Origin of the sequence: Burkholderia sp. Leaf177, from assembly GCF_001424345.1 — a bacterium.
Taxonomy (GTDB): domain Bacteria; phylum Pseudomonadota; class Gammaproteobacteria; order Burkholderiales; family Burkholderiaceae; genus Caballeronia.
This window is the reverse complement of record NZ_LMPF01000020.1, coordinates 284163-340512: the sequence shown is the minus strand read 5'-3', so window position 1 is coordinate 340512 and position 56350 is coordinate 284163. Positions and strand designations below refer to the sequence as shown.

The window sequence follows — 56350 nt, the reverse complement described above, 5'->3', positions numbered from 1 at the left end:
CGGCGAAAATGAAGACGCGGCGAAGTTCATGGATCGCGCGCTTGGACTTGCGCTGGATGCATCGGCATGCTGGAGCAATCGTGGCTTGGTCGCGGCGGCTCTCGGCGATTTTCCATATGCCGTGGAGTGCTACGAGCACGCGCTCGCGCTCGATCCTGGTTTCACCAACGCACGCAATAACCTCGGCGTGGCGCTGCAAAAGCAAGGCCTTTTCGACGAATCCATTGAGCAGCACCAAACGCTGCTCGCCCAAGACCCCGATTTCTTCGATAGCCGCCTGAACCTCGGCTCCACGTTCGCTGCAGCGAAGCGTTACGACGAAGCGCTGGCGACTTATCGTGAGGCGCTTCGCCTCAATCCCAACAGCTTCGAAGCGCATTTCGGCGAAGGCAACGCGCTGCGCTCACTGAAGCGTTTTGATGAATCCGTCGCGAGCTTGCATCGTGCGCTGGCTTTGAGGCCGGATCACTTCGAGGCGCGCGTGAATCTCGGCACCACGCTCGGACTGCACGGCCGCTTCGTGGATGCGGAAAAGGCGTATCGGCATGCACTGACCTTGCGCGATGACCCGCAAATTCACGTCTGCGTGGGCGCATCTCTTGGCTCGCAAGGCTTCTTCGAGGAAGAGGAAGCGCATTATCTGCGCGCGCTTGAACTCGACCCCGATCACGCCGATGCACAGCACAACCTCGCGCTGCTGCAACTTAGACGCGGCAACTTCAAGGAAGGCTGGGCGCTGCATGAAGTGCGCTGGCGCTCGAGCAAATACAAGCCGATGGAAATCCCCGGCGTTCCCGAGTGGCGCGGCGAACCGTTGCAGGGCAAGACGCTTCTGGTTGCGGGTGAACAAGGTCACGGCGACATGATCCAGTTCTCGCGTTACGTGAGCGTGCTTGAAAAAATGGGCGCAACCGTGGATATGTGGGTGCCGGAGAACATCGTGGAGCTGGTGCAAAGCGTTCGCGGAATTCGCCGGGCGCTCAACCGCGGTTCGACCCAGGAATACGACTATTGGACGCCTTCCATGAGCGTGCCGCATCACGTCGGGCATCTCGTCCCCGGCGCGCTCGCCGACATTCCGTACATGAGCCTGAGCGCGGAACGCATTGGCATGGGGCCGACGCGTGTGGAAATGCTGGCTGCCGGCCGCAAGAAAGTGGGGATTGTTTGGGCGGGCAGCCCGACTTTCGGCAACGACCAGTTCCGTTCCATGCCGTTGTCGGCGTTTTCGTCGCTAGCGGATGTGAAGAACGTCGCGTGGTTTTCGCTGCAAAAGGGCACGGCGCGCGATCAGCTTTCGAACGCGGATTGCGCGCTGAAACCCTACGATCTAACGGACAATCTAAAAGATTTCGCCGATACCGCCGCGTTCATCGATCAACTCGATCTGGTGATGACCGTCGATACTTCCGTCGCGCATGTGGCGGGTGCGCTCGGCAAGCCCGTGTGGGTGTTCCTGCCGAAAAACAACGACTGGCGCTGGATGGCTAATCGTGAGGACAGCGTGTGGTATCCGAGCGCACGTCTTTTCACGCAGACCACGCTCGGCGACTGGACCGATCCGATGACAAAAGCGAAAGCCGCGTTGATGGCTGAGTAAAACCTATTTGGTCGCGGGTTGCATCGGCTCAGCAGGTTTATCGCGGGTGATAAGACGCAGGCCGCTCGCAATACTCGCCACGCCCGCGAACCCCGCGCCAAGCGCGAGCGCCAGCGCCGGACCGTGATGTCCCGCGATCCCGAAGCTCAGCGCAACCAGCGCCGCGCCCGTTGCCTGACCCACGAGCCGCGCCGTTGCAACCACGCCGCTTGCGCCGCCGCTGCGCTCGCGCGGCGCGCTCGCCATCAGCGCCTTCAGATTCGGCGACTGGAAAAACCCGAAACCCGCGCCGCAAATGGCCATGCGGATGCAAATATCGAGTGCATGCGGGTGCGCCGGCAACAATGCCAGCGACGCCATTCCCGCGCACATCACCGCCAGGCCCACGCCGCCGAGCAATCCAGGCGGATGCCGGTCCGACAAACGTCCCGCGACCGGCGCGAGCAGCGCCACCATCACGGACCATGGCGTCATCAGGAAGCCGGTTTCGACCTGACTGCGCCCGAGCACGCTTTCGAAATAAAACGGCAGCGACACGAACGCCAGCCCTTGCGCGGCGAACGAGCAGACAGCGGTTGCCGTCGATAAAGCGAACATCGGCCGCTTGAAGAGATCGACGGGAAGCATCGGCGCCGGATGACCGCGTTCGCGACGCAGCATCAGGCCGCCCGCGACCACGGTTACGCAGAGCGCGGTCAGCACGACATGCGCGGGCGCGCGCTGCGCCGCTTCACCAAGCGCGAACACCAGCGCGGCGAAGGTCACCACGTTCAAACCCGCGGCCACGCGGTCAAACCCGTGCGTGCTGCGCGCCGTTTCCGGCAACGCCGACCAGCCGATAAACAGCGCGGTCAAGCCAATCGGCACATTCACCGCGAACAGCCACGGCCACGTGCCGAGCGAAAGCACGATGGACGCGACCGTCGGACCAACCGCGAACGATATCCCCACGATCAGCGCATTGAGCCCGAGTCCGCGTCCAAGCCGGTGATGCGGATAAATCGCGCTGATCAGCGCCGTGTTGACGCTCATGACCGCGCTCGCGCCAATTCCTTGCAGCAGCCGCGCGGCGGTGAGCGTGGGAAGCGACCACGACAGCGCGCAAGTGAGCGACGCCACCAGGAACAGGATCAAGCCGCCGAGATAAATTTTCCGATGCCCGACAATGCCGCCGAGCGCCGCGAACGGCAGGAGCGTGGCGACCATCGCTAACTGATACGCGTTGATGATCCACACGGACGCGGCCGGCGCGGCATGAAGATCGTGGGCAATCGCCGGAAGCGCTGTATTGGCAATGGCGGTATCGAGTGTGGCGAGGGAGACAGCCAGCAGCATGGCCGCCATGCCGCGCTTCTGCAGCGCGGTCATGGGGGCGTCGGGGAGGAGCGCAGTTGGGTCTGACACGGTTTTGAGATAGGAACGAGATCGGGCGTAGACCGACACGATACGGGATCGCGGCAAACCTCGCCGAGCGACCCCGGATAAGCTTTCAAACAGGTGTCAGTACAGGGATTCCGGCGAAATGGCAGGTGGCGTTATCGATGAACATTTGCACCGATGCCGCCACCGCTTCCGGCGACCGCCCGCCCACGTGCGGCGTCAGCACAACGCGCTTTGAGTCGATCAACAAGGCCGGCGGCGCGGGTTCGCCTTCGTACACGTCCAGCCCCGCGCCCGCGATCACGCCGCGTTCGAGGGCATCGGCGAGCGCGGCTGTATCCACCACGCTGCCGCGCGCCACGTTGACCAAAAATCCGTGCGAGCCGAGCGCGGCCAGCACGCCGGCATTGATCAAATGTTTCGTCCCGGCGCCGCCTGGCGTCGCGATCACGAGGTAATCGGCCCATTCGGCTAGCGCGATCACGGAATCGAAATACGTGTAAGGCGCGTCCGTGTTCGGCCGGCGGTTGTGATAACCAATTTCGATATCGAACCCAAGCGCACGCTTCGCAACTTTCTTGCCGATATTCCCCAGCCCGATCACGCCGAGCTTCTTGCCCGAAAAGTTCGGCTGGAACGGCAGGTCATCGCGCCATACACCTTGCCGGCACGCCTGATCGAGCGCGGGGATCTGCCGGACTACGCCGAGCAGCAGCGCGAAGGCGTGATCGGCGACGCAGTCATCGTTCGTTCCGGTGCCGTTCACCACTTCGATACCGCGCGCCTTCGCGGCTTCCCGGTCGATGTTCTCGTAACCCGCGCCCAAAGCGCCGATCAATTCGAGTTTCGGCAACCGCGCGATTGCCGATGCATCGATACCGACCGTGCCGTTCGTAAGGACCGCGCGGATCTTATCGGCGTGATGCGTCAGGGCGGTATCGAGCGCGGGTTGGTCGAGCGCGGTGATGACGTTGAAAGCCCTCGATACCGTGGCGTGACTTTCAGTCTGAAGCGGGATCAAAACGAGGACGGTTGTGAGCATGTTTGTGAAATCGAGGGAGCGAACGCCCAGTTTCCCATCTTCTGTTTTTTTTCGGGAGCCGATGAATATCCGTCAATTCCGTTGTAAGGATAAATGAAGATAATCGAAAGTATTTAATTGATCGTATTAATTCGTTCAGCGCTTCGAAGATTTAGGGTTAACACCTAATTCGACAATAATCTCTTGCCAGCTTGACGCTTAATTTTCAGACGATACTTACCTAAACTGTATTTACAGAACGCGATCAAGGTTGATCGCGGCAAAACAAAAGTCGGAGGTAAGTATCATGAAATCATTCATCCAGGCAGTTGTCGTCGCCGCAGTACTCGCCGCGCCAGTCGTTTCGTTTGCCCAAACAAATCAGCCGCTTACACGCGCTCAAGTAAAGGCCGAATTGGTCCAGATCGAAGCTGCCGGTTACAACCCGGCAACGGCAAATGACTACGATTACCCTGCAAACATTCAAGCTGCGGAAGCGCGCGTCGCCGCGCAGAACGCTGGAAAGACCGGTTACGGCGGTGTATCGAATGGCACGTCCGATTCAGGTTCGAACGTTCACATGGCAACCGGTGACAGCGTGCGTTCAGTTTATATGGGTCATTAAATCGGTCTGAGATCGCTGCAAAGCTTTCAATAGGATCATTTTTCATATCGATTCCCGATTACGGCGGTACGAATCAGGAACCTCCTCCAACGGGTGACCCCGGTGGATTTGCCCAGCTTTATTGGCTGGGCTTTTTTACGTCGACCTCGCATTCCAGAAGGCGTGACCTAAACTGTAATCACGTCGCGACGTAATCAAGGAGGCAGCCATGACTCAATCGATGATTGGCTTCGTGATAGGGCTTGCGGTTCTGATTGGTATCGCGGGCGTGCTTGGCCGCAAATACCGGCGGGATCATCCGGAAAGTCCTTCGGACAGCGCAATGCGCTTGCATGAGTGGCTCGATGCGCATCATATGAGCTGGATGCATCATCGAAATTAATCCGTTCTAATATGAAAAAGCCCGCGATCAGCGGGCTTTTCTTTGACGGTCACGCAAGCTTCAAATTCCTTGGTGGTTTCCGCCCATCCGCTTCAGCCTTCCCATATTCAATAGCAAAGCGGCACGCATCGTCCGGTTCATTGAAATAGCCGAGCACACCTGAAGCCCAGCGCGCACCGTCTGGCTTGGTGACGATGATCATCGAAGCAAAACTGCCACGCTCGCCCGCAGCGAGCGGCATCAGGATGTGGTCGTTGTAATTTATTGGAATAGCGTGCATCTGGCCTCCCGCTGAACATACGTGAAACTGCAGCGTGTAATTCTGGGCGCTTCGGCCGAACGCCATTGTGAGGAATTGCAAAAAAGGGAAACAAGGCGTGCGCGCCGATTATTCTTCTGATTGAAGCGCATCAAATGCAAAAAGCCGGTTAGTTTGCACTAGCCGGCTTTTCAAATTCTTGGTGGGGCGTGACAGATTCGAACTGTCGACCTACGGATTAAGAGTCCGCTGCTCTACCAACTGAGCTAACGCCCCGGAAAAACTGAATCCGAATTATAGCGACGTTTTCTCACGTTACGCAACTGTCCGCGCGACAAAATCTGAAAATCCTTCTCGATCACACCCGCAGTCATGGCGACGCAAGGCGCGACCGCCAATCAGTCATCTTAAAAACGAGCGTCAGGAACGGCTATCATGGCGTTCCAGCGGCGAACGGCCGTGCTTTAAAAAGCCAAATTCATGGATGATTCCGCTATCCGCGCCTTGCTCGATTCCACCTTCGCGCCGTGGATTCGCGACCTGGGTTTATCGCCGGAAAGCGCTTCGGATACGGGCGTCACGTTGCGCTTGCCGCACGCCGACAAACTGCGCCACGCGGGCGGCGTGATTTGCGGCCAGGTGTTCATGGCAGCGGCCGACACGGCCATGATCGTCGCTATTTCGCACGCGCTCGGCGGTTTTCAGCCGATGTCCACCGTCTCGCTGACCACGAGTTTCCTGCGCCCGGTGAAAGCCGGCGATGTCCTCGTCACCGCAACCATCTTGCGTCGCGGCCGCAATCTGGTTTTCGGCGAAATCGAACTCCACGATGAAACCGGCGCGCTCGCCGCGCACGCGACCACCACCGTCATGCTTCTCGCCTAAAAACATTTATGTTCGATCAAGTCGTATTCGCCGGCGGCGGCAATCGCTGCTGGTGGCAAGCGGGTTTCTGGGACGTCGTTCAGCCGGAACTGAAGCTGCGTCCGCGCGTCATCACGAGCATCTCTGCGGGCGCGGCGACCGCGTGCATGCTGTACACGAATCGCTCGGAATGGGTGATGGATTATTACTCGCGCGTGTTGCGCGATAACGCGAAGAACGCGTATTGGGGCAATTTGCTGCGCGGCGAATCGGTGTTTCCGCACTATCGGATTTATCGGCAGGCGTTGCTGGATATCTATGGCGCCGAGTTTGCGTCGCTGAAAGATGCGCCGGAGATTCGTATCGGCGTGTCGCATTTGCCGCGCTGGCTCGGCGCGCGAAGTGCGGTGGCGGCGGGATTGATTGCCTATAACATCGAAAAGTACGTGCGCAAGAAGCTCCATCCCACGCTTGGGCAAGCGCTCGGGTTCCATCCGGAATTCGTCAGGGCACAGGCGTGCGCGACCGTGGAGGATCTCGCCGATCTGATCCTGCAATCGTCGAGCACGCCACCTTTTACGCCCGTTTTGCGCCGGAACGGCCGGCCTGTTCTCGACGGCGGCATGGTCGACAACGTGCCGGTCGGCGCGCTGGATGCATCGCCGGGATTGGTTCTCGTGATGGTGACGCGCGTGTATCCGCGCCCGCGCATGTTCGTGGTGGAGCATGGCGAAACGCGCGACCAGCGCCGCGTGTATGTGCAGCCGTCGCGAAAGGTGCCGATTTCGTCGTGGGACTATACGAGTCCGGCGCTGATGCGGCCCGCGTACGATCTGGGCCGGGCCGATGGCGAGCAATTTCTCATGCGTTTGCCCGAGGTTCTGGGCGCGGCGGCGCAACTCTGAGCAGGAGCTTCAACACGATGGCCAAACAGCATAAGTACACGCTCCAAGTTGCCTGGACTGGCGACCAGGGTTCGGGCACGTCGGGCTACGACGCCTATTCCCGCGACCATCTGATTCGCGTGGCGAACAAACCTGCTATCGAAGCTTCGAGCGATCCCGCATTTCGCGGCGACTCCACGCGACACAATCCGGAGGAGCTGTTCGTGGCGTCGCTTTCGTCGTGCCACATGCTTTGGTATCTGCACTTGTGCTCGGTGAACGGCATCGTGGTGACGGGTTACGTGGATGAACCCGTCGGCACGATGGAAGAAACGAAGCAGGGCGGCGGCCGTTTCACCGATGTCCTTTTGCGCCCGCAAGTGTTGATAGGCGCGGGCGGCGATGTGAATCTGGCCGAGCGCCTGCACGAAGAAGCGCACGCGTTTTGTTTCATCGCGAACTCGGTGAACTTCCCCGTCCGATGCGAGCCGTCCACCGCCATCTCCACCATCTGACTTACCGCCGGCGGCCGCCAACCAGCGCTTCCGGATTGGCGACGCTGGATGTATCGCCGGCATCGAAGGCAAGAATGTTCTTAAACGCCGCCGAAAAGTACAGCTCGTAGCTTTCGCGTTCCACGTAGCCAATGTGCGGCGTGCAAATCACGTTTTCCATGCGCAGAAGGCTGTAGCCCTGAAGGATCGGCTCGCTTTCATATACGTCGATGGCAACCATTCCTGGCCGGTTGTGATGCAGCGCGTTGAGCAGCGCATTTTCCTCGAGCAACTCGGCGCGGCTCGTATTCACGAACAGCGCAGTCGGCTTCATGCGCATCAAATCGGCGGCGGTGACAATGCCGCGGGTTTCATCGTTCAGACGCAAATGCAGCGACAGCACGTCGCTTTGCTCGAACAACGCTTCCCGGCTTTCGGCGACATCGACGCCATCGGCGCGCGCAGCCGCCTGCGAATTCTCGCGTCCCCAAACCACCACTTTCATGCCGAAGGCTTTGCCATAACCGGCAAGCAACTGGCCGATCTTTCCGTATCCCCAAATGCCGAGCGTCTGACCGCGCAACACTTGTCCGAGCCCGAAATTCGGCGGTAATGCCGATGTCTTCAGGCCGGATTGCTGCCACGCGCCTTGCTTCAGATTCGCCACGTACTGCGGAATGCGCCGCTGGGCCGCCATGATCAGCGCCCACGTGAGCTCGGCCGGAGCGATAGGCGAGCCGCTTCCCTCCAGAACGGCGATGCCGCGCTCGGTACAGGCATCGAGCTCGATATGGCCGCCCGCCTTGCCGGTCTGGCTGATCATGCGCAGCCGGGGCAATTTATCGAGCAATTGCGAACTGATCCGCGTGCGTTCCCGGATCAAAACGAGGGCTTCGACTTCCGAGAGTCTGCTAGCCAACTGTCCGAGCCCGCGCACCGTGTTATTGAAGACTTTGACTTCGTGATCTGCAAGCAGATTGAAGCAATCGAGCTTACGAACGGCATCTTGGTAGTCGTCGAGAATGGCAATTTTAATTGGCATGGATTGGCTTTTGATGGGCATCAAACGTGCTGCAGAAATTCGAAGATGAACAGGAAACGACGAGCTAAGTTCGGGTAATTACGTATAAATTCGCCGAAATATAGGCATCGCGTCTTGCTAAGCTGCTAGTGATATTGCAAGGATTACCGCTTGCCAGCAGGCGACTGGACCAAAAATATTGAAAGCTTTGTTGAACGCGAAACGACCAGTTTAGCGAAGTTGGCCAAGCGCCCGTTTGCACGTTCATGCATCGCAAAAGCCGGAACACCGGCAATCGATGGAGACATTCCTATCTCTTTTTAACAGTTTGTTCCGTGCCGACGCAAGCCGCGATTCAGACGGCAGTCGCCGCCGGACCCGTCAACTCCCGACGCAAGCCTTGGTTTTGTGTCGCCGTCTGCGCGTGAGTTCCGCCGCGCGGGTGCATCGGTGACGTGAAATGCGCCTCTCGCGAGCAGCGCCGGCGGGTTGCAACCGTTTTCTCTTCCAAGAACGGAGTGTGCTCGATGAACCAGCCCGCAGTAGTGGACCACAACGTGACCGGTCGCGACGCGCCGGCCTATGTCAAGAACCGGAAGCTCATCGACTGGGTGGAGCAGATCGCGGCGCTCACCAGGCCCGACCGGATCGAATGGTGCGACGGGTCGGAGGCTGAGTACGACCGGTTATCGCAGCAAATGGTCGACGCCGGCACGCTCAGGCGCCTCAATCCGGCGAAACGGCCGAACTCTTATCTGGCGTGTTCCGATCCTTCCGATGTCGCGCGTGTCGAGGATCGCACGTACATTTGCTCGGCGCGCCCGGAGCAGGCTGGACCGACTAACAACTGGATCGACCCGAAGGAGATGCGCGGCACGCTGAACGGCCTATTCGATGGCTGCATGCGCGGCCGCACGATGTACGTTGTGCCGTTTTCCATGGGACCGCTCGGCTCGCCGATCGCGCATATTGGCGTGGAGCTGACGGACAGCCCGTACGTGGTCACGAACATGCGCATCATGACGCGCATGGGTCAAGCGGTGTACGACGTGCTGGGCACGGACGGCGAGTTCGTGCCGTGCGTGCATTCGGTCGGCGCGCCTTTGCAAGCCGGACAAACGGACGTGCCGTGGCCTTGCAACGACACGAAGTACATCGTCCATTTTCCGGAAAGCCGCGAGATCTGGAGCTTTGGTTCCGGCTACGGCGGCAACGCGCTCCTCGGCAAAAAATGTTTCGCGCTGCGGATTGCATCGACGATGGGCCGCGACGAAGGCTGGCTCGCCGAGCACATGCTGATTCTCGGGGTGACGTCGCCGGAAGGGTGCAAATATCACGTCGCTGCGGCGTTTCCGTCGGCGTGCGGCAAGACCAACTTTGCCATGCTGATTCCGCCGCAGGATATGGCGGGCTGGAAGGTATCGACCATTGGCGACGACATCGCGTGGATCAAGCCCGGCCGCGACGGCCGCCTCTACGCAATCAACCCGGAAGCCGGCTATTTCGGCGTGGCGCCGGGCACGAGCGAAAAGACCAACTTCAACGCCATGGCGATGCTCAAGGAGAACGTCATCTTCACGAACGTGGCGCTCACCGACGATGGCGATATCTGGTGGGAAGGCATGACGGACACGCCGCCCGCGCATTTGATCGACTGGCAGGGAAAGGACTGGACACCCGAATCCGGCACGAAGGCCGCGCATCCGAACGCGCGCTTCACGGCGCCGGCGGCACAGTGTCCATCGATTGACGCCGATTGGGAAAATCCAGCGGGCGTGGCGATTGATGCGTTCATTTTCGGCGGACGCCGTTCGGACACGGTCCCGCTCGTGACCGAGGCGCGCGACTGGAATGAGGGCGTCTACATGGCCGCGACCATGGGCTCGGAAACCACCGCCGCGGCGTCCGGCCAGCAGGGCGTGGTGCGACGCGATCCGTTCGCGATGCTGCCGTTCTGCGGCTACAACATGAGCGAATATTTCGGTCAGTGGCTCAAGATGGGCGAGCGTCTCGCGCAACTCGATGCCAAGCTGCCGAAGTTCTTCTGCGTGAACTGGTTCCGAAAGGACGATCAGGGCAAGTTCGTATGGCCGGGTTTCGGCGACAACATGCGCGTACTGACGTGGATGATCGGGCGGATTGAAGGGACGGCCAAAGGCGAAGAACACGCGTTTGGACTATCGCCCACGTATGAGGATATCGATTGGGGCAAACTCGATTTTTCACGTGAACAGTTCGAACGCGTGATCTCCGTGCAAGGTCCTGAATGGCGCGAAGAGTTGCAACTACATGACGAATTGTTCAAAAAACTCGCACAAGGCCTGCCGCAAGAACTTACCGAAACCAAATTGGACATTGAAAAACGCTTGTCTGCGTAATATTCGTCAGACGTGATTGATGACGGAAGTCGACATAATCGACAACGATGCGCCGTACAAGCGGCGCATCGTCATTTTCCCGCTCTACTGCGTCAAAATTGCCTGAGCCAGCGTTTCAGAAATCCTGCGCGAACAATCGGCGCGGCCCAGCGTTCCGAATTCAGCAACAATCCGCTCGCTTTCACCTTACTGCTTGGTAAAGTCGAAATCTTTTAGCGGAAAAACTGAGATTTCCGGCAACTTCTGCACGAAAACGCGAGTCCTAGGATAATTCCGAATTGCTTCAGGAATTTAAAAGAGGCCGTCTAGCAGCAGGAGTAGTCTCATGGATCATTTGCAATCGATGAAAGTATTCGTCCGAGTGGCGGATCTTGGCAGCTTTGCCCGCGCAGCCGGCGCAATGGATATCTCCAACGCCGTGGCGACGCGCCATATCGCGGACCTGGAAGGGCGTCTCGGCACACGTCTGCTCAACCGGACAACACGCAGCCTCTCGCTGACCGAGTCGGGTCAGGTTTATCTGGAACGTGCGCGGCAAATCCTCGATGAACTCGAAGATGTCGAGCAAATGGTCGTGGCGCGTAACCACGAGCCGGTTGGATCGCTACGGATTGTCGCACCCGTCGTGTTCGGCCTGCATAACCTGGCGCCGGTACTGCAGACCTACGCGCAACGTTATCCGAAGGTGGTGCCCGACGTGACTCTGGTCGACCGGCAGGTCGATCTGGTGGAAGAAGGGTTCGATGTCGGGATTGTCATCGCGCGCCAGATGCGCAGCGCGAGCATTGTCACGCGACGCCTGACCACCGGCTGTCTGACCGTTTGCGCCACGCCCGCATATCTCGAAAAGCACGGCGTGCCGACGCGGCCCGAGGATCTGGCCGAACATCCGTCGCTGAGCTTGCCATCGGAATATTTCGGCGATGAACGCGTGTTCACCGGTCCGGAAGGCGAAGTGCGCGTTCGGCCGACGAACGTGATCGTCGCGAACAATACCGAGATGCTGCGCCAGTTCGCGCTGCTGGGCATGGGCATCGCAATCCTGCCGAGCTATCTGATCGGCAACGACACCACGCGCGGCAAGCTGGTCAGGCTTCTGGGCGACTACAAGCTGCCGCAGGTCGAGATCAACGTCGCGTATCCGAGTCGTCGGCATCTGCCGGCGAAGGTGCGTACGTTCATCGATCATCTGGTCGAGTATTTCAGCAAGACGCCGAATCATCAGCTCGGCGAGCAATGGGCGAAGGACGGCGCGTTGCAGCCGGGGTCTGCAGCCATTAACGACCTGGAAAGCGAACCGCTGGTCGCGCATGCGGCTTACGCCGAAGCGGAAGGCGGCGAGCGTTTTGAATCGCGCCCCACGACTCCCGCCGACGACAGCAAGCTCAACGGCAAGCCGGTGAAGTCGCGCACGCGCTCGCCACTTTCGATGCCATCGCCGTTCTGACATGACAAAGCCCGACGCATTTCCATGTCCAAACGAGAAAAAGCCCGCGATTGCGGGCTTTTCTTATTGCAGCGAGCGATTTAAAACCTAACTCGCAGTCTTCCGGGCCGGCGCCTTCTTTGCCACGACCTTCTTGGCCGGTGCTTTTTTCGCCGCAACCTTCACGGTCGTTTTCTTCGCTGCGACTGCCACGTCGCCATCGCCTTCGTCTTCAGCTTCGGGCGCTGCTGCGGCCGTTGCACCGCGTTTGACCGCCGTCTTCGCGCCTGGCTTCGGCTCTTTCTTCTCGAACTCGAAGCCGATCTTGCCGTCCGGCTGCTTCACGAGAAATGCCTTGAAGTTGCGGCCCGTGCGCGATGACTTGAAGCCCGTCAGCAGATCAGTACGTCCTTCTTCCAGCAACTTCGTCATTTGCTCGCGCGACATTTCCTGCTGCAAGATCACCTTGCCCGAGCGGAAATCGCAGGTTTTCGGAATTGCGACAGAGTTTTCGCAGACGTAGCTCATGCCGTGCTCGAACACCTTCGAGTGACATTTCGGGCACGCGCCAACCGGCGTTTGTTCCGAGAAATCCACGGGTTCGCCGTCTTCGCCGCCCGAGTCCTGGCCGAAGTCGAACTCGAGCTTCCAGTTCTTGATTTCATCGTCGAAAGCGAGTTTCAGGATTGCCGAAAACGGCCGTCCCATCTTGCTGCGAAATCCCGACAACGGCCCGATGGTCTTGTCCTTGATCAATTGCTCCACTTCCGGAATCTCGAACTGACGTCCGCCAGGAATCTTCGACATGGAGAATTCGCATTTCGTACAAGCGAATCGCCGATAGTTCTCCTTGATCTGGTTGCCGCAATTCGGGCACGGCGTTTCGAGCGTCGCGTAGTCGCCGGGAATGGTGTCCGAGTCGTATTCCTTCGCGCGCTTCACGATGGTCTGCGTCATGCGCGCGATTTCCTGCATGAACTCGTCGCGCGGGAGGTTGCCGCGTTCCATCTGCGACAGCTTGTGCTCCCATTCGCCGGTCAGCTCCGGCGCCGTCAATTCCTCGACGCCCAAACCGCGCAGCAAGGTCATCAGCTGGAATGCCTTGGCCGTCGGAATCAGCTCGCGGCCTTCCCGCACCATGTACTTCTCGCCCAGCAATCCTTCGATAATCGCCGCCCGCGTGGCCGGCGTTCCGAGTCCCTTCGCGGCCATCGCCTCGCGCAACTCTTCGTCTTCGACGAGCTTGCCCGCGCCTTCCATGGCCGAGAGCAACGACGCTTCGTTGTATCGTGCGGGCGGTTTGGTCACGAGACCGTGCGCCGCGACCTTTTCGACGTCTACTTTCTCATCCTTCTGCACTTGCACGAGGTTGTCGTCGTCACCGCTGACTTCCTTGCCGTAGACCTGCAGCCAGCCCGGCTCGACCAGCACTTTGCCTTCGGTCTTGAAATGATGACCGGCGACTTCGGTGATCCGCGTGGTGACCAGATATTCGGCCGCCGGGAAAAACACCGCGAGAAAGCGCTTCACAACGAGGTCGTAAAGTTTCTGCTCCGGTTCCGACAATGCCTTCGGCGCCTGCAGCGTCGGGATGATGGCGAAGTGATCGCTGATCTTGGAGTTATCGAAGATGCGCTTGTTCGGCTTCACCCAACCCTTGTCCAGCACCTGCTTCGCGTGCGGCAAGTAGTTGTTGCTTTCCTTCAGCATGGCGAGCGTGTCTTTCACCGTCGGGATGTAATCCTCGGGCAACGCGCGCGCGTCCGTACGCGGGTAGGTCAGCACCTTGTGCTTTTCATACAGCGCCTGCGCCAGCCCAAGCGTGTTCTTGGCTGAAAAGCCAAAGCGGCCGTTCGCCTCGCGCTGCAAACTGGTCAAGTCGAACAGCAAGGGCGACATCTGCGTGGACGGCTTCGCTTCTTCCGTGACGGTGCCCGTCTTGCCGCGACAAGCCGCGACGATCGATTCCGCCGCGGGCAGCGCCCACAGACGCAAATCGCGCTGCTCGGGGTCGCCTTCTACGCGCTTGAATTTCGGGTCGAACCAGCGCCCTTCGTAAATCCCTTTTGCCGCGATGAACTCGGCACGCACTTCCCAATAATCGCGCGGAACGAAACGGCGAATCTTTTCCTCGCGTTCCACCACGATAGACAACGTTGGCGTCTGAACGCGGCCAACGGTCGTCAGGAAGAAACCGCCGCCCTTGCTGTTGAACGCGGTCATCGCGCGCGTGCCGTTGATACCAACGAGCCAGTCGGCTTCGGAGCGGCAGCGGGCGGCATCGGCTAGCGGCTGCATGTCGGCGTCGCTGCGCAGGTTCGCAAAACCATCGCGGATGGAACCCGCCGTCATGGATTGCAGCCACAGGCGCTGAACCGGCTGCTTGGCCTTCGCGTGCTGCGCGATCAGGCGGAAAATCAGCTCGCCCTCGCGCCCCGCGTCGCAGGCATTGATCAAGCGGTCGATGTCCTTGCGCTTGAGCAGCTTTGTCAACACCTTCAGGCGCGATTCGCTTTTTGCGATCGGATTCAGGTCGAAATGCGGCGGAATCACCGGCAGATTGGCGAAACTCCACTTGCCGCGCTTGACTTCGTATTCCTCGGGCGCGGCGATTTCCAGAAGATGGCCCACCGCCGACGACAGCACGTAGTCGTCGCTCTCGTAATATTCGTCATGCTTCGTGAAACCGCCCAAAGCGCGCGCGATGTCGTTCGCGACAGAAGGCTTTTCAGCAATGATCAGGGCTTTGGACATGACTCGATTCTAGTTAGGGACAGGCATGAGGCCGGGTAACGGTTGCTTGTGCGACCGGGGTTCGGGCTCGTTAACGTCCGCTTTATAGCATATGGCGCGCGGCGCGCGGTTTGGCATTTAGCGAAACGCGGGCTGCCGAACGGTGAATGTGGGCGCTTTGTGATGCAGCGGCTTGAGACGTTTCAGTTGTGAGTGCGCTGGTCTGGACGCGGTCTACGCGGCTATCAGCGCGGGCCGGATTTTCGGCGCGCCGATCATGCCCGGCAACGCGGTCAAATCCGTCAACATTCGTGCAACGATGGACGTTTGCGGCAAAACCGTACCAAAAAACCGCGTTGTCACTGCGTCCTCGATCAATATGGTCGGGAAGTTTTCCACATCCAGATCATCGAAACGATCCGCCTGATTTTCGATATCGATCCACGCGAAGCAAATATCCGGATGAGCGTCGGCAAGCTTGTCGAAACCATCCCGATAATCTCGGCAGGTCCCGCACCATTCGGCGCACAGGCAGGCGACGAGCAATGTGCCGGGGCTCGCCATGCGCTCGGCGATCCGGTCGGCGTCGGTGTCGAGATTCAGCGCGGGCATGATTCCTTGCGGTCCTTTGTTTCTTGATCTGATGCCAATTGGTGCGGCGTAGCAAACGAACGAGTTTGGGGCGAATGTAGCATGAGGCCGAAAGATCAGCGCTCGAGGCGCGTAAATCGGCCGCCCGGCAATGCACCAATCCGCCCGGAGATTTCGAGCTGCAGCAGAAGGCTTTGTAACGTTGCTCCATCCATTTCGGTACGCTCGGCAAGGATTTCAAGCGTGGCAGGAGAATGGCCGAGGGCGTCGAGCAGACGTGCGGCGTCGGGGTCCACGATTTTCGCCGACGCCCAGGAAGCCGTCACAGGTTTGCTTGCCGGCGCGCTTTGCAACGCCAGCGTGAACTCGTTTTCGGTGGGTTCCTGTACTTGAGCGTTTGTGGCGGCGCGTGCTTTGCCGCGTTTTCGTGGTGACGATGCGACGTCCGGCTGGGTTTCGATCTTGAAACCAAACTCTTCCAGAATATCCTCCGGCGTTTCGACCAGCATCGCCCCTTGCTTGATCATTCGATGACACCCACGCGAAAGCGGCGCGTGAATCGATCCGGGTATTGCAAAGACGTCGCGCCCCGTCTCATTGGCGAGCCGCGCGGTGATCAACGACCCGGACCGCATGGCCGCCTCGACGATCAGGACGCCGCTGGAAAATCCGGCGATCAATCGGTTACGCTGCGGAAAATTGGCGGAGCGTGCCGGCGTTCCCAGTGGCCATTCAGAGACAATCGTGCCGTTCGCCGCGATTTCGTGCGCGAGCGTGTGATGCGCCGGCGGATAAACCAGGTCTGCGCCCGTGCCGATCACGGCAATCGTTCCGCCCGGTCCGGTCAAGCCGCCACGATGCGCCGCGCCATCTATCCCGAGCGCCAGTCCCGAAACGACAGCAAGCCCCGCATTGGAAAGTGCGTGCGCGAACCGCTTTGCGTCTTCGATGCCTTGGGGCGTTGCGCTCCGGCTGCCCACAATCGCGACCGCCCGCGATTGCAGCAGGTCGAGCCGTCCCTTTACATATAGCAGCGGCGGCGGATCGGGCATGGTCAGGAGCGCCGGGGGATACGCGGTATCGGCGAGTGTGATGATCGAATTACCTTCCACCGACGCCCATTCCAGCGTGCGCGCGAGGCATTCGTCGAAAGAACCCAGTTCCGAACGGGGCGGCGGCGCGAGCACGGCGCGCGCCGCTTTTTCTCCCGCGACGCGCGCCAACGCCTCGAACGACTGGTCCAGCACCGCGTGCGGACCGCCGAATTCCGCTAGCAATTCACGCAGCGCAATAGGCTGCAAACCACTTGCATTCGCCAGATGCAGCCAGGCTGAAACATCGTCCGGATTGGTTACGCTCAAGCGGGGCGCGGCATTGGCCGTCGGCAACAGGAAAGGCGTCATGTTAAAATTTTCATATACCGAAATAGAAAAGCTTGGCCGAGCGATCACTTTCGAGGGCGCGGGGACAAGGCGTTGCCGCAAGTTTCGCGGCGCTGAGCGGGCGTTGAATCAGCGGGATTCAGCTCAATCATCTTCTCCATACCGGCGACCTTTTACAACCTGGCCAATTGGCCGACTATCGCGCGCCGCGGCGTGCATCGATAATCTGAATCATGGCTCTGCTACACATACTCACCTACCCGGACAAGCGCCTGCACAAGGTCGCGAAACCCGTAGAAGTCGTCGATGACCGGATTCGCAAACTCGTCACGGACATGGCTGAAACCATGTACGCGGCGCCGGGCGTCGGCTTGGCTGCGACTCAGGTCGACGCGCACGAGCGTGTGATCGTGATCGACGTCTCGGACACGCACGATCAGTTGCAGGCGTTCATCAACCCTGAAATCATCTGGTCGAGCGACGAGAAGAAGGATCACGAGGAAGGCTGCCTTTCCGTGCCGGGCATTTACGACTTTGTCGAGCGGCCGGAGAAAGTGCGCGTGCGTGCACTGAACGAGAAGGGCGAGACATTCGAGATCGACTGCGAGGGTTTGCTCGCGGTGTGTATCCAGCACGAAATGGATCATTTGATGGGACGGGTGTTCGTCGAATATCTGTCGTCGCTCAAGCAGACGCGGATTCGCGGCAAGATGAAAAAGCTCGAAAAGGCGCTGTGACGCGTCGATTCATGAAGGTCGGTGCGGGAATTTGCAAGTTGGTGAATCGATGACTCAATCGTTGCGTGTCGTGTTTGCTGGAACGCCTGAATTTGCGGCTGCCGCGCTGGCGGCAATTCACGCCGCGGGTTTTCCGGTGCCGCTCGTGCTGACCCAGCCGGATCGGCCAGCCGGACGTGGCATGAAGCTCGCCGTGGGTCCGGTGAAACGCTTCGCGCTCGAGCATGGCCTGGAGGTCGCGCAGCCAACGTCCTTACGGCGCAACGGCAAGTACCCGGAAGAAGCGGCGGCGGCTATTGAACGACTGAAAAATACGTCGCACGACGTAATGGTGGTTGCGGCTTACGGCCTGATCCTGCCGCAGGAAGTGCTGGATATCCCGCCGCTCGGCGCCATCAACATTCACGGCTCGCTGTTGCCGCGCTGGCGTGGCGCGGCGCCGATTCATCGTGCAATTGAAGCGGGCGACGCGGAAACGGGCATCACGCTCATGCAGATGGACGCCGGTCTGGACACGGGCGCCATGATCCGCGAAGGGCGCATCGCCATCACGCCGCAAGACACGACCGCGACGTTGCACGACCGTATGGCGCAATTGGGCGCTGATCTGATAGTCGGCGCACTGCGCGATCTCGAACGCGACCGCGCCTTGCCTTCAACGCCCCAACCGCAAGATGGCGCAACTTACGCCGAGAAGATTGCAAAGCATGAAGCGGCGCTCGACTGGCGTCGGCCGGCGAGCATGCTGGCGCGGCAGATACGGGCTTTCGATCCGTTTCCAGGCGCATTCGGGACCATCGACGGCGTGGCGGTGAAGATCTGGGCGGCGGAACCCATCGAGCTGGAGACGGACGATGAAGCCGGCGTGATCGTGGAAAGTAATGCGGAAGGTTTGATCGTGGCTTGCGGTCAGGGCGCCCTGCGTCTCACGCAGCTGCAAAAGCCGGGTGGCAAACGCCTGCCCGTGAGGGAATTCCTTGCAGGATCGCCTATTGTTAAAGGGCAGCGCTTCGAGCTACGGGAAGTCGCGCCGGGCGCCTGAAGTACATTCTTTGCAGATTTCACCGTTTCTCGAAGGCCCCCGCGATGCTCGGAATCACCGGTTTCACACTTTTCATCCTGGCTGTCGTGCTGTTGAGCGTCACGCCGGGGCCGGATACGGCGTATATCGTCGGGAGAAGTGTGGCGCAAGGGCGCGGCGCGGGCGTTGTTTCGGCGCTCGGAATAGCAGTGGGCTGCCTCGTGCATACGATGGCTTGCGCATTTGGTTTGACGGCGCTGCTGGCGGCATCGGCTACGGCGTTCACGATAGTGAAGTTTGCTGGCGCGATCTATCTCATTTATCTTGGCGTGCGTTTGATCCTGACCAAACCTGCATCGGCAGCCGATGCCTCGAAATCACGCGTTGGCGCAGCGCCAAAAACGCTTCGGCAGGTTTTCACGCAAGGATTCGTCACCAACGTGCTGAATCCGAAGGTCGTGTTGTTTTTCGTCTCGTTTATTCCGCAATTCGTGGCCGCTGACAGTCAGCACAAGACGCTCGCGTTCCTCGTGCTCGGTTGCGTGTTCGTTGTCGTCACCACAATCTGGAATACCGCAGTGGCGTGGATTGCTGGCAGTGTGACGCAGAGGTTTTCCAGCAAGCCGGGCGTCAAGCTTTGGCTCGACCGCGTGGTCGGCAGCGCGTTCGTCGGTTTGGGCATCAAACTCGCAACTTCGCACCGGTGATTGAATTATTTCGCAATGCCCTTATCTAACATTTTGCTTACAATCCGTGACCGTTTGATCTGGTCAGGCAAATGGGCCGATCCGGCCGCTCGCGCGTAACGCGCATTGATATTTGGGTGAGGAGTTCAAGACATGTTCAATTGGGTCAAAACCGCGATGCTGATGGCAGCGATCACGGCCCTTTTTGTCGTGATTGGTGGAATGATCGGCGGCAGCAAAGGCATGGCGCTCGCGCTGGTCGTCGCTCTTGCGATGAATTTTTTCTCGTACTGGTTCTCCGACAAGCTCGTGCTGAAGATGTACAACGCACAGGAAGTCGACGAAGCCACGGCGCCGCAGTTCTACCGGATGATCCGCGAATTGGCGACCCGGGCGCAATTGCCCATGCCGAAGGTGTATCTCATTGACGAAGCCGCGCCGAACGCGTTTGCCACGGGCCGCAATCCTGAGCACGCCGCCGTCGCCGCGACCACCGGCATTCTGCGAGTGCTTTCGGAGCGCGAACTGCGCGGCGTGATGGCGCATGAACTTGCGCACGTTAAGCATCGGGACATCCTGATTTCGACCGTATCGGCGACCATGGCCGGCGCCATTTCCGCGCTCGCGAACTTCGCCATGTTCTTCGGCGGGCGCGATTCGGAAGGACGTCCGTCGAATCCGATTGCGAGTATTGCGGTTGCGATTCTCGCGCCAATTGCCGGCGCGCTGATCCAGATGGCGATATCGCGGGCACGTGAATTCGAAGCCGACCGCGGCGGCGCGCAGATTTCCGGCGATCCGCAGGCGCTGGCGAGCGCGCTGGAGAAAATCCACGCGTATGCGTCCGGCACGCCGTTTCCTACGGCCGAGCAACATCCCGCAACCGCGCAAATGATGATCATGAATCCGCTGGCGGGCGGCGGTATCGCGAATTTGTTTTCGACGCACCCGGCGACCGAAGAACGTGTTGCCCGGCTGATGGAGATGGCGCGGACCGGCCGGATGGAGTGATCGGAGTGCTCTTCAAGTAGCAAAAATTCGGGTCCATTGCGACAAACGTCGAATGGGCCCGTTTTTTTGCCCGAAGGCTGCGGGCCTTGTCCGTTCGGCCAACGTTGCCGCTCCAATCCAGGATCGTTCCCCCTGCCGGGCTACAATGCTTCGTTTGTGCGGACCGGCATCGGCCGGCTCGAACGCCTTCGCCCCGACATGACCGAAAAGCCTTCCCGACGCCGCGCCGTATCATCGGCGGATAGCAGCCGGGCGTCGCCCGATGCACGTCTCGCCACGCTGCACCTCGCCCCCGATTCCCTTGCGTTCGCGCTCGACGCCGCAGCGCAAGCGGTCGGTGCCGTGCGCGCCGGTTCCGCGCTGCCCGCAGCGTTGCAGACCGTGATCGCCGCCACGCACGTGGCCGTGTCGCGTGGCGCGACGCAGGACATTGCGTATCGCACGTTGCGACGCTTGGCCGTTGCCGACGCGCTGCTTGCCAAAATGGTGCGCAAGGCGCCGCCGCCGCATGTATCGAACGTGATGGCGTGCGCGTTCGCCTTGCTCGTGGACGATGAAGCCGATGCCGCCTACACGCCTTTCACTATCGTCGATCAAACCGTGAACGCCATCGCGGCACGGCGCGAGTTTGCGTTCGCGAAGGGCCTGGTCAACGCCGTGTTGCGCACGTTTCTGCGCGAACGCGAAACGTTGCTCGCCGAAGTGCGGCGCGATCCAGTGGCGCGTTTCAACTACCCGGCGTGGTGGATCGACGCGGTCAAGCGCGGCCAGCCCAGCGAATGGGAAAACATCCTGGACGCCGGCAATTTACAAGGTCCGTTGACCTTGCGCGTGAACGCGCGGCGCATGACGGTCGAGCAATACCTCGATGTCCTGAAAGCCGGGAACATCGAAGCCGAAGCCGCCGGCCTTCACGCCGTGCGCCTGAAAACGCCGATGGCCGTCGACAAAATCCCCGGTTTCGCCGACGGCGTCGTCTCCGTACAGGACGCCGGCGCGCAACTCGCTGCGCAGTTGCTGGATGTGCGCGACGGCATGCGCGTCCTCGATGCGTGCGCGGCGCCCGGCGGCAAGACCGGCCACGTGCTGGAGCTGGCGAACGTCGAAATGATCGCGGTCGAAAGCGACGCGGGGCGCGCACGGCGCATCGGCGAAAACTTGCAGCGTTTGAATCTTCAGGCCGAGATTCGCGTCGGCGATGCAGGCAACCCCGCCGATTGGTCGGACGGCGATCCGTTCGACCGCGTGCTCGCCGACGTGCCGTGTTCGGCGTCGGGCATCGTGCGGCGTCATCCCGATATTCGCTGGTTGCGGCGTCCATCGGATATCGCCGCGCTGGTTGAAGAACAGCGCCGAATCCTCGCCGCGCTCTGGCCGCTCGTCGCCACCGGTGGCGAGTTGCTTTACGTCACGTGCTCGATCTTCCCCGAAGAGGGCGAGTTGCAGGCGCAGTGGTTTGGAGAGGTGCACGAAGATGCGGTACGATTGGACGCGCCGGGGCAATTATTGCCGACCGCCAGCCATGCCAGCACGGTTGGCTTGCAAGTTTCACCGGACCCGGTCACGAACTCGCTGACGGACAATTCAGGCGAGGCGCAACGTACCCGTTCAACATCGAAACGGGACACGGAAGCCTTTGCGGACCACGACGGATTCTTCTACGCGCGCTTTCAGAAACGGTGACGATCAAACGCTTTTTTCCGCTGCGACGCGCGCTCGCCGGCCAGTCCGTGCCGGCCTTGTTGTTGAGCCTCGCGCTGAGCCTCATTTTGAGTCTCGCGCTGTCGTTCCTGCCGGTCGAGGCCGCGCAGGCGGATCCTATTGCCGTGCAACGCGCGTCGCTGCAGGCCGACGGTACGGGCTGGAGCCTCGACGCCCGTTTCGACTTCGATCTCAACAGCAGTCTGGAAGACGCTGTGAATAAGGGCGTGCCGCTCTATTTCACTACGGATTTCGATTTGTCGCGGCCGCGCTGGTATTGGTTCGACGAGGAACCGGTCAGCGTATCGCAAAGCATCCGGCTTTCGTTTCAGCCGTTGACGCGCGAGTATCGTGTGTCAACGGGTGGTTTGCAGCTCGGCTTCGGCACGCTTTCCGAAGCGCTCGCGGTGATCAAGCACGTGACATCGTGGCATGTGATCGATCGCAATCAGGTCGCCGCCGGCGAGACCTACACGGCGTCCGTGCGCATGCAGCTGGACATTGCGCTGATGCCCAAGCCGTTCCAGATCGACGCAGTCAACAACCGCGACTGGAATCTTTCTTCCGACTGGAAGCGGTTCAATTTCACGGCGGCGCCCAATGCTAAATAAGCTACGCCGACGGCCGTTGCGCCGCACGAACATGACGAGCATCGTGGTCCGCGCGCTGGTGGTGACGGTCGCGCTCACCGCTATCTTGCTGCTCGTGATGCTGGCGCTCGCCAGCGCGAATACCGAGTTCTTCGACCGTTATTATCAGTGGCTGTATGCCGCGAATCTCGCTGTCGCGGTCGTGCTGATCCTGATTGTGATCGGACTCGTGCTGATCATCGTCACGCGCGTGCGACAGGGGAAATTCGGCACACGCTTGCTGGCGAAACTCGCGTTCATTTTCGCGCTCGTGGGCGTCGTGCCGGGCGGGATCATCTACGTGGTGTCGTATCAGTTCGTGTCGCGAAGCATCGAATCATGGTTCGACGTGAACGTGGAAACCGCGCTCACGTCCGGCCTGAATCTCGGGCGCGGCATGCTCGACGCATCGCTGTCGGACCTGCAGAACAAAGGCCGCCTGATGAGCGATCAGCTTGCGAGCGCCGATCCAACCAGCCTCACGCTCACCTTGCTGCGGCTGCGCGACCAGTTCAACGTGCAGGACGCGACCATTGTCGAACCCGCGCGCGGCGGTTCGGGTACCGCGCCCGATGTCCGCGTGATCGCGCAGGCATCGAGCAATTTCGCCGCGCTCGTGCCCGACAATTTGCCGACGCCGCTGCAGCTCAACCAGGCGCGCGGTCGCCCGTACGGCGCAATCGAAGGCGAGGTCGATGGCGATTCGAGCCTGACCGGACCCAAGGGCGCGCTCAGGTTGCGGGTGATCGTGAAGATTCCCGATAGCTCGACCACCGAGCTGCAGCCGGCCGAACGTTTCCTGCAAATCGAACAGCCGGTGAGCACCGCGCTCGCGCGTAATGCCGACGCCGTGCAGCGCGCGTATCGCGAATATCAAGAGAAGGCGCTCGGGCGGACCGGCTTGCGCAAGATGTACATCGGCACGTTGACGCTCGCGCTGTTCCTCGCAACCTTCATTGCAATGATGCTGGCGCTCGCGCTCGGCAATCAGCTCGCGCGGCCGTTGTTCCTATTGGCGCAAGGCACGAAGGAAGTGGCGGAGGGCGATTACACGCCCAAGCGAGAAGTGAAATCGCGCGATGAACTCGGTTTTCTCACGCAGTCGTTCAATGCCATGACGCGGCAGTTGTCCGAGGCGCGCGCCGCCGTCGAAAACAACCGGATCGCGCTCGAGCATTCGAAGGCGTATCTCGAAAGTATTCTCGCGAACCTGACCGCGGGCGTGTTCGTGTTCGACCGGCAATTCCGCCTGACCACGGCCAATCGCGGCGCTGAACGCATCTTCCGTCAGCCGTTCAGCGGATCGCTGAACTTGCCGCTGGAGCAGATCGGCGTGCTGGCCGAATTCGGTGCAATGGTGCGCAAGGCATTCGCGGATCGCGATGCAGCCGCGAGCGGCAGCGGCCGGCCCATTGGCGACCGCGGTCACTGGCAGCAGCAACTCGCGGTTCCGGTGCCGGGCGAAACCGATCCGCTGACCTTGCTGGTCCGCGGCACGCAATTGCTGACGCTAACCGAAAGCGATGCCGACGACGCCGAAACCACTGGCTACGTAGTCGTATTCGACGACATCTCCGACGTCATCTCGGCGCAGCGTTCGGTGGCGTGGGGCGAGGTCGCGAGGCGTCTCGCCCACGAGATCAAGAATCCGCTCACGCCCATTCAGTTATCGGCGGAACGGCTGCAAATGAAGCTCGCCGATAAACTCGCGCCCGCCGACGCCGACGTGCTCAAGCGCGGCGCCACGACCATCGTGAATCAGGTTCAGGCCATGAAGCAGATGGTCGACGATTTCCGCGAATACGCGCGCACGCCGCCGGCGGTGCTCGGCAATTTGCAGCTCAACGACCTCGTGGCTGAAGTGCTGACGTTGTATGGCATTGAAGAGGGCAAGAGCCCGATCAACGTCGAGCTGACAAAACTGCCGGTGATTCGCGGCGATGCCACGCAACTGCGACAGGTGATTCACAACCTGTTGCAAAACGCGCAGGACGCGGTTGCCGATGTCCCGGTGCCGCGCGTGCTGCTCGAAACGAAGACAGTAGAATACGGTGACCCTGATGCCTCCGGAAATGCCCGCGTGGCGGTGCGGCTGACGGTATCGGATAACGGTCCTGGTTTTCCAGCGCGAATTCTCTCGCGCGCGTTCGAACCTTACGTCACGACAAAGGCAAAAGGCACGGGTCTGGGTCTTGCAACGGTGAAGAAGATCGTCGATGAGCATGGCGCTCGCATCGACATCCGCAATCGTTCGAAGACCGCCGACGTGATCGAAGGCGCGCAGATCTCCATTCTGTTCCTGCAACTCGCGGACGATACCGCCGAACCGGGCGCATCGGCGTCCTCCGCGGCGGCGGGTCATGGAACGACAAAAGCATTAGTGCAGACAAGGGCAGCGTAAATGGCAACCATCCTGGTGGTAGACGACGAAATGGGAATCCGGGAATTGCTCTCGGAAATCCTGAGCGACGAAGGTCACGTGGTGGAGACGGCGGAAAATGCGCAGCACGCGCGGGAGTACCGGTTGCGGCAGGCGCCGGATCTCGTGCTGCTCGACATCTGGATGCCCGATACCGACGGCGTGACGCTGCTCAAAGAATGGGCGGCGCAGGGCAAGCTCACCATGCCGGTGATCATGATGTCGGGCCATGCGACCATCGATACAGCTGTTGAAGCCACGAAGATCGGCGCGCTCAACTTCCTGGAAAAGCCGATCGCCTTGCAGAAGTTGCTGAAGGCGGTCGAGCAGGGGCTTGCACGCGGTAATGCGCCGGCTCCCGTGGCCACGACGGCGTTGCGGCCACCGTTGCCAATGGGCGGATCGACGGTGCCGGCGTCGGCTGCGTTGCCGGTGGCGTCGTCGCTGAATCTGGCTGGCGGCGACAGCAACGGCGTTGGTGCAAGCCCGGCGGCGAATCCTGCGGGAGCGACTGCGTCCATCTCTTTCGACATTCCGTTGCGCGATGCACGCGATGCGTTCGAACGCGCGTATTTCGAGTATCACCTCGCGCGTGAAAACGGCAGCATGACGCGCGTGGCGGAGAAAACGGGACTGGAGCGCACGCACCTTTACCGGAAGCTGAAACAGCTTGGCGTGGACCTCGGCAAGAACAAGAGCGAAGCCTGAAAAGCATGCTGAGCAAGGCGCCGGCGATCGTTTCACCAAAAATATCGCTAAAAGGTCTTGAGCGACATAATCCCCTTTGATATACTTTCGTTCTTCGTGGCCCGGTAGCTCAGTTGGTAGAGCAGCGGATTGAAAATCCGCGTGTCGATGGTTCGATTCCGTCCCAGGCCACCACAGTTGCAAAAAGGCCCGGAAACCAAAAGGTTTCCGGGCCTTTTCCATTGCGCGGCGACAATGCCTGAAAGTAGCGCCATGCTAAAATCCTCGGTTCTTCAAAGACTTGGCTAGCTTGGCAACAGCGCACTCGGCCTTAGCCGACCCGCCCCGACCGATCAGCCCGACCAACCAGCCAGATCGCGCAAAACCACTTGGGAGTTTCACGGTGACTCGAACAGACGCTAAAGACAGCGCGCTGGTGCTGTTTTCCGGCGGCCAGGATTCGGCCACATGCCTTGCCTGGGCGCTCGACCGCTTTGCTACCGTCGAGACGCTCGGGTTCGACTACGGGCAACGTCATCGTGTGGAACTCGAGTGCCGCGACGGCTTCCGGGCATCGCTGAAAAAGCAGTTCCCGAAATGGGCTGACCGGCTCGGCGAAGATCACATGATCGACCTGTCCGTGCTCGGCGCTATCAGCGACACAGCCATGACGCGCGAGATCGAAATCGAGGCGACCGCGAACGGCTTGCCCAACACGTTCGTGCCCGGCCGCAACCTGATGTTCATGACCATCGCGGCGGCAATTGCGTACCGGCGCGGATTGAAGGTGCTGGTCGGCGGCATGTGCGAAACGGATTTCTCGGGCTATCCCGATTGCCGCGACGACACCATGAAAGCGCTGCAAGTTGCGCTCAATCTCGGCATGGATTCGCGCTTCCTGCTCGAAACGCCGCTGATGTGGATCGATAAAGCCGATACGTGGCGCCTCGCCGAACAGCTCGGTGGCGAAGCGCTCGTGGAACTGGTTCGTGTCGAGACGCATACGTGTTATGTCGGCGAGCGCGCCGAGTTGCACGCGTGGGGATTCGGCTGTGGCCAGTGTCCGGCGTGCAAGCTGCGCAAGCGCGGCTTTGAAGCCTATCAATCGGGTGAGCAAGTCACCTCGGAACCAGTCTGATCATGACGTATGCAGTAAAGGAAATCTTCTACACGTTGCAGGGCGAAGGCGCGAATGCCGGCCGCCCTGCCGTGTTCTGCCGCTTTGCCGGATGCAACCTGTGGTCGGGCCGCGAGGAAGATCGAGAAGATGCGGTCTGCCAGTTTTGCGATACCGATTTTGTCGGCACGGATGGCGAGAACGGCGGCAAGTACAAGACGCCCGCTGATCTCGTTGCGATGATTTCATCGCAGTGGCCGGAAGGCGAAGCGCACAAGTTCGTGGTTTGCACCGGCGGCGAGCCCATGTTGCAAATCGATCAGCCGTTCGTGGATGCCTTGCATGCAGCGGGTTTTGAAATGGCTATCGAAACGAATGGGTCAATGCCGGTGCTGGACAGCATCGACTGGATTTGCGTAAGTCCGAAAGCCGGCGCGCCGCTGGTCGTGACGAAGGGCAATGAGCTGAAAGTCGTCGTGCCGCAAGACAACCAGCCGCTCGCCGATTACGCGAAGCTCGACTTCGAATATTTCCTCGTGCAACCCATGGACGGCCCTTCGCGCGATATCAACACGAAGCTCGCCATTGACTGGTGCAAGCGGCATCCGCAATGGCGCCTGTCCATGCAGACGCACAAGTACCTGAACATCCCATAACGCGAATCACCCAAGCTGAGCCGACGTGCAGACGATTACCCGAAAACTTGAATTCGATGCGGGCCACCGCATCCCCGATCACCGCAGCCAGTGCCGGAATCTGCATGGTCACCGGTATGTGCTGGAAATCACGTTGCAGGGTGAGCTCGTCGAAACGGAAGGCGCGCCGGATCGCGGCATGGTGATGGATTTCGCCGATGTCAAAGCGCTCGCCATGGAGCATCTGGTCAACAAGTGGGACCACGCGTTTATCGTGTACGCACGCGATGAGATCGTGCGCGGTTTCCTCGAGCAAATGGCGGATCACAAGACCGTCGTGCTCGACCGCATTCCGACGGTTGAAAATCTCGCCGCCGAGGCGTTCAAGATTCTCTCCGGCGTCTACGACGCGCACTACGGCGTCAACCTGAAGCTCAAGCGCATCCGCCTCTACGAAACGCCGAATTGCTGGGCGGACGTCGAAGGCGTTTGACGCCTGCTTCCGGCGCTCCGCGGCTTCGCTTTTGTCACGGTATTATCGTTAAAGATCGTTGAATAGCCGCGCGTTTTGCTGCGGCGCATCCCAGCGACATGCCAACGGAGCGAGACATGCCAGCGAACCCTTCCGCCAAGTTCAAGGCCGATCCAGCGAGGATCGCGCCATGAGCACTTACACGAATCTCCTCAAGCAGCGTTTCAGCGAGCCCGGCACCTTGTACGGCATGTGGCTTTCCATGGGCAGCGCCGACATTGCCGAAGCGCTCGCGCATGCGGGCTTCGACTGGCTTTGCATCGACATGGAGCATTCTCCGAACGATAGCCAGGACGTCGTCTCGCAACTTCGCGCGATCGCTGCAGCGCATCTTCCGACCGAACCGATTGTCCGCGTGCCCGCGCACGATGCCTGGCTGGTCAAGCGCGTACTCGATGCCGGCGCGCGCACGCTGATGTTCCCGAACGTGGAGACCGCGCAAGAAGCGCAACACGCCGTGCGTCTCACGCAATATCCGAATGGCGACGCACGCGATGGCCTGCGCGGCGCCGCCGGCATGGTGCGCGCGGCGGCGTATGGCGTTCGGCGTGACTATGTGACGTCGGCGAATGCGCAGATATCGACGATCGTGCAGATCGAGTCGCAATTGGCGGTCGAAAATGTCGAAGCGATTGCCGCGACGCCAGGCGTGGATTGTTTGTTTATCGGACCGGCGGATCTGGCTGCGAGCCTTGGGCATCTCGGCGATTCCAAACATAATGATGTGCAAGCCGCGATCACGAAGATCATCGATACAGCGAAAAACGCGGGTATCGCAAGCGGCATTTTCGCACTCGATTCCGCGAGCGCTCGACAATATGCGGAGGCGGGCGTGAAGGTGATCGCGTTGTCGTCGGACGTGAGCTGGTTATTGAAGGCGACGCGCCAGGCGTTGCAGGAGGCGAGGGCATGAAACCCGGATTATTGGGCGCAGTTTCCGTCGCGTTGTTGCTGACGTACGGCGCGGCAAACGCACAGACGGTGAAGGGCAGCGACATGGCCACGCAAAACGCCGTCGCCGATTACAACGCCGGCAATTTCGGCGCGGCGCGCTCGGAGTTTCTTCGCGCGGCGAAAAAGGGCAGCCGTCTCGCCGAATTCAATTACGCGATGATGCTGGTCAACGGCGAAGGCGGTCCCGCCGATGTGCCCGAGGGCAAGAAATGGCTGCGCAAAGCCGCCGATGCCAACATGACGCAAGCGCAATTCGTGTACGGCAAGATGTTCGATGACGGCCAGTTCGTGGATCGCGATCCGGCTGAGGCGCATCGCTGGTTTTTGCGCGCCGCGAACCAGGGGCATGTGCAGGCCGAACTCGCATTGGCGAATCAATTCCTCGATGGCCGAGGCACCCCGCGCGACAACGCTCAGGCCTTCGCCTGGTACAAGAAGGCGGCCGAAGGCGGCGACATGACCGCGCAATACGTGGCGGGATCGTTCTATGAACGCGGCGGCGATGGCGTGCAGAAGAACATCAACGTCGCACGCGCGTATTACGCGGCGGCAGCCGCCCAAGGCGATCCAGCGGCGAAGCTCAAGTACCAGCAATTGAGCGCCGAGCTGTCGCACGAACAGCCGCAATAAAAACAAAAGCCCGCGATGATCATCGATCGAATCGCGGGCTTTTTAATGTCAAATCGCCTAACCCTTCATCAGCCGTTTCTGTCGCGACACGCTCATGATCAGCCCGACCGCGACTCCGAGCGTGGTCAGCGCCGTCCCGCCATAACTCATGAACGGCAACGGCACGCCGACCACCGGCAAGATCCCGCTCACCATCCCGATATTTACGAACGCATACGTGAAGAAAGCCATGGTCAGGGACCCGGCCAACAGCCGCCCGAACAGCGTCGCTCCATTCGCCGCGATAAACAATCCGCGCGCAATCAACGCCATATAGAGGAAGAGCAGTACAAGGCCGCCGGCCAGACCAAACTCTTCCGAAAACACCGCGAAGATAAAGTCGGTATGTTTCTCGGGTATGAACTCCAGATGCGCCTGCGTGCCCTTCAACCAGCCTTTGCCGAACGTGCCGCCTGAGCCAATCGCGATGACTGCCTGAATGGTGTGAAAGCCTTTGCCGAGCGGATCGGAAGTTGGATCGAGCAGCGTACAAATCCGATGTTTCTGATAATCGTGCATCAAAGGCCAGTTCACTTCCGGCTGGCAGATCCGCTCCTGGAACACGCCGATACTCGCCACGACCAGCACGCCGGCAACCAGCACCGGCACGATCAACTTGAAGCTCAATCCCGCGAAGTAGATGACGAACAGACCCGCCGCGAACACGAGCACGGCCGTTCCGAGATCGGGCTGCTTCGCGATGATCGCCACCGGCAGCAGCAAGATCAGAAAGCCGACGATGTAATCCCACCATCGGACCTGGCCTTCACGCCGCTGGAAATACCAGGCAAGCATGAGCGGCATCGCGATCTTCATGATTTCGGAAGGCTGGATCACCACGCCCACATTGAGCCAGCGTTTCGCGCCTTTTCGCGTCAGTCCGAACATGGCGACGGCAACCAGCAACGCCATGCCGAACGTATAAAGCGGCACGGCAAACCGCATGAGCGTGGGCGGCGGCACGTTGGCAAGAATCCACATCAGGCCGAACGTCAGCATGATATTGCGCAGTTGGTCTTCAACGCGCCCGGGCACATCGAGACTCGCGCTATACAGCGTCACGATTCCAACGCACAGCAGCAGGAACACAATCAGCGCGAGCGGTTTATCGAAACCCGCGAACATGCGCTTCGTGCGGTCGAGCCAGGCGCGCTTGTCGAACTGCATCGCTTGCATGGCGGTTCTCCTTCTTTACTCGTCGATGCCGCCAGACGGCGTCAACGTTTGAATGGGGCTCTTGCCGTTGTTACGGGGAATCGCAGCCGTGGGCGCGGGTTCCTTCGGCGGCGGTGGTTTGGGCGGCGCGGGCACGGGCGCTTTGATCGCTTCCTTCACTTCCTTCGCATTCGATGCCACCGCTTTTTCCTTCTGCCCGCTCGCTTCCTTGCCGGTGGCACGGGGTGTATCGGCGACGGAAACGATGGGCGCGCGCGGCGTTGCCAATGCACGCAGCATCATGGTCGCCGGCGATGCAGGCACGGCCGGCGCTGCGGATGCGGCTTCACTCGTGGCTTCGGCGGATGGAGCGGATGCGGAAACCGGTGAAGCAGATGAAGCAGCAGGAGCCGAAATCGCCGCCGATGCCCCCGTGACAGGCTCGGAAGCCGCCGCCGGATTAAACGCCGCCGATTTCGCCGCCACCGACGCCGGCAACGCCGCTTCGATTGCAGACTGCGATCCGCCGATAACCGGCGCCGTTGCACCTTCCGTAGCCGATGCCGCCGCTGCCACCGCCGCCGCTTCCGCGCCGGGTTTCAGCCTGTCGACGAGGTAATAATCGAGCACTTTCCGCGCGATCGGACCTGCGGCTTCCGCGCCCCATCCGCCGTTTTCAACGATCAGCGCGACCGCGATCGTCGGATGGTCGACCGGCGCAAACGCGATATACAACGCGTGGTCACGCAGATGCTCGGCCGTCGCATGACCCGAATAGTTCGCGCCCTGCAGCGAATAAACCTGCGCCGTTCCCGTCTTGCCTGCCGAAAGATACGGCGCGCCACGGAAGATCTTCACGGCGGTGCCGTTGGTTACCACGCCTTCCATGGCACGCTTGACGAAGTCGATATCCGCCTGTTTCACCGCTAGCTTGTCGCTTGGCGCGCGCACCGTGAGACGCACCGCCTTCGAGATCGGATTCTCGACTTCCTTGACCAGGTGCGGCTTCATCACCACGCCGTCATTCGCGAGCGTCGCCGTGGCGTGTGCAAGTTGCAGGATGGTGAACGAGTTGTAACCCTGCCCAATTCCAAGGCTGATCGTCTCGCCTTCATACCAGCGCTGCTGTTCGGGCTTGCGGTACGCCTTCTTCTTCCAGTCCGTCGATGGAAGAATGCCGCGCGCTTCGCCGTTGATATCGATACCCGTGATCTGGCCGAAGCCCCACGGCTTCATGAAACCGGCCATCGCGTTCACGCCGAGATCGTGCGCGAGCATGTAGAAATACGTGTCGTTCGAAACCACGATCGCGCGGTTCATGTCGACCCAGCCCTGACCCGCGCGCACGTCGTTGCGGAACGTGTGGCCGCCGAACGTGTACGAGCCGGGATCCTGGAAACCCCAGCCCGGCGTGCGTTTGTGCAGCGTCAGCGCGGCGAGCGCCATGAACGGCTTGTAGGTCGAACCCGGCGGATACGTGCCATGCAGCGGACGGTTCAGCAGCGGGTGATCGGGCGAATTGTTGAGCGAATCCCAGGTCTGCTGGTCGATGCCGTCCACGAACGAATTCGGATCGAAACTCGGCGCCGATACGAACGCGAGCACGTCCCCCGTTGCAGGTTCGATGGCGACCAGCGCGCCGCGCTTACCCGCGAACGCCTGCTCGGCAACCTGTTGCAAGCCGATATCCAGCGACAACACTAGATTGTTCCCCGGCGTTGCCTGCGTGCGCGACATGGTGCGAACCGGACGCCCCCCAGCCGTCACTTCCACTTCCTCGAAGCCCGTCAGTCCGTGCAACTCGGTTTCGTAGCTTTGCTCGACACCGATCTTGCCCATGTAATCAGTGCCCTTGTAATTGTTCGCGTCCAGCCGCGGATCGTAGTGATCGGTGTCGGCGTCGTTCTGGTCGCTTGCGGCGTCGATACGCTCCTGATCGCGCTGCGAAATCCGCCCGATATACCCAATCACGTGCGCCGCCGTCGGTCCCAGCGGATATTGCCGGAACAACCGCGCGCGCACTTCCACGCCTGGGAAGCGGAAACGCTGCGCGGTGAACTGGGCGACCTCTTCGTCGGTGAGACGCGTGCGGATGGGCAGGCTCTCGAAATTCTTCGAGTCTTCCAGCAGCTTTTTAAAGCGCCGGCGATCGCGTGCGTCGACGGGAATCACGGTCGCGATGCGGTCGATTTCATCGTCGAGCGTGGTGTTGATCTTCGACGGCGTAATTTCCAGCGTGTAGGCCGAATAGTTCTTCGCGAGCACCACGCCGTTGCGGTCGGTGATGATCCCGCGATTCGGCACGATAGGCGCGACCGAGATGCGGTTTTCATCGGCTTGCAGCGAGTACTTGCTGAAATGCCAGACCTGCAGATACAGGAACCGCACGCCGATCAATCCGAAGCAGACGAACACGAAGAGGCCCGCGGCGGCCACGCGTAAGCGAAACTTCGATAACTGTTGTTCGGCGTTCTGAAATTCGGTCATGCAATCTTCGCGGGGACCGCGTGTGTGGCGACTGGGGCGTGCGGCTCAACCGACGCGCCGGCAGTCGCTTGAATCAACATCGACATCAACTCAGATGGGACGTGTGTCGTCGGGATCGGTGGCGCGGCGCTGCGGAATCAGCAGCAGGAAACTCGCGAGCGGCCACAAAATGGCTTCCACGAATCCATCGACCAGATAACCCCAGCCGGGAAACGCCGCGCCGGTCAGGAGGCGAATCACGAACGGGACAATCTGCGCGCCGATCAAGAGCGGTGCAACCACGAACGTCTGCACTGGCAACGACATCCACAATACGCGCCTGTGAATGGTGATGGCGCCATACGACAACAACGTATACGCAAGCGCGTGCTCGCCGAGCAGACTTGCATTGTGAACGTCCATTAACATGCCGAGCAAAAACGCGATGCCCATTCCGACACGGCGCGGCTGGTGAACGTTCCAGAACAACAGGACGACGGCGACGAAATCCGGCACGCCGGCCATCCGGCCCCACGGCATCAGGTTTAGCAGAAACGCGGCGGCCAGGCTGAACGTGATGAAGTACGGATTGACCGGCTGCAGGATGTATTGCGGGCGGCTCATGGCGTGGCTCCGGGCGCGGCCTTGCCGGCAGGTTCTCGCCGGGCGTGCCCGGATTTGTTCGATGCCGCGTGCTCAGGCTTCTTCCCGGCGCTCGCAGATGCAGGCTTTGCGGCGACCGCAGCTGCAGCCGACGCTGCCGGTGCAGCGGCCGGGTTTGCGGCGGGCGCGGTTGTCGCATTAGCCGCAGCTGGCGCACTCGTGCTTTTCGCGGGTGCTGCCTTCTTCCTGCCCTTGTTTTCCTTCGCATCCTTTGCGGCGGCCGCGGCTTCGATCTCGACCGGATTCGGCGGCTGGTTGACTTCGTAGTGCAGCACGAGCAACTGGCGCGCACCGCGCACCGGAGCAATGGGCAAACAGACGACGCGAGCGAAGGCGGTATCGGCTTGTTTATCGACGCGCACGACCTTCGCCACCGGCAATCCCGGCGGATAAATCCCGTCCAGGCCGCTGGTCACGAGTTCGTCGCCAGTTTGCACGTCGGCGCTGATAGGCACGAAGCGCAGGTCGAGTGTGTCACCTTTGGGCGTGCCGTAGATCACGCTGCGCAATCCCGTACGAACGATTTGCACGGGGACGGCCTGGTCCTTGTCGGAGAGCAGCGTTACTTCGGATTGCAGCGGGAATACGCGGGTGATCTGGCCAATCACGCCGTCTTCGTTGACTACAGGCGCGCCGTCCTGAATGCCCTGCTGCGAGCCCTTGCCAATCACGACCTTTTGCGTGAATGGATCACGCGTGTCGTATTGCACTTCGACGGGAATGGTTTGCGTGACGGCGCGAGCCTGAAGTTGAAGGAGCGAACGCAAATGTGTGTTCTCGGCGTTGAGCTGGGACGCATCGCCCGCTTTCACCGATAACTCCAGGTTCTTTTCTTTCAACTTCACATTTTCGGTGCGCAGGATTGCGCTGGTCACAGCCAGATCGGCTGCGCCCATGAAGATATCGCGCGGAACGAGGGCGGCGCGCTGCAGCGGATATAAGCCGGCGCCCAGCACGCCGCGCACGATCTCGAGCGTATTAAAACGCGCGTCCGAGATCAAAAGGGCGATTGCGAGCACCACGAAGAAGATCAATCGCGCGAGAGCGGATGGACCTTGCTTAAAGAGTGGCGGCGGACTGTATTCCATGGTCGGCGCCGAGGGCGTGAGCAGTTAAATCGATGCTGCGGGTCCGCGTCAAATCGCGGCCCTGCCCAGCGCGGTGCGCTGCGGCCCGGATCCACATTGGGCCAGGCCACGTGAACGCCCGTGCAAGTCGCATATCTCGCGCACGTCGCAGATGTTCCATTGAGCGAGTGCGTGCTGATGGCGCCTTCGTGAAAGGCGTCAAGACTTACTCGTAGGAGAAGATGCTGCCGAGCTTGTCCATGCGTTCGAGCGCCATGCCCGAACCGCGTACGACGCAAGTCAGCGGATCTTCAGCAACGAGCACCGGCAGGCCGGTCTCTTCTGCAAGTAGCCGGTCAAGGTCGCGCAGCAACGCGCCACCGCCAGTCAGCATCATGCCGCGTTCGGCAATGTCGGCGCCCAGTTCCGGCGGCGTCTGTTCCAGCGCGATTTTCACCGATGACACGATCTGATTCAGCGGATCGGTCAGCGCTTCGAGAATTTCATTGCTCGAAATGGTGAAGCTGCGCGGAATGCCTTCTGAAAGATTACGGCCCTTGACTTCCATCTCCTTGACTTCGGAGCCCGGGAAAGCCGAACCAATTTCCTTCTTGATCGCTTCAGCCGTTTGCTCGCCAATCAGCATGCCGTAGTTACGGCGAATGTAATTGACAATGGCTTCGTCGAACTTGTCACCGCCCACGCGCACCGAACCCTTGTACACGATACCGCCAAGCGAGATCACGCCCACTTCGGTCGTGCCGCCGCCGATATCCACGACCATGGAACCCGTTGCTTCCGAAACCGGCAAGCCGGCGCCGATAGCAGCAGCCATGGGTTCTTCGATCAGATAAACCTGCGACGCGCCTGCGCCATGCGCCGCTTCCTTGATCGCGCGGCGCTCGACCTGGGTCGAACCGCACGGCACGCAGATGATGATGCGCGGCGAAGGCGAGAACATGCGCGACTCGTGAGCCGTCTTGATGAACTGCTTGATCATCTGCTCGGTCACCGTGAAGTCGGCGATTACGCCGTCCTTCATGGGCCGGATTGCTTCGATATTGCCCGGCACCTTGCCGAGCATCTGCTTGGCCTCTCGGCCGACAGCCTGAATGGTCTTCTTGCCATTCGGACCGCCTTCCTGGCGAATGGAAACCACCGACGGCTCGTCTAGAACGATGCCTTTGCCGCGCATGTAAATCAGCGTGTTGGCGGTGCCGAGATCAATCGCCAGATCGTTTGAAAAGTAGCTGCGCAAAAAACCGAACATTCAAAAATCCTGTCTCGCTGGGAGCCGTGCCTCGCTTCGAGCGCCAAAGGACGGCAGCGGAAAAAAATGACAGCCTGCAGCCGCACCCAATTGGTCGCGAACATTGCAAAGCTGCGAAGAAAATCTACCGGAGGATGCAAGCAAACCAGGCGCACACTTTTCTGAAAATCCTGTAACTAAGAAAAGGCCGCTGGCAAGTCGATCCGGATTTGGGTCGAACGCGTAATGATACCTTATAATTTTGGGGTATTCGAAGGAAAAGGACGGTACATTTTGCCATCGTCAGGCCTGCTTTCTAAGGCTCCTTATCTCGAATTGAAGTCGCGCTGTTTGTAACGCGAAAGTCGCATAAATAGACCGGTGAAACGAATGTCTCTGACCTTGACCGATGTAAAACGCATTGCGCACCTCGCGCGTCTGGAATTGCCCGAACACGAGGCTGAACCCACCCTCGCGCGCCTGAACGATTTCTTTGGTCTCGTGGAGCAGATGCAAGCCGTAGACACCAAGGGAATCGAACCGCTTGCTCACCCGATCGAACAAATCCAGCAAGTCGAACTGCGTTTGCGAAACGATGCTGTTACAGAGCATGTAAACCGCGAAGAGTTCCAACGGCCTGCACCCGCTGTGCGCGACGGCCTGTATCTCGTGCCGAAAGTGATCGAGTAAGCGATCGAATCAGCGGCGCGAGGTTGTGATCACCAGAACGCAACGCGAACGCATTGCAACGGCAACATCGCACGGAAACTAAAAGACGCGGCACCCGGCGTCTATCAGGAAAAACGCAATGCATCAGAAAAGCTTGACCGAACTGCGCGCGGCACTCGACGCAAAAACCATTTCCGCTGTCGAACTCGCGCAGATGTTCCTGCAGCGCATCGACGCCGCGAAGGATCTCAACGCGTTCATCAGCGTCGATCACAACCTGACGCTCGAGCAAGCCAAAGCCGCCGACGCGCTTATCGCGCGTGGCGAAGCGGGGCCGCTGACGGGCTTGCCGATCGCGCATAAGGACGTATTCGTCACGCGCGGATGGAGCTCGACGGCGGGATCGAAGATGCTCGAGAACTACAAGAGTCCCTTCGATGCCACCGTCGTCGATCGCCTGAAAAACGCGGGCGTGGTGACGCTCGGCAAGACCAATATGGACGAATTCGCGATGGGTTCGTCGAACGAGAATTCGTACTTCGGCCCGGTCAAGAACCCGTGGGATCTGAAGGCCGTTCCTGGCGGCTCGTCGGGTGGATCGGCTGCTGCAGTCGCCGCGCGGCTCGCGCCCGCCGCCACCGGCACGGACACGGGCGGCTCGATTCGCCAGCCGGCGTCGTTCACCGGCATTACGGGAATCAAACCCACGTACGGCCGCGTTTCGCGTTACGGCATGATTGCGTTTGCTTCGTCGCTGGATCAGGGCGGCCCCATGGCCCGCAGCGCCGCCGATTGCGGTCTTTTGCTCAACGCGATTGCATCGTTCGATCCGCGCGACTCAACCAGCCTTCAGCGCGAGGACGAAGACTACACGCGCTATCTCGGCCAGCCGTGGTCGGGTCATGACGCGACCAAACCGCTCGCGGGATTGCGCATCGGTTTGCCGAAAGAGTTTTTTGGCGAAGGACTTAGCGCCGAAGTTCGCAGCGCCGTGGACGCGGCGTTAAAGCAATACGAAGCGCTCGGCGCGACCCTGGTCGAGGTGTCGCTGCCGAAGACCGAGTTGTCCATTCCCGTGTACTACATCATTGCGCCGGCGGAAGCATCGTCGAATCTGTCGCGTTTCGATGGCGTGCGTTACGGCCATCGCGCGGCCGAATACACCGATCTTCTCGATATGTACAAGAAGTCGCGCGCCGAGGGTTTCGGGCCGGAAGTGAAGCGCCGGATCCTGGTGGGCGCGTACGTGTTGTCGCACGGCTATTACGACGCGTATTACCTTCAGGCGCAGAAGATCCGCCGCATCATCGCGCAGGATTTCCAGGAAGCATTCAATCATTGCGATGTAATCATGGGACCGGTGGCGCCATCGGTTGCGTGGAATCTCGGGGAGAAAGCCGACGATCCCGTCCAGATGTATCTCGCCGATATCTACACGTTGTCGATCAGTCTCGCCGGCTTGCCGGGCATGAGCGTGCCGTGCGGTTTCGGCGCTGCGGGCAGCGCGCACGCGACACGGCCGGTTGGCTTGCAGATCGTCGGCAACTATTTCAACGAAGCCCGGTTGCTGCAGGTCGCCGACGCGTTTCAGCGCGCGACCGACTGGCATGTGCAATCACCGGCAGGAGTCTGAACTATGCAATGGGAAGTTGTGATTGGTCTTGAGACGCACGCGCAGTTATCGACGGTCTCCAAGATTTTCTCGGGCGCGGCCACGCAATTCGGCGCGGAGCCGAACACGCAGGCGTGTCCTGTCGATCTGGCGTTGCCCGGCTCGTTGCCCGTGATGAATCGCGGTGCCGTTGAGCGCGCGATCCGCCTGGGTCTGGCGATTGGCGCGACCATCGCGCCGCGCAGCATCTTCGCGCGCAAAAACTATTTCTACCCGGATCTGCCGAAGGGCTATCAGATCAGCCAGTTCGAGATTCCGGTCGTGCAGGGCGGCAGCGTCACGATCCACGTCCCGGCAAACGAAAAATCCGGCAAGCCCGCCTACGATAAAACCGTCAACCTGACGCGCGCACACTTGGAAGAAGACGCGGGCAAGTCGCTGCACGAAGACTTCGCGGGCATGACGGGTATCGACTTGAATCGCGCGGGCACGCCGTTGCTCGAGATTGTGACCGAACCCGAAATGCGCAGCGCCGCCGAAGCCGTGGCGTACGCGAAGAGCCTGCATACGCTCGTGCAATGGCTCGGTATCTGCGACGGCAACATGCAGGAAGGTTCGTTCCGTTGCGACGCGAACGTATCAGTGCGCCCTGTCGGCCAGGTTAAATTCGGCACGCGCGCCGAGATCAAGAACCTGAACTCGTTCCGGTTTCTCGAAGAAGCGATCCAGTACGAAGTGCGCCGTCAGATCGAGTTGATCGAGGACGGCGGGACGGTGGTGCAGGAAACGCGTTTATACGATCCCGATAAACGCGAGACACGATCCATGCGCAGCAAGGAAGACGCGCACGATTACCGCTATTTCCCGGATCCGGACCTGATGCCGCTGGTTATCGACGAAGCGTGGATCGCGCGGGTTCGCAGCGAATTGCCCGAGTTGCCGGAAGCGATGCAAACGCGGTTTATCGAGCAATACGGCTTGACGCCTTATGACGCGGTTGGATTGACGTCGTCGCAAGGTATGTCGGCTTACTTTGAGAGCGTGGCCTCGAAAGTCGGGCCCGCGAATGCCAAGCTCGCCGCCAACTGGCTCATGGGCGAAGTGTCGTCGCAATTGAATCGCGAATCGCTGGATATTGAGAACTCGCCGGTTTCTCCGCCGCAACTCGCGCTCGTGATTCAGCGCATTGCGGACGGAACCATCTCGAACAAGATCGCGAAGGATATTTTCCAGGCGATCTGGGAAGAGAAAGCCATGGACGAAAGCGCGGCCGATCGGATTATCGAAGCGAAAGGGCTGAAGCAGATTTCGGATACGGGCGCGCTGGAAGCGATTATCGACGAGGTGATGGCGGCGAATCAGAAGTCGGTCGATGAATATCGTTCGGGCAAGGAAAAGGCGTTCAATGCGCTGATTGGCCAGGCGATGAAAGCGACCAAAGGCAAGGCGAATCCGCAGCAGGTCAACGAGCTTTTGAAGAAGAAACTATCCTCTTGATCTAAATGCCGGCGTTTGATGGCTGAGGTAATCGCGGGTTGCTGCTGGTCTGGTCTGGCAGCAACCCTTTATTTTATGAATGATCACAAGCGGGAGCGCACGCGTGGCCAAGAAACCTGATCTGGACGATTATCGCGTGCCGTATTTCGATGGCAAGAAACTGAAGGCGTTCGATCTTGCTTCTATCGACACGGCTTCCAAGCCATTCTCATCCGGATCGAAAGACGACGACCGCGCGCGCTTGAGCGAGTTGAACTCAGCGCTCGACGGCTTGCAGGACAAACTCCACACGCAACGCAAGCAACGCGTCCTGCTGATCCTGCAAGGCATGGATACAAGCGGGAAGGATGGCACCATTCGCGGCATCTTTCAGGACGTCGATCCGCTCGGGCTTCGTATCGTGCCGTTCAAGGCGCCGTCCGAAGTCGAGGCGGCTCACGACTTTTTATGGCGCGTTCATTCGCAGGCGCCCGCCGCCGGCGAGTTGGCCGTTTTCAATCGCAGCCAGTATGAAGATGTGCTCGTGCCGCGCGTGCTGAAACAAATCGATAAAGACGAGTGCGAGCGTCGATACGCGCATATCCGAAACTTTGAGGCGCTTTTAGCCGATAGCGGCACGGCCATTGTGAAATGCTTCTTGCATATATCGAAGGACGAGCAGAAAGAGCGCTTGCAAGCGCGTATCGATAACCCGGAGAAACATTGGAAATTCGATACCGCCGATCTCGAAGCGCGCAAGCAGTGGGACGATTATCACGAAGCTTACGCCGATGCGTTGGGCGCTACATCGACCGAATTCGCCCCGTGGTTCGTCATTCCCGCGGATTCAAAAACGCACCGTAACGTCATGGTCGCGGAATTGATCACGCGCACCTTGCAGAGTTTGAAGCTCGAATATCCGCCGGCGAAGGAATCGCTGAAAGGGATCAAGGTCGAGTAGGTCAACAACATACAAGGATGTTTCATGTTTCGAGTCATCACCGCTAATTTGAACGGTATTCGATCGGCCGCGAAGAAAGGATTTTTCGACTGGTTTGGTCAGCAGGACGCGGACGTTGTCTGTGTGCAGGAAATCAAATGTTCGCAAGACGATTTGACGCCGGAGTTTCTCGCGCCGCACGGTTTTCAGGGCTATTTTCAGCATGCCGTGAAGAAAGGTTATTCGGGCGCGGGGCTTTATACGAAGCACGAACCCGATGAAGTGATCATCGGTTTCGGCAGCGAGGAATTCGATCCCGAAGGGCGTTACGTGGAAGCGCGGTTTGGTGATTTATCGGTGATTTCCGTGTATGTGCCTTCCGGGTCGAGCGGTGAGGAACGGCAGCAGGCCAAATATCGCTTCATGGCCGAATTTATGCCGCATCTTGAGAAACTCGCGGCGACGCGTGAAGTGATCTTGTGCGGCGACGTGAACATCGTGCATAAGGAAATAGATATCAAGAACTGGAAAAGCAATCAGAAGAACTCCGGTTGCTTGCCGGAAGAGCGCGCATGGCTCACGCAATTGTTCGATGAAAAATCGTATGTCGATGTATTCCGGACACTCGATCAGCGGCCCGAGCAATATACGTGGTGGAGCAATCGCGGACAGGCTTACGCGAAGAACGTCGGGTGGCGGATCGATTATCAGATCGCGACGAAAGGCGTGGCGGACACGGCAACAGCGACTTCGGTTTTCCGCGAGATCAAGTTCAGCGATCACGCGCCATTGATTATCGATTACGACTGGAAGGTTTGAAAAGGCGGCGGCCTTCTCTATAACTTCGGCTTCTTGAAGCGTCCCATTCCGGCATAGTTCGGCAATTGATCGACCGTCCGGCCAAGCGCCTTTGCGTACAACGGCATCATGTCCGGAAGGCGCTTCATCAGATCGTGCACGCGATCAGAGCCAAACGGATGCATCCAGATAAAGCCGTTCGGCGTGCGCCGTGTCGCCGAATCGATCTTCTTCCATAACGTCACGGCGGCGCGCGGATCGTAACCGGCGCGGGATGCAATCTCGCTGCCGATGACATCGGCTTCGGTTTCATCGGCCGGCGTGTATCGCATGGCCAGCAACTGCTCGCCGATACCCAACGGCGCCGACGTGATATCGGCGAAACCAAAAAGCGGCGGGATCGTGCCCGTGGTCAGTTGCGCGGCCTGTTGGCGCCCGAGCCGATCCCGCGCGTGCTCACGCAACGCGTGCGCAATCTCATGGCCGATCATCATGCCGAGCTCGTTGTCGTTGAGCCGAAGCCGCTCGATCAAACCGCTGTAAATCACAATCTTGCCGCCCGGCAGGCAATACATGCGAATCTCGTTGGATCGCACCACGTTGACCTGCCATTTCCAGTTCTTCGAGCGGTCATTCCATTTGAGCGCAAACGGAATTTCACGATTCGCGATGTCGCGGGCGCGCTTGACGAGCGGGTTGTCATCCCCGAGAAGATGCTTCGTGCGCTGCGCTTCGTGGAGAATCTGGAGGTATTCATCGGCGGATTGCTGTTCGAGCGTCGCCGATGGAATCAGGTTGCGGAACAGCGCCGCGTTCCCGAAGCGGATCTGGCCGCTCGCCGCCGTGTACGGCTGCTGCGAAACTGCATCGGACGCCGCGAAGCTGACGCTCGCCTGGAGCGTCATGGCGCAGGCCGTGACGCGGATCAACGCGTGCACCTTCATCGAACGAGTCTCCAGGGCGCGATTTTCGGCAACAGTAACATGCCGGGAATCGACAACGCCACGCAGACCATGAAGTACTCGAACCAACCCGTCTGCGCCACGATAAACCCGCTCGACGCCGACGCCAGCGTGCGCGGTACCGAAGCCAGGCTCGTGAAAAGCGCAAACTGCGTGGCCGTATAACGCGGATCGGTCGTGCTCGCGATATACGCAACGAACGCCGCGGTCGTGAGACCGGTGGCAAAAGTCTCGAAGCCGTAAAGCGTCGCCAGCGCGACAGGCGACGGCCCGATCTTGGCAAGCCAAGCGAAGCCGAGCGTGGACACGATCTGCAGCGCGCCGAAGATCCACAACCCCCGGCCAATACCGATCTTCACCAGCCACATTCCGCCCACAATCCCGCCCGCGATACTTGCCCAAAAGGCCACGGTCTTGGCAATTACGCCAATCTGCGTTTTGTTGAAGCCGATATCGAGGAAAAACGACGTGGAGAGCGTGGTCGCCATCGTATCGCCGAGCTTGTACAGGAAGATAAAGCCAAGAATCAAGAGCGCCGTGCGCCAGCCGTCACGCCCGATAAATTCCCGAAACGGATCGATGATGGCATCGCGGAGATTCTTGGGCGGCGTGCCGTGGATTTCCGGTTCCTTGACAATCAATGTCAGCACCACGCCCGGCACCATGAACGCAGCCGTGACCATGAACACCGTGGACCACGGCAAGTGATCGGCAAGAATCAGCCCGAGGGAGCCCGGAATCAGCGCCGCAATCTTGTACGCGTTGACGAAGACGGCGTTGCCGAGGCCCTGTTCGGTATCGGCGAGAAGTTCGCGGCGATAAGCATCAATAGCAATGTCCTGGCTCGCCCCGAAAAACGCGACGAGCGCGGTCAGCGCGGCGACGGTCCAGATTTCCTGTTTCGGCGATATGAACCCGAGCGCGCCAATAGCCACGCCCACCAGCAATTGCGTGACGATCATCCAGCCGCGCCGCCGTCCCGGATGCCATCCGGGCAGACGCGGCACGTAGCGGTCCATCAGCGGCGCCCAGATGAATTTCCACGTATACGGGAACTGGATCAGCGCAAACAGGCCGATTTCCTTCAGATTCACGCCTTCGGTTCGCAGCCACGCCTGGACCAGATAGATGAGCGTAAAAAGCGGCAGCCCCGACGTGAAGCCAAGAAACACGCAAATCAGCATGCGTTTGTTGAGAAACGCACGCCAGCCGGGGCGTTCTTCGTGAGCGTTTAGAGCGGGCGCCTCGTTTGGCGTGTCGGACATATGAAATCAGTTTGATGCGGTGGGCGATGCGCCAAGCGGTGAACGGGGAGTCGGTTCAGCTACGCTTTACGCGATAGACCGCAAGGCTACCACGCCAGTTCGCGCCCCAACGGATCGACTGCCCGCCGTGGAGCACAACGCGATCGAGGATCTCGATTCCCACTTCCGGCGCCAGCGCCTCGAAATCCTGGATGGTCAGCACGCGCACGTTCGGCGTGTTATGCCATTGATAAGGCAGCGTTTTCGATACCGGCATGCGTCCCTGCAGCACGGTCAGCCTGTGACGCCAGTAACCGAAGTTCGGAAACGAAACGATGCATTCACGCCCGACGCGCACGGTTTCGCGCAGGATCGCGGCGGTTTGGTGGATTGTCTGAAGGGTCTGCGAAAGGATCGCGAAGTCAAAGCTGCCGTCTTCGAAAAGGCGTAACCCGTCTTCCAGATTCTGCTGAATAACGTTGACGCCTTTTTGCGCGCAGGCCAGCACGCCGGCGTCGTTGATTTCGATGCCGTAGCCGGTGACATCGAGTTCTTCGCCTAAAAGCGATAGCAACGAGCCGTCGCCGCATCCCAGATCCAGCACCGAAGCGTTCGGTTCGACCCAGCGCGCAATTGCCCGAAAGTCCGAGCGTAGGGAAAGAGAGTCCAGCGTGATCTGGTTCATGCGCCCACCTCGGCGGCAATACGTTCGTAATAGGCGCGCATCAGGTTGTGATAGCGCGCGTCGTCGAGCAGGAAGGCGTCGTGGCCGTGGGGTGCATCGATTTCGGCGTAGCTCACCGTGCGTTTGTGGTCCAGCAGCGCTTTCACGAGTTCGCGCGAACGGGCCGGCGCGAAACGCCAGTCGGTCGAGAAACTTGCGATCAGGTATTTCGCTGTGGTGTGGGCGAGCGATTTGGTCAGGTCGCCATCGAAAGCCTTGGCGGGATCGAAGTAATCGAGCGCGCGCGTGATCAGCAAATACGTGTTGGCATCGAAATATTCGGCGAATTTGTCGCCTTGATACCGCAGGTACGATTCGACTTCGAATTCCACGTCGAAGTTGAAGTTGTACGCGTCGACCGCGCCTTCCGCCCGACGCAACGCGCGACCAAACTTGGCGGCCATGTCGTCGTCGGAGAGATAGGTGATGTGGCCGATCATGCGCGCCACGCGCAAACCACGCCGCGGCTTCACGCCGTGCGCGTAATAATCGCCGCCGTGGAAATCGGGATCGGAGAGAATCGCCGAGCGCGCGACTTCGTTAAACGCGATGTTCTGCGCAGAAAGTTTTGGCGTCGATGCCACCACGATGCAATGCGCCACGCGCTCCGGATACATCATGCTCCAAGCCAGCGCCTGCATGCCGCCGAGGCTTCCGCCCATCACCGCCGCGAATTTTTCGATGCCATACAGATCCGCCACGCGCGCCTGAGCGTGAACCCAATCCTCGACGGTGACGACGGGAAAACTCGCGCCGTAGGGCTTGCCGGTAACGGCGTTGATGCTCATTGGCCCGGTCGAGCCGAAGCACGATCCCAGATTGTTCACGCCGATGACGAAGAATGTGTTCGTATCCAGCGGTTTGCCGGGACCAACCATGTTGTCCCACCAGCCGACGTTCTTGGGATCATCGGCATACACGCCGGCGACGTGATGCGACGCGTTCAGCGCATGGCAAACCAGCACGGCGTTGGAGCGTGCGGCGTTGAGCGTGCCGTAGGTTTCGACAACGAGATCGTAATCGCCGAGCAAACTGCCGTTCTGCATGCGCAGCGGCTCGGTGAAATGCAGTGTCTGGGGAGTGACGATGCCGATTGATTCCATTCATCCGCCTAGAAAATACAAGGGCGGCTAAACGGCGTCGGCGGTGCGCGTAGAAGAGAAAACAGCGCGGCTGACAACCTCTTTAGCCGCATTTATAGTGAACCGGGTCAGGGTTCGCGCGCCCGCAATCGAGTCAGCAAATCGGCGCGTTGTAACAAGTTGAGCGAATAAGTATATCGGAATTCGTGAAGTGATTCTCTTACCGGAATACGCTCAAGCCCTTCAAGGACCGGATTTTGAGATCGACATAATGCGGCCGGCCTCGCGCGGCGGAGCGCATAAAACCGCTGTCGCTGGCGTTTCGAACCGTCGGCAAATGTCCGGTTATCCAGACCGTTCGAATCCCGAGGCGTTTATAGCGTTTCAAATGCCCGCGGGTATCTTCGACAAGAATGGCGTCGGCAAGCCGGACATTCGCGCGATGCATGGCGCGCCTCAGCATGCCCGCGTCGGGTTTTGCGCGCCAATAGCCGCTGCGGTCCTGCATGTCCTCGATCGCAATCACGCGCTCGAACAACTTGCCAATCCCCAACTCCGCAAGCACCGCGTGCGCGTAAATGGACGGCCCGTTCGTCAGCACCATCTTGCGTCCCGGCAAGCCGCGAATCATCCGGGCGAGACCGCGTTCGGCGCGAACCATGGAAGCAAGATCGGTGAACGTGTGGACGACGTCGAGGAAATCATTGGCATCGACACGATGATGACGCACAAGACCCAGCAGCGTGGCGCCGTATCGCTGCGTATAACCGACGCGAAGCCGGTTCGCCTCGTCTAGATCGACACCCAGCCGGTCGATGATGTACTGCGTCATGCCGCGGTTGATCGCCGGAAAGATTTCGTGCGATGCGTGATGCAGCGTGTTGTCGAGATCGAACAGCCAGACGGGACCGCCGCGTTTGACGCGGCGGCGTGTGGAGGAACGTGGCGTCTGCACGCTCAATGCGAGCGGATCATGGTCCCGAACGGCTGTTCGGTCAGGATCTCGAGCAGCACGGAATGCTCGATCCGCCCATCGATAATGTGAACCGAACGCACGCCGCTCTTTGCCGCATCCAATGCCGACGATATCTTCGGCAGCATGCCGCCGGAGATGGTGCCATCGGCGAAAAGCGCGTCGATTTCGCGTGCCGACAAGTCGGTCAGCAGGTTGCCCGCCTTGTCCATCACGCCGGGAATGTTGGTCATCATGACGAGCTTCTCGGCGTTCAGGACGACTGCCAGTTTGCCCGCGACCAGATCCGCGTTGATGTTGTACGACAGACCGTCCTCGCCGAAGCCGATTGGCGAGATCACCGGAATGAACGCGTCGTCCTGCAGCGCTTTCACGACAGCCGGATTGATGGCTTCGACTTCCCCAACCTGACCGATATCGATGAATTCGCCTGGATTGTCACGATCCGGCATTTGCAGTTTGCGTGCGTGGATCAAACCGCCGTCCTTGCCCGTCAATCCGACCGCCTGACCCCCGAAATGATTGATCAGCGTGACGATATCCTGCTGCACTTCGCCGCCCAGCACCCATTCGACCACTTCCATGGTCTCTTCGTCGGTGACGCGCATGCCCTGAATGAACGTGCCTTGCTTGCCGATTTTCTTGAGCGCCTGATCGATCTGCGGTCCGCCGCCGTGCACGATCACCGGATTGATGCCGACCAGTTTCAGCAGGATCACGTCGCGCGCGAAGCCCTGTTTCAGGCGCTCCTCGGTCATCGCGTTGCCGCCGTATTTGATCACGATCGTCTTGCCGTGATACTGCTTGATGTAGGGCAACGCCTCAGCCAGGATTTCGGCTTTCAGGGTCGGCGCGATCTGCGTAAGGTCGGGGAGCTCGGACATGGCGGCGATGGGGCGAAGAGCAGTTTAAACAGGCGGAATTGTACAGGACTGACGCGTTGCATCAGGCGTTTGGCGCTGCATTCAGCGTTGCGTTTGCGAGAACGGCGGCAGTGGGCGCGCGGTCGCTTCAGGATGGGGCCAGCGCGTGAAACAATGATGTTCAGTCAAATTACGCGACCGCTTTCACTCGGGCTTCCTTTTATATGGTGACGGATACACCTTCCGGATCGTCTGCATCGCAACATTGCGCCCGCTGCGGCGCGGATTTTCGTTGCGGCCAGCAGATGGGCGATGCCACATGCTGGTGCGCGTCGATGCCGGTTTTGCCGGCCGATAAGCTCAATCCGCGCTTGGCGTGCTTGTGTCCCGCGTGCCTGATCCAGCAAATAAGCCAGGTCGAAGCCAAATAAAAACGGTGATCTGGTTGCCCGGATCACCGCTCGATTGCGGCTGAAAAAACCTAAAACGCCTTACGCGGTGGTTTTCTTCGCCGGGCGCTTGCGCGGCGCCGCGCCCGTATGGGTGGCCGCGAGCATAGCCAGATCGCGGGCAACTTCGCTCATGACCGGCTCCCACTGTGCGAAGTGTTGCTGCCTATACAACTTGGCCGTCGGATACCACGGGCTGTCCGTGCGTTCGAGTTGCCAGACCCAGTGCGGATTGACGTCGAGCAGAACCCACGTCGGCTTGCCGAGCGCGGCCGCGAGATGCGCCACGCTCGTGCACACGGTGATCACGAGATCCAGTGAATCGATGAACGCCGCGGAATCATCGAACGTCTCGAATTTGCCGGTGCGATCGGCGATCTCGAACCCGCCGTCCCGAGCCGTCGATACCGCTCCCGACGCTTCCTTCTGCAGCGAGAAAAACGCAACGTTTTCGATGCCCTTGAACGCCTGCGCGTAGCGTTCTATGCCCACGCTGCGGAACATGTTGCGTTGATGGGATTCGCTGCCGCTCCATACGAGACCGACGCGCAGGCGTTTGTCGTCGGCGAATTCGGCGCGCCAATCGGCGGCGAGATCGGCATCTGACGAGAGATACGCGCGTTTGGACGGAATCGTTTCCTCTTCAACGCCGAAATGCAGCGGCAGGCTTAGCAGCGGGAAGTGAAAATCGAAATCGGGCAGCGGGGCGTCATGCGGAATGCATTCGACGTTCTTCGGCGCCATGCGCGCCATCAGCGGATACACGGCTTTGAACGCGATCCAAACGAGCTTGCCGCCCTGAGCGCTCACTTTTTTCGCCAGCATGGGGATGAAGCGCGAGAACTGCAGCGCGTCGCCGAAACCCTGTTCACCCCATAGCAGCAACGTCTTGCCCTTCAGCGACTCACCATTCCAGCGCGGTGCATTGAATTTGGGATGCGAATCGCGCAGCTCGCCGGAACCGTCCCATCGCGCTTCGAAATTTTCCCATCCGCGTGCGTAATTGCCTTGCACGAGATCGAGAATGGACAGGTTGAAGGGGAGCCGAGCCATGTTCGGCGCGATATCCGCAGCCGTGCTGGCCGCCGTGGTCGCGTCTTCCCAGCGCTGCGCTTCCTTGAGCGCAAGGCTGTAATTCGATAGCGCCAGCGCGTTCAATGGATCGATCTGAGTCGCGCGTTTGCCCGCCGCGACCGCATGCTCCAGTTCCCAGCGGCGCGGGTACATGCGCGTGAGGTTCGTCCACGCTTCGATATCGGAGGAATTTGCGGCGACTGCCTCTTCAAGCAGCTTCAGCGCGTCGCCTTCGCGACCGGTCAGTTCGTAGGCGACCGCCAGATTGTTGCGCAGGGTCGGAACGGAAGCATCGATTGCGTGCGCGCGTTCGTAGAGCGGAATGGCCTCGGCGTGACGATTGGCGAGCTGCAGCGCATAACCCAGATGCCAGAGCGCAAGCGCATGTTGCGGATGAGTTTCAACGACTTTCGCGCCAAGCTGAATGCCTTCGGCAAGGCGGTTTTGCTTCAACAAGCAGTCGATGAGTTCCAGCACCGTTTCCACGCGCGCGGGTTCGAGCAGCACAGCGGCGTGCAACCAGGTAGCGCGTTCGACCTGACTGCCAGCTACAGCGGCGATCCTGGCGTTCTCGAGGTAAGCGGGCAGAACGCGCGAGATAATGGTGTCTTGCGCGGTGTCTTGCGCGGTGTCCTGCGTGGCGTTTTTATTGGCGTCCTGAACGAGTGGCATTTCGCTCGAAGGCGTGTCGGGGCGAGACGATTGGCTGCGATTCATGTGAGTGTGCGGCCGAGCCGCCCTGTACGAGACAACATTCAATGGTGCGGCAATTCACCCATCGCGGCCATTAGACTATTCTGAAATTAAGCGCGACGATTACTGAAATGCATCGAATCACAACCACAGGCCGCGTCAATCTCGGTCACCTCTTCTGGCTTCGCAGCCTTGCGATCATCGGCCAGCTGGTGACCATTGCGGTCGTTCAGACCTTCTACGGCGCGCATCTTCCGATGGCAGCCATGCTGACCATCATTTCGCTCGAAGTCATGTTCAACGCGATCACGTGGACTCGCGTGATGCGCGCGCGGCCCGAAACCAATCTTGAATTGTTCGGACAACTTTGGGTCGATCTGGGCGCGTTGTCCGCGTTGCTGTTTCTCAGTGGCGGCGCAACAAACCCTTTCGTTACGCTTTATTTGCCATCGCTTGCAATCGCATCCGCCGTGCTGCCGTGGAACCTCTCGGTGTGGCTAGCGCTGTTCGCCGTGGCTTGCTACGCGCTGCTTACCGTCAGCTACGTGCCGTTGAACATGGAAGATCCGCTGAATCTGTTCGAATATTTCCGGATCGGATTGTGGGTGAACTTCATGGTGAGCGTGGGGTTAATCGGCTGGTTCGTGGCGCGCATGTCGCGGGCATTGCGAGTCCGCGATTTCGCGCTGGCCGACGCCCAGGAGCGCCTTCTACGCGACGAACGCGCCGTAGCGCTCGGCGTTCAGGCCGCGACCGTTGCGCACGAAATCGGCACGCCGTTATCGACCATTGCGATGCTCAGCGAGGAACTTCGCGATTCCGCGCGCCACGATCCGCATCTCGCGCCGTACGCGGCCGACATCGAATTGCTCGAGCAGCAGATGGGCTTGTGCACGTCCGCGCTCGCCCGCCTGCGCAGCCGCGCGAGCGAACCCGCGCCGCGGCAATCGCTCGATGACTGGCTGCATGGGTTTGTCGAGCAATGGCGGCTGCGTCATCCACACGTGCGCTTCGAGCTGATCGAAGCCGAGGAACACAAGCGCGCGAGCCTATTCCTGAGTGATCCAGTCGCGGTCGGACAGATCCTGACCATTCTGCTGGATAATGCCGCCCGGGCCAGCAGCGATTCGGTGACGCTCGCGACATCGGCGGCGCGGCATCTTGGCGAACCCGTGATTCAATTCGATGTCCGCGACCAGGGTCCCGGCATTCCCGCCGCACTGCGCGGCTCGCTCGGCGCGACGCCGGTCGACAGCACGCAAGGCGGTCACGGCGTCGGCTTGTATCTGGCATTTTCAGCAGCAGCGCGGCTCGGCGGATCGATCGAGCTGACGGCGGCAAGCCCTCACGGCACGCACGCCATCTTGCGTCTCGCCGATACAAGCGCGCCGGAATCGCGTGACAAAGCAGCAAGGACGGGCCGCGGCGGGGTCGCGGCTTCCGTCTCCACGGAGAAGAAAGCATGAGCGACAAGAATTTTCTGGTTATCGACGACGATGAAGTTTTCGCGGGCATCCTCGCGCGCGGTTTGACACGGCGCGGCTATACGCCGCATCAGGCGCACGACGCCGCTGCGGCGTTGCGTCTCGCGAACACGCATAAGTTTGGGCAAATCACCGTCGATTTACATCTTGGCAACGATTCCGGACTGACGCTCGTCGCGCCGTTGCGCGATCTGCAACCCGATGCGCGCATTCTCGTGCTGACGGGTTATGCGAGCATCGCGACGGCGGTTCAGGCCGTGAAAGATGGCGCCGATAATTACCTGGCCAAGCCGGCGAACGTCGAGACGATCTTGTCCGCGCTGCAGGAAGAGGCGAGCGAGCAAACGGCGGAAGAGGCGATCGAGCATCCGGCGTTGTTGTCTGTGGCGCGGCTCGAGTGGGAGCACATTCAGCGCGTGCTGGCCGAAAACAGCGGCAACATTTCGGCCACGGCGCGGGCGCTGAATATGCATCGGCGGACGTTGCAGCGCAAGCTCGCGAAGAAACCGGTACGCCAATGAAAAAGCGGCGCGCCATTTCGATATTCCGAAACAGCGCGCCGCCTTTTTTGCTTTTCGTGATTACAGCACGTAGCGCGACAAATCCTCGTCTTCGGCTACGTTGTTCAGCGCTTTATCTACGTAAGCCGCATCGATCTGCACCGGCTGACCCGCGTGATTGCCGGCCGCGAACGACACTTCTTCCAGCAGCTTTTCGATCACGGTATAGAGCCGCCGCGCGCCGATATTCTCGGTCTTTTCGTTCACCGAAAACGCGATTTCGGCCATCCGGCGAATGCCTTCCGGACTGAAGTCGAGCTGAACATCTTCCGTTGCGAGCAGCGCCGTGTATTGCTTGACGAGGCTGGCGTCGGTTGTATTCAGGATCGCTTCGAAGTCTTCCACCGACAGCGAATCCAGTTCAACGCGAATCGGGAACCTACCCTGTAATTCAGGAATCAGGTCGCTCGGTTTAGCCAGATGGAACGCGCCGCTGGCAATGAACAAGATGTGATCCGTCTTGATCATCCCGTATTTGGTGTTGATCGTGGTGCCTTCCACCAGCGGCAGCAAATCACGCTGCACGCCCGCACGCGATACCTCCGCGCCGCCCGCTTCGCTGCGCGACGCGATCTTGTCGATCTCGTCCAGAAACACGATGCCGTTCTGCTCGACGTTCTGAACCGCCTTCGTCTTGACCTCTTCATCGTTCAGCAGCTTGCCGGCTTCTTCGTCGGTGAGCAGCTTCAGCGCTTCCTTGACCTTCACCTTGCGCTGCGTCTTTTTGCCGCCGCCGATATTCGCGAACATGGAACGGATCTGATCCGTCATCTCTTCCATGCCCGGCGGCCCCATGATGTCCATGCTGGCTTGCGGCGCTTCGACATCGATCTCGACTTCCTTGTCGTCGAGCAGTCCTTCACGCAGACGCTTGCGGAAGGTCTGGCGCGTGCTGTTCGCGCTGTCGTCCTGCGTTTCACCCGCGCCGAAACCCACGGGACGCGCGCTCGGCAACAGCATGTCCAGAATCCGGTCTTCCGCGCGATCAACCGCTTTCGAACGCACCTTGCGCATCTCGGTTTCGCGCGTCTGCTTGACCGAAATCTCGATCAGATCGCGCACGATGCTGTCCACATCGCGGCCCACGTAACCCACTTCGGTGAACTTCGTTGCTTCGATCTTGATGAACGGTGCATCGGCGAGTTTCGCAAGACGTCGTGCAATTTCTGTCTTGCCGACGCCGGTCGGTCCGATCATGAGGATGTTTTTTGGCGTGATTTCCTGGCGCAGCGGTTCGGCAACCTGCTGACGGCGCCACCGGTTGCGCAACGCGACGGCGACGGCCTTTTTCGCGCGGCCCTGGCCGATGATGTGTTTATCGAGTTCCGAGACGATCTCGGCGGGAGTCATGGTTGTCATCGTGGGTCCTTGTCCTGTTACTCGATCGTCTCGATTACGCGATTGTGGTTCGTGTAAATGCACATGTCGCCGGCAATGGTCAGCGCCTTTTCGACGATTTCGCGTGGCGAGAGTTCGGTGTTTTCCGTCAAGGCTTGCGCCGCGGCCTGCGCGTATGCGCCGCCCGAACCGATCGCGCAAATACCGTTTTCCGGATCGAGCACGTCGCCATTGCCCGTGATAACCAGCGTGGTTTGTGCGTCGGCGGTGATCAACATGGCTTCCAGCCGACGCAACATGCGGTCGGTGCGCCAGTCCTTCGCGAGCTCAACGGCGGCGCGCGTCAGATTTCCCTGATGTTTCTCCAGCTTCGCTTCGAAGCGGTCGAGCAGCGAAAACGCATCGGCCGTACCGCCCGCGAAGCCGACGAGCACCTTGCCGCCATAGATACGGCGCACTTTCTTGGCGCCGCCTTTCATCACGATATTGCCCAGCGTCACCTGGCCGTCGCCGCCCAAGGCGACCTTGCCGTCGCGTCGCACGGAGACGATCGTCGTGCCGTGAAATTGTTCCATGTGCATTCCTTTGAAAGCTGAGGGGCGCGCTGCGCCGCCGGGGAATCCTTTGGGAACGTGAGGAGGCCGGGCGCGTGCGGCGGTGCGCTCGACGGACTCGCGTCACGTCCGCGCTACGAGAACGCGTCCAGTCCATTTTAGGGCGCGGGAGGAATTATCAAGACGCGTCGGGCGGCATCTTGCGTTCGGGGCTTTTACGGCCAATCGGCGTATGGAAAAAGCGCGGCGTGTTCATGAAAATGCGCGCAAACAAAAAGGCACACTTTCGTGTGCCTTTTGGGTGCTGGTAGATTTCGCAGTCGGCGTGTCTCCCGCCGCGACTTCAGCCGCGGCGCGTGCCGTCAACGCGCATCAGTCGCCGAACAGCTTTTGGCGCAATTCGCGTCGTTCCTGCGCTTCGAGCGAGAGCGTTGCCGTCGGCCGCGCGATCAGACGCGGAATGCCGATAGGTTCGCCGGTTTCCTCGCACCAGCCGTAATCGCCGGACTCGATGCGCGCAAGCGACTGCTGCACTTTCTTCAGCAGCTTGCGCTCGCGGTCACGGGTGCGCAGCTCGAGGGCGTGTTCTTCCTCGATCGTCGCGCGATCCGCCGGGTCCGGAACGATGACGGTTTCCCGCAGGTTTTCCGTCGTCTGGCCCGCATTCTTGAGAATATCGGCCTGCAACTGCTCCAGTCGGACCCTGAAGAACGCGAGTTGATCGTCGTTCATGTAATCCTTGTCGCCCATCTTCAGGATTTCGTCTTCGGTCAACAATCGATTCGTCGTCATCTGGCTTGCTTCTTCAATGTGGGGCGATGTCGTTCGCCATCTTCGCGGTCGCTGCCGCGCTCGCCGCCGCCGTTTTCCGGATTTCCCCGAATTCCGGCGATACTCGCCAACAACTACTCCATCCACCGTTCAGGCCAGAACGCCATCACCTTCCACGGTGCAAAACGCACGTCGCGGCCAGCCCTTGAGTTGATTTTCAAGCGAATTGGCCGCCATCCGATGTTCGGAACAACACCTACTCTGCACTTACACCTTCTTGCTGCGGTAATCAGCACGCGCGAACAAGGCCACCATCATGAGCGCGGCTGAGGGCTTACCCTCGGCGCTTCAGGCTAAACCGTTTCCCGGGCCGGTCCAGTGGGGGCTGTATTGTAACTGAATCGCAATTGCGTACCATGCTCGCGCAAAACGCTCCAACGATTCGTTCGATATCTCAAAAATATAACGCGGCGACGTTTAAAAAGCGATGGTTCTTGGGGGGTGCGAGCACATATTGCAACGGTGCCATTCGCCAAAAATCGCCGGCTGGTCGAGGCGTCGTTTGGGCGCCAAAGATTTTAGCCGTGCCGATGCTGGCATTTGGATGCATTGCGGGCGAGAAATAGCGAGAAAGGTGCCAGAAATGGGCGCTTGCGGGCTTAAACGGTCAAAAAAATGCGCGAAGCCGATGGTTGGCTTCGCGCAGGCTTGATTCAGGCGGTTAAGAGAATCAGACCAGGCAGGCAGTCAGCCCGTCGATGATCAGATCCTGCGGCAATTCGATGCCGATAAACACCATCTTGCTGTTCTTCTTTTCAATCGGTTGCCATTTTGCGGCGAGGTCGCTGCCCATCATCTGGTGCACGCCCTGAAACACAACCTTGCGATCGACGCCTTTCATATAAAGCACGCCCTTGTAGCGCAAGAGGCGTTCGCCGTAAATCTGGAGGATGCCGCCGAGAAAGTCTTCCAGCCGGTTTGGATCGAACGCACGATCGCTGCGAAACACGAACGACTTGATCTTGTCGTCGTGATGCGCGTGGTGATGATTCGCGTGGTTGTGGCCGTGCTCGTGGTCATGGCTGTGATCGTGGCCGCAAGTCGCGTGGTCGTGATCGTCGTCATGAGCGTGGTCGTGACCATGGTCGTGCGCATGATCGTGGTCATCTTCCGCGAGGAAATCCGGGTCGATTTCCAGCTTCGAATTCAGATTGAAACCGCGCAGGTCGAAGATTTCCTTGATGTCGGCAGCGCCGAAATTCACCACCTTGATGGCCGCGCGCGGGTTCATGTGCACGAGCCGATGCTTCAAGGCCTCGAGCGCGGCGGCATCGACGAGATCCGACTTCGTGATGAACAGCCGGTCAGCGAAACCCACTTGGCGCTGTACGACTTCGTGTTCGTCGAGCTGATGGTTCGCGTGCTTGGCGTCGACCAGCGTGATGATGGCGTCGAGCAGGAATGCGTCGGCGATCGCGTTGTCCATGAAGAACGTCTGCGCAACGGGACCTGGATTCGCGAGACCGGTGGTTTCGATCACCACGCGGTCGAAGTTCAGCGTGCCGGCCTTCTTGCGATCCGCCAGGTCTTCCAGCGCACGCGCCAGATCGCCGCGGATGGTGCAGCAGATGCAGCCGTTGCTCATC

Annotated in this window: 53 protein-coding genes and 2 tRNA genes (2 of these 55 only partly in view); 31 read left to right on the top strand and 24 right to left on the bottom strand. The window is 60.0% G+C overall.

Annotation, left to right across the window (positions count from 1 at the left end; genetic code table 11):
- A protein-coding gene (locus ASG35_RS15215) for a tetratricopeptide repeat protein (RefSeq protein WP_056358683.1) crosses the window boundary here: on the top strand, positions 1-1600 show its 3' portion. It extends 152 nt beyond the left edge of the window; 1600 of the gene's 1752 nt are visible here — the last part of the coding sequence; the start codon falls outside the window, past its left edge; its stop codon occupies positions 1598-1600.
- Between the two features lie 3 nt (positions 1601-1603).
- Here ASG35_RS15215 and ASG35_RS15210 read toward each other — a convergent pair whose 3' ends face one another.
- Both ASG35_RS15210 and ASG35_RS15205 read right to left on the bottom strand, forming a co-directional pair.
- Complete coding sequence (locus ASG35_RS15210; protein WP_056358679.1) at positions 1604-2968, bottom strand: MFS transporter; 1365 nt, start codon at positions 2966-2968, stop codon at positions 1604-1606.
- A 121-nt stretch (positions 2969-3089) separates the two neighbouring features.
- Positions 3090-4022 (bottom strand): 2-hydroxyacid dehydrogenase, encoded by a 933-nt coding sequence (locus tag ASG35_RS15205; RefSeq protein WP_056358676.1) that lies wholly within the window; start codon positions 4020-4022, stop codon positions 3090-3092.
- A gap of 286 nt (positions 4023-4308) precedes the next feature.
- Here ASG35_RS15205 and ASG35_RS15200 point away from each other — a divergent pair, with 286 nt between their 5' ends.
- Both ASG35_RS15200 and ASG35_RS31385 read left to right on the top strand, forming a co-directional pair.
- On the top strand, positions 4309-4626 hold the full coding sequence (locus ASG35_RS15200; RefSeq protein WP_056358929.1) for a DUF4148 domain-containing protein: 318 nt from the start codon (positions 4309-4311) through the stop codon (positions 4624-4626).
- A gap of 208 nt (positions 4627-4834) precedes the next feature.
- The gene (locus ASG35_RS31385) at positions 4835-5008 is read left to right on the top strand and encodes an LPXTG cell wall anchor domain-containing protein (RefSeq protein WP_156393175.1); all 174 of its coding nucleotides are present in this window, start codon (positions 4835-4837) and stop codon (positions 5006-5008) included.
- 49 nt (positions 5009-5057) lie between these two features.
- On the opposite strand, the gene ASG35_RS15195 is transcribed toward ASG35_RS31385, so the two are convergent.
- On the bottom strand, positions 5058-5288 hold the full coding sequence (locus ASG35_RS15195; RefSeq protein ID WP_156393174.1) for a hypothetical protein: 231 nt from the start codon (positions 5286-5288) through the stop codon (positions 5058-5060).
- 179 nt (positions 5289-5467) lie between these two features.
- A tRNA-Lys gene (locus tag ASG35_RS15190) sits at positions 5468-5543 on the bottom strand.
- 204 nt (positions 5544-5747) lie between these two features.
- Here ASG35_RS15190 and ASG35_RS15185 point away from each other — a divergent pair.
- From ASG35_RS15185 to ASG35_RS15175, 3 genes are read left to right on the top strand one after another with little or no spacing between them, the layout of a single operon-like run.
- Entirely contained in the window at positions 5748-6152 is a 405-nt protein-coding gene (locus ASG35_RS15185; RefSeq protein ID WP_056358671.1) for a PaaI family thioesterase, read from the top strand.
- A gap of 8 nt (positions 6153-6160) precedes the next feature.
- Positions 6161-7036 (top strand): patatin-like phospholipase family protein, encoded by an 876-nt coding sequence (locus ASG35_RS15180; RefSeq protein ID WP_056358669.1) that lies wholly within the window; start codon positions 6161-6163, stop codon positions 7034-7036.
- 17 nt (positions 7037-7053) lie between these two features.
- The gene (locus tag ASG35_RS15175; RefSeq protein WP_056358667.1) at positions 7054-7530 is read left to right on the top strand and encodes an OsmC family protein; all 477 of its coding nucleotides are present in this window, start codon (positions 7054-7056) and stop codon (positions 7528-7530) included.
- A 1-nt stretch (position 7531) separates the two neighbouring features.
- Here the strand turns inward: ASG35_RS15175 and ASG35_RS15170 are convergent, their stop codons facing one another.
- Positions 7532-8545, bottom strand: a complete 1014-nt coding sequence (locus ASG35_RS15170) for a D-2-hydroxyacid dehydrogenase family protein (RefSeq protein ID WP_056358926.1) — start codon at positions 8543-8545, stop codon at positions 7532-7534.
- 156 nt (positions 8546-8701) lie between these two features.
- On the opposite strand from ASG35_RS15170, the gene ASG35_RS31380 reads away from it, so the two are divergent.
- From ASG35_RS31380 to ASG35_RS15160, 3 genes are all read left to right on the top strand, one after another.
- Positions 8702-8854, top strand: a complete 153-nt coding sequence (locus ASG35_RS31380) for a hypothetical protein (RefSeq protein WP_156393173.1) — start codon at positions 8702-8704, stop codon at positions 8852-8854.
- Between the two features lie 203 nt (positions 8855-9057).
- Positions 9058-10908, top strand: coding sequence for a phosphoenolpyruvate carboxykinase (GTP) (locus ASG35_RS15165; protein WP_056358662.1), 1851 nt, complete (start codon positions 9058-9060; stop codon positions 10906-10908).
- Positions 10909-11233: 325 nt separating this feature from the next.
- A complete protein-coding gene (locus ASG35_RS15160; RefSeq protein WP_056358658.1) occupies positions 11234-12355 on the top strand; it encodes a LysR family transcriptional regulator in 1122 nt (373 codons plus the stop codon).
- 87 nt (positions 12356-12442) lie between these two features.
- Here the strand turns inward: ASG35_RS15160 and ASG35_RS15155 are convergent, their stop codons facing one another.
- The 3 genes from ASG35_RS15155 to dprA form a co-directional block, all read right to left on the bottom strand.
- Positions 12443-15088 (bottom strand): DNA topoisomerase III, encoded by a 2646-nt coding sequence (locus tag ASG35_RS15155; RefSeq protein ID WP_056358657.1) that lies wholly within the window; start codon positions 15086-15088, stop codon positions 12443-12445.
- 213 nt (positions 15089-15301) lie between these two features.
- The gene (locus ASG35_RS15150; RefSeq protein WP_056358654.1) at positions 15302-15679 is read right to left on the bottom strand and encodes a thioredoxin family protein; all 378 of its coding nucleotides are present in this window, start codon (positions 15677-15679) and stop codon (positions 15302-15304) included.
- A gap of 95 nt (positions 15680-15774) precedes the next feature.
- Complete coding sequence (gene dprA / locus ASG35_RS15145) at positions 15775-17061, bottom strand: DNA-processing protein DprA (protein ID WP_056358651.1); 1287 nt, start codon at positions 17059-17061, stop codon at positions 15775-15777.
- Positions 17062-17273: 212 nt separating this feature from the next.
- Here dprA and def point away from each other — a divergent pair, with 212 nt between their 5' ends.
- The 14 genes from def to ASG35_RS15075 all read left to right on the top strand — a co-directional run bounded on the left by def (position 17274) and on the right by ASG35_RS15075 (position 29799).
- Complete coding sequence (gene def / locus ASG35_RS15140; RefSeq protein ID WP_056358649.1) at positions 17274-17777, top strand: peptide deformylase; 504 nt, start codon at positions 17274-17276, stop codon at positions 17775-17777.
- 49 nt (positions 17778-17826) lie between these two features.
- The gene (gene fmt, locus ASG35_RS15135) at positions 17827-18819 is read left to right on the top strand and encodes a methionyl-tRNA formyltransferase (protein ID WP_056358647.1); all 993 of its coding nucleotides are present in this window, start codon (positions 17827-17829) and stop codon (positions 18817-18819) included.
- A 44-nt stretch (positions 18820-18863) separates the two neighbouring features.
- On the top strand, positions 18864-19505 hold the full coding sequence (locus ASG35_RS15130) for a LysE family translocator (RefSeq protein WP_056358645.1): 642 nt from the start codon (positions 18864-18866) through the stop codon (positions 19503-19505).
- A 132-nt stretch (positions 19506-19637) separates the two neighbouring features.
- The gene (gene htpX, locus ASG35_RS15125) at positions 19638-20495 is read left to right on the top strand and encodes a zinc metalloprotease HtpX (protein ID WP_056358639.1); all 858 of its coding nucleotides are present in this window, start codon (positions 19638-19640) and stop codon (positions 20493-20495) included.
- Positions 20496-20693: 198 nt separating this feature from the next.
- Positions 20694-22178, top strand: a complete 1485-nt coding sequence (gene rsmB / locus ASG35_RS15120; RefSeq protein ID WP_056358923.1) for a 16S rRNA (cytosine(967)-C(5))-methyltransferase RsmB — start codon at positions 20694-20696, stop codon at positions 22176-22178.
- Positions 22175-22807 carry a DUF4390 domain-containing protein gene (locus tag ASG35_RS15115; protein ID WP_056358637.1) on the top strand — a complete coding sequence of 211 codons (633 nt, stop codon included), beginning with the start codon at positions 22175-22177 and terminating at the stop codon, positions 22805-22807. The genes rsmB and ASG35_RS15115 overlap by 4 nt, the downstream gene beginning before the upstream one ends.
- Complete coding sequence (locus ASG35_RS15110; protein WP_200945733.1) at positions 22797-25226, top strand: sensor histidine kinase; 2430 nt, start codon at positions 22797-22799, stop codon at positions 25224-25226. Before ASG35_RS15115 ends, ASG35_RS15110 begins: the two co-directional genes overlap by 11 nt.
- Complete coding sequence (gene esaR / locus ASG35_RS15105) at positions 25227-25952, top strand: response regulator transcription factor EsaR (RefSeq protein ID WP_056358631.1); 726 nt, start codon at positions 25227-25229, stop codon at positions 25950-25952.
- Between the two features lie 98 nt (positions 25953-26050).
- Positions 26051-26126 (top strand) — tRNA-Phe (locus tag ASG35_RS15100).
- Positions 26127-26334: 208 nt separating this feature from the next.
- A complete protein-coding gene (gene queC / locus ASG35_RS15095; protein ID WP_056358628.1) occupies positions 26335-27069 on the top strand; it encodes a 7-cyano-7-deazaguanine synthase QueC in 735 nt (244 codons plus the stop codon).
- A 2-nt stretch (positions 27070-27071) separates the two neighbouring features.
- Complete coding sequence (queE, locus tag ASG35_RS15090) at positions 27072-27704, top strand: 7-carboxy-7-deazaguanine synthase (RefSeq protein WP_056358625.1); 633 nt, start codon at positions 27072-27074, stop codon at positions 27702-27704.
- A 25-nt stretch (positions 27705-27729) separates the two neighbouring features.
- Positions 27730-28176, top strand: coding sequence for a 6-carboxytetrahydropterin synthase QueD (queD, locus tag ASG35_RS15085; RefSeq protein ID WP_056358622.1), 447 nt, complete (start codon positions 27730-27732; stop codon positions 28174-28176).
- A gap of 169 nt (positions 28177-28345) precedes the next feature.
- A complete protein-coding gene (locus ASG35_RS15080; protein WP_056358619.1) occupies positions 28346-29128 on the top strand; it encodes an HpcH/HpaI aldolase family protein in 783 nt (260 codons plus the stop codon).
- Positions 29125-29799 (top strand): tetratricopeptide repeat protein, encoded by a 675-nt coding sequence (locus tag ASG35_RS15075; protein ID WP_056358615.1) that lies wholly within the window; start codon positions 29125-29127, stop codon positions 29797-29799. The genes ASG35_RS15080 and ASG35_RS15075 overlap by 4 nt, the downstream gene beginning before the upstream one ends.
- A gap of 57 nt (positions 29800-29856) precedes the next feature.
- Here ASG35_RS15075 and rodA read toward each other — a convergent pair whose 3' ends face one another.
- The 5 genes from rodA to ASG35_RS15050 form a co-directional block, all read right to left on the bottom strand.
- Positions 29857-31005, bottom strand: coding sequence for a rod shape-determining protein RodA (gene rodA, locus ASG35_RS15070; protein WP_056358920.1), 1149 nt, complete (start codon positions 31003-31005; stop codon positions 29857-29859).
- A 24-nt stretch (positions 31006-31029) separates the two neighbouring features.
- Complete coding sequence (gene mrdA, locus ASG35_RS15065) at positions 31030-33480, bottom strand: penicillin-binding protein 2 (RefSeq protein ID WP_056358612.1); 2451 nt, start codon at positions 33478-33480, stop codon at positions 31030-31032.
- A 90-nt stretch (positions 33481-33570) separates the two neighbouring features.
- Positions 33571-34083, bottom strand: coding sequence for a rod shape-determining protein MreD (gene mreD, locus ASG35_RS15060; protein ID WP_056358611.1), 513 nt, complete (start codon positions 34081-34083; stop codon positions 33571-33573).
- Positions 34080-35210 carry a rod shape-determining protein MreC gene (mreC, locus tag ASG35_RS15055; protein WP_056358608.1) on the bottom strand — a complete coding sequence of 377 codons (1131 nt, stop codon included), beginning with the start codon at positions 35208-35210 and terminating at the stop codon, positions 34080-34082. Before mreC ends, mreD begins: the two co-directional genes overlap by 4 nt.
- 205 nt (positions 35211-35415) lie before the next feature.
- Complete coding sequence (locus tag ASG35_RS15050) at positions 35416-36459, bottom strand: rod shape-determining protein (protein WP_017772379.1); 1044 nt, start codon at positions 36457-36459, stop codon at positions 35416-35418.
- Between the two features lie 369 nt (positions 36460-36828).
- On the opposite strand from ASG35_RS15050, the gene gatC reads away from it, so the two are divergent.
- From gatC to ASG35_RS15025, 5 genes are all read left to right on the top strand, one after another.
- The gene (gatC, locus tag ASG35_RS15045) at positions 36829-37128 is read left to right on the top strand and encodes an Asp-tRNA(Asn)/Glu-tRNA(Gln) amidotransferase subunit GatC (protein ID WP_056358605.1); all 300 of its coding nucleotides are present in this window, start codon (positions 36829-36831) and stop codon (positions 37126-37128) included.
- Positions 37129-37246: 118 nt separating this feature from the next.
- Positions 37247-38740, top strand: a complete 1494-nt coding sequence (gene gatA, locus ASG35_RS15040) for an Asp-tRNA(Asn)/Glu-tRNA(Gln) amidotransferase subunit GatA (RefSeq protein WP_056358602.1) — start codon at positions 37247-37249, stop codon at positions 38738-38740.
- A 3-nt stretch (positions 38741-38743) separates the two neighbouring features.
- Positions 38744-40216, top strand: a complete 1473-nt coding sequence (gatB, locus tag ASG35_RS15035) for an Asp-tRNA(Asn)/Glu-tRNA(Gln) amidotransferase subunit GatB (protein ID WP_056358599.1) — start codon at positions 38744-38746, stop codon at positions 40214-40216.
- A gap of 103 nt (positions 40217-40319) precedes the next feature.
- Complete coding sequence (locus ASG35_RS15030) at positions 40320-41156, top strand: PPK2 family polyphosphate kinase (RefSeq protein WP_056358917.1); 837 nt, start codon at positions 40320-40322, stop codon at positions 41154-41156.
- A 24-nt stretch (positions 41157-41180) separates the two neighbouring features.
- On the top strand, positions 41181-41954 hold the full coding sequence (locus tag ASG35_RS15025; RefSeq protein WP_056358596.1) for an exodeoxyribonuclease III: 774 nt from the start codon (positions 41181-41183) through the stop codon (positions 41952-41954).
- Between the two features lie 17 nt (positions 41955-41971).
- Here the strand turns inward: ASG35_RS15025 and ASG35_RS15020 are convergent, their stop codons facing one another.
- The 6 genes from ASG35_RS15020 to argB all read right to left on the bottom strand — a co-directional run bounded on the left by ASG35_RS15020 (position 41972) and on the right by argB (position 47802).
- A complete protein-coding gene (locus tag ASG35_RS15020; RefSeq protein ID WP_056358593.1) occupies positions 41972-42877 on the bottom strand; it encodes a M48 family metallopeptidase in 906 nt (301 codons plus the stop codon).
- Entirely contained in the window at positions 42874-44160 is a 1287-nt protein-coding gene (locus ASG35_RS15015) for an AmpG family muropeptide MFS transporter (protein ID WP_056358590.1), read from the bottom strand. Before ASG35_RS15015 ends, ASG35_RS15020 begins: the two co-directional genes overlap by 4 nt.
- A gap of 55 nt (positions 44161-44215) precedes the next feature.
- Positions 44216-44824 carry a methionine biosynthesis protein MetW gene (gene metW, locus ASG35_RS15010; protein WP_056358587.1) on the bottom strand — a complete coding sequence of 203 codons (609 nt, stop codon included), beginning with the start codon at positions 44822-44824 and terminating at the stop codon, positions 44216-44218.
- Positions 44821-45966 carry a homoserine O-succinyltransferase MetX gene (gene metX / locus ASG35_RS15005; protein WP_056358584.1) on the bottom strand — a complete coding sequence of 382 codons (1146 nt, stop codon included), beginning with the start codon at positions 45964-45966 and terminating at the stop codon, positions 44821-44823. The genes metW and metX overlap by 4 nt, the downstream gene beginning before the upstream one ends.
- 199 nt (positions 45967-46165) lie before the next feature.
- Positions 46166-46906, bottom strand: coding sequence for a pyrimidine 5'-nucleotidase (locus ASG35_RS15000; protein ID WP_442854836.1), 741 nt, complete (start codon positions 46904-46906; stop codon positions 46166-46168).
- Positions 46903-47802 carry an acetylglutamate kinase gene (gene argB, locus ASG35_RS14995; RefSeq protein ID WP_056358576.1) on the bottom strand — a complete coding sequence of 300 codons (900 nt, stop codon included), beginning with the start codon at positions 47800-47802 and terminating at the stop codon, positions 46903-46905. Before argB ends, ASG35_RS15000 begins: the two co-directional genes overlap by 4 nt.
- A 203-nt stretch (positions 47803-48005) precedes the next feature.
- Between argB and ASG35_RS14990 the strand changes: the two genes are divergently transcribed.
- The gene (locus ASG35_RS14990; protein ID WP_056358572.1) at positions 48006-48212 is read left to right on the top strand and encodes a cysteine-rich CWC family protein; all 207 of its coding nucleotides are present in this window, start codon (positions 48006-48008) and stop codon (positions 48210-48212) included.
- Positions 48213-48272: 60 nt separating this feature from the next.
- On the opposite strand, the gene ASG35_RS14985 is transcribed toward ASG35_RS14990, so the two are convergent.
- Positions 48273-50021, bottom strand: a complete 1749-nt coding sequence (locus tag ASG35_RS14985; RefSeq protein ID WP_235527552.1) for a tetratricopeptide repeat protein — start codon at positions 50019-50021, stop codon at positions 48273-48275.
- A gap of 107 nt (positions 50022-50128) precedes the next feature.
- Between ASG35_RS14985 and ASG35_RS14980 the strand changes: the two genes are divergently transcribed.
- Positions 50129-51463, top strand: a complete 1335-nt coding sequence (locus tag ASG35_RS14980; RefSeq protein ID WP_056358570.1) for an ATP-binding protein — start codon at positions 50129-50131, stop codon at positions 51461-51463.
- Positions 51460-52002, top strand: coding sequence for a response regulator transcription factor (locus ASG35_RS14975; protein ID WP_056358567.1), 543 nt, complete (start codon positions 51460-51462; stop codon positions 52000-52002). The genes ASG35_RS14980 and ASG35_RS14975 overlap by 4 nt, the downstream gene beginning before the upstream one ends.
- 60 nt (positions 52003-52062) lie before the next feature.
- Here ASG35_RS14975 and hslU read toward each other — a convergent pair whose 3' ends face one another.
- From hslU to ASG35_RS14950, 4 genes are all read right to left on the bottom strand, one after another.
- Complete coding sequence (hslU, locus tag ASG35_RS14970; RefSeq protein WP_056358564.1) at positions 52063-53400, bottom strand: ATP-dependent protease ATPase subunit HslU; 1338 nt, start codon at positions 53398-53400, stop codon at positions 52063-52065.
- A 17-nt stretch (positions 53401-53417) separates the two neighbouring features.
- Positions 53418-53954, bottom strand: coding sequence for an ATP-dependent protease subunit HslV (gene hslV, locus ASG35_RS14965; protein WP_056358562.1), 537 nt, complete (start codon positions 53952-53954; stop codon positions 53418-53420).
- Between the two features lie 351 nt (positions 53955-54305).
- Positions 54306-54725, bottom strand: a complete 420-nt coding sequence (gene dksA, locus ASG35_RS14960) for an RNA polymerase-binding protein DksA (protein WP_056358559.1) — start codon at positions 54723-54725, stop codon at positions 54306-54308.
- 709 nt (positions 54726-55434) lie between these two features.
- A protein-coding gene (locus ASG35_RS14950; RefSeq protein WP_056358554.1) for a CobW family GTP-binding protein crosses the window boundary here: on the bottom strand, positions 55435-56350 show its 3' portion. Its footprint extends 173 nt past the window's final position; the window shows 916 of its 1089 coding nt (coding positions 174-1089); the start codon falls outside the window, past its right edge — the gene reads right to left on this strand; the stop codon is at positions 55435-55437.

What these genes read in the sequence shown, in the direction of transcription:
- ASG35_RS15210 (WP_056358679.1), bottom strand. Translation starts at nt 2,968, where the DNA reads ATGACCGCGCTGCAGAAGCGCGGCATGGCGGCCATGCTGCTGGCTGTC.
- ASG35_RS15205 (WP_056358676.1), bottom strand. Translation starts at nt 4,022, where the DNA reads ATGCTCACAACCGTCCTCGTTTTGATCCCGCTTCAGACTGAAAGTCAC.
- ASG35_RS15200 (WP_056358929.1), top strand. Translation starts at nt 4,309, where the DNA reads ATGAAATCATTCATCCAGGCAGTTGTCGTCGCCGCAGTACTCGCCGCG.
- ASG35_RS31385 (WP_156393175.1), top strand. Translation starts at nt 4,835, where the DNA reads ATGACTCAATCGATGATTGGCTTCGTGATAGGGCTTGCGGTTCTGATT.
- ASG35_RS15195 (WP_156393174.1), bottom strand. Translation starts at nt 5,288, where the DNA reads ATGCACGCTATTCCAATAAATTACAACGACCACATCCTGATGCCGCTC.
- ASG35_RS15185 (WP_056358671.1), top strand. Translation starts at nt 5,748, where the DNA reads ATGGATGATTCCGCTATCCGCGCCTTGCTCGATTCCACCTTCGCGCCG.
- ASG35_RS15180 (WP_056358669.1), top strand. Translation starts at nt 6,161, where the DNA reads ATGTTCGATCAAGTCGTATTCGCCGGCGGCGGCAATCGCTGCTGGTGG.
- ASG35_RS15175 (WP_056358667.1), top strand. Translation starts at nt 7,054, where the DNA reads ATGGCCAAACAGCATAAGTACACGCTCCAAGTTGCCTGGACTGGCGAC.
- ASG35_RS15165 (WP_056358662.1), top strand. Translation starts at nt 9,058, where the DNA reads ATGAACCAGCCCGCAGTAGTGGACCACAACGTGACCGGTCGCGACGCG.
- ASG35_RS15160 (WP_056358658.1), top strand. Translation starts at nt 11,234, where the DNA reads ATGGATCATTTGCAATCGATGAAAGTATTCGTCCGAGTGGCGGATCTT.
- ASG35_RS15155 (WP_056358657.1), bottom strand. Translation starts at nt 15,088, where the DNA reads ATGTCCAAAGCCCTGATCATTGCTGAAAAGCCTTCTGTCGCGAACGAC.
- ASG35_RS15150 (WP_056358654.1), bottom strand. Translation starts at nt 15,679, where the DNA reads ATGCCCGCGCTGAATCTCGACACCGACGCCGACCGGATCGCCGAGCGC.
- dprA (WP_056358651.1), bottom strand. Translation starts at nt 17,061, where the DNA reads ATGACGCCTTTCCTGTTGCCGACGGCCAATGCCGCGCCCCGCTTGAGC.
- def (WP_056358649.1), top strand. Translation starts at nt 17,274, where the DNA reads ATGGCTCTGCTACACATACTCACCTACCCGGACAAGCGCCTGCACAAG.
- fmt (WP_056358647.1), top strand. Translation starts at nt 17,827, where the DNA reads ATGACTCAATCGTTGCGTGTCGTGTTTGCTGGAACGCCTGAATTTGCG.
- ASG35_RS15130 (WP_056358645.1), top strand. Translation starts at nt 18,864, where the DNA reads ATGCTCGGAATCACCGGTTTCACACTTTTCATCCTGGCTGTCGTGCTG.
- htpX (WP_056358639.1), top strand. Translation starts at nt 19,638, where the DNA reads ATGTTCAATTGGGTCAAAACCGCGATGCTGATGGCAGCGATCACGGCC.
- rsmB (WP_056358923.1), top strand. Translation starts at nt 20,694, where the DNA reads ATGACCGAAAAGCCTTCCCGACGCCGCGCCGTATCATCGGCGGATAGC.
- ASG35_RS15110 (WP_200945733.1), top strand. Translation starts at nt 22,797, where the DNA reads ATGCTAAATAAGCTACGCCGACGGCCGTTGCGCCGCACGAACATGACG.
- esaR (WP_056358631.1), top strand. Translation starts at nt 25,227, where the DNA reads ATGGCAACCATCCTGGTGGTAGACGACGAAATGGGAATCCGGGAATTG.
- queE (WP_056358625.1), top strand. Translation starts at nt 27,072, where the DNA reads ATGACGTATGCAGTAAAGGAAATCTTCTACACGTTGCAGGGCGAAGGC.
- ASG35_RS15080 (WP_056358619.1), top strand. Translation starts at nt 28,346, where the DNA reads ATGAGCACTTACACGAATCTCCTCAAGCAGCGTTTCAGCGAGCCCGGC.
- ASG35_RS15075 (WP_056358615.1), top strand. Translation starts at nt 29,125, where the DNA reads ATGAAACCCGGATTATTGGGCGCAGTTTCCGTCGCGTTGTTGCTGACG.
- rodA (WP_056358920.1), bottom strand. Translation starts at nt 31,005, where the DNA reads ATGCAGTTCGACAAGCGCGCCTGGCTCGACCGCACGAAGCGCATGTTC.
- mrdA (WP_056358612.1), bottom strand. Translation starts at nt 33,480, where the DNA reads ATGACCGAATTTCAGAACGCCGAACAACAGTTATCGAAGTTTCGCTTA.
- mreD (WP_056358611.1), bottom strand. Translation starts at nt 34,083, where the DNA reads ATGAGCCGCCCGCAATACATCCTGCAGCCGGTCAATCCGTACTTCATC.
- mreC (WP_056358608.1), bottom strand. Translation starts at nt 35,210, where the DNA reads ATGGAATACAGTCCGCCGCCACTCTTTAAGCAAGGTCCATCCGCTCTC.
- ASG35_RS15050 (WP_017772379.1), bottom strand. Translation starts at nt 36,459, where the DNA reads ATGTTCGGTTTTTTGCGCAGCTACTTTTCAAACGATCTGGCGATTGAT.
- gatC (WP_056358605.1), top strand. Translation starts at nt 36,829, where the DNA reads ATGTCTCTGACCTTGACCGATGTAAAACGCATTGCGCACCTCGCGCGT.
- gatA (WP_056358602.1), top strand. Translation starts at nt 37,247, where the DNA reads ATGCATCAGAAAAGCTTGACCGAACTGCGCGCGGCACTCGACGCAAAA.
- gatB (WP_056358599.1), top strand. Translation starts at nt 38,744, where the DNA reads ATGCAATGGGAAGTTGTGATTGGTCTTGAGACGCACGCGCAGTTATCG.
- ASG35_RS15025 (WP_056358596.1), top strand. Translation starts at nt 41,181, where the DNA reads ATGTTTCGAGTCATCACCGCTAATTTGAACGGTATTCGATCGGCCGCG.
- ASG35_RS15020 (WP_056358593.1), bottom strand. Translation starts at nt 42,877, where the DNA reads ATGAAGGTGCACGCGTTGATCCGCGTCACGGCCTGCGCCATGACGCTC.
- ASG35_RS15015 (WP_056358590.1), bottom strand. Translation starts at nt 44,160, where the DNA reads ATGTCCGACACGCCAAACGAGGCGCCCGCTCTAAACGCTCACGAAGAA.
- metW (WP_056358587.1), bottom strand. Translation starts at nt 44,824, where the DNA reads ATGAACCAGATCACGCTGGACTCTCTTTCCCTACGCTCGGACTTTCGG.
- metX (WP_056358584.1), bottom strand. Translation starts at nt 45,966, where the DNA reads ATGGAATCAATCGGCATCGTCACTCCCCAGACACTGCATTTCACCGAG.
- argB (WP_056358576.1), bottom strand. Translation starts at nt 47,802, where the DNA reads ATGTCCGAGCTCCCCGACCTTACGCAGATCGCGCCGACCCTGAAAGCC.
- ASG35_RS14990 (WP_056358572.1), top strand. Translation starts at nt 48,006, where the DNA reads ATGGTGACGGATACACCTTCCGGATCGTCTGCATCGCAACATTGCGCC.
- ASG35_RS14985 (WP_235527552.1), bottom strand. Translation starts at nt 50,021, where the DNA reads ATGAATCGCAGCCAATCGTCTCGCCCCGACACGCCTTCGAGCGAAATG.
- ASG35_RS14980 (WP_056358570.1), top strand. Translation starts at nt 50,129, where the DNA reads ATGCATCGAATCACAACCACAGGCCGCGTCAATCTCGGTCACCTCTTC.
- ASG35_RS14975 (WP_056358567.1), top strand. Translation starts at nt 51,460, where the DNA reads ATGAGCGACAAGAATTTTCTGGTTATCGACGACGATGAAGTTTTCGCG.
- hslU (WP_056358564.1), bottom strand. Translation starts at nt 53,400, where the DNA reads ATGACAACCATGACTCCCGCCGAGATCGTCTCGGAACTCGATAAACAC.
- hslV (WP_056358562.1), bottom strand. Translation starts at nt 53,954, where the DNA reads ATGGAACAATTTCACGGCACGACGATCGTCTCCGTGCGACGCGACGGC.
- dksA (WP_056358559.1), bottom strand. Translation starts at nt 54,725, where the DNA reads ATGACGACGAATCGATTGTTGACCGAAGACGAAATCCTGAAGATGGGC.